Genomic DNA, 48,854 nt, shown 5'->3' with positions numbered 1-48,854 from the left:
GTCGATCTGGTCATAGGCGGTGAAGGTCGCACCGCCCGTCTTCGCCAGGACCTTGGTGATCGCCGCCGTCAGCGACGTCTTGCCATGATCCACATGCCCGATCGTGCCAATGTTGCAGTGCGGCTTCGTCCGCTCAAACTTCGCCTTCGCCATCGTTGTCGTTCCTCGATCGGGTCGGATTACCAGCGGTAGTGGCTGAAAGCCTTGTTGGCTTCCGCCATCCTGTGAGTGTCCTCGCGCTTCTTGACGGCGGCACCGCGGTTGTTGGCCGCATCCATCAGCTCAGCCGAGAGGCGCTCCTCCATCGTGTTCTCGCCGCGCTTCCGGGCCGCATCGATCAGCCAGCGGATCGCCAGCGCCTGCCGCCGTTCGGGCCGCACCTCGACCGGAACCTGATAGGTGGCACCGCCCACGCGTCGGGAACGCACCTCGACGGCCGGCTTCACGTTGTCCATCGCCTCATGGAAGAGGCGCAGCGGATCGCCATTCGGACCCATGCGGCGCTTCAGCGCATCCATCGCGGCATAGACGATGCGCTCCGCCACGCTCTTCTTGCCGTCATACATGAGCACATTCATGAAGCGGCTGAGCACGACATCGCCGAATTTCGGGTCGGGCAGCACTTCGCGCTTCTCCGCGCGGTGACGGCGCGACATCCTTCGCCTCCTTACTTGGGCCGCTTGGCGCCGTAGAGGGAGCGGCGCTGGCGGCGCTTGGCGATACCCTGCGTATCGAGGACACCGCGCAGGATGTGATAGCGGACACCAGGCAGGTCCTTCACGCGCCCGCCGCGGATCAGCACCACGGAGTGTTCCTGCAGGTTATGACCCTCGCCCGGAATGTAGCTCACCACCTCGTAGCCGTTGGTAAGCCGAACCTTGGCCACCTTCCGCAATGCCGAGTTCGGCTTCTTCGGCGTGGTCGTGTAGACACGCGTGCAGACGCCGCGCTTCTGCGGGCACCCCTGCAGCGCAGGAACCTTGTTCCGCTTTGCGTTCGGCTCCCGCCCCTTGGCGATGAGCTGGTTGATCGTCGGCATGACGCCCCTTCGTGAACCGTCCGTCGGCCCCATCGCCGCAAAAGCCCCGCGGCCCGCACAGACGCCAAGGCGCCGTGCAGGCTCGCTGACTTGCCCCGACCTTTGCCACCCCGGGACTGGGGAGGCAGCGCCGATGGCGGCGTTGTGGACCAAGCACCCGGCGGGCCCGGCGATAGGACGCCGCCCCTGCCAAGGGCGGGGTTACTACGCGCCAAGGAAAGGCAAGTCAAGCGAGCCCGCCGCCCCGGGCAGGAAAAAGGCCGGGTCCATGCGGACCCGGCCAGTCAAGGAGAAACTACTCCGCGGCCTGCCTGCGGCCGCCAGAGGGCTCGGCAAGGGCCGGCTGCGCCCCGGGTAGGCGGGAGCGGTCGCGCTGCGCCGCGAGCGCCCTCAGGCGGTTCATCACCGACCCCGTGCCCGCGGGGATGAGCCGCCCGACGATGACGTTCTCCTTCAGGCCCGCCAGAGTATCCACCTTGCCCGCGACCGCCGCTTCGGTCAGCACACGGGTCGTCTCCTGGAAGGAGGCAGCCGAGATGAAGGAAGTGGTCTGTAGCGAAGCCTTGGTGATGCCCTGCAGAACCGGCTCTGCCCGAGCAGGACGCTCTTTCGCGGCGATCCGCTTCTCGTTCTCCATATCGAACTCAATGCGGTCCACCTGTTCCCCTACCAGAAAGGTCGTGTCGCCCGGATCCACGATCTCCACCTTCTGCAGCATCTGGCGGACGATCACCTCGATATGCTTGTCGTTGATCTTCACGCCCTGCAGCCGGTACACGTCCTGAATTTCATTGACCAGGTAGTTCGCTAGTGCCTCGACCCCGAGCACGCGCAGGATATCGTGCGGCACGCGAGGGCCGTCCACCAGCGGATCGCCGGCCTTGACGTAGTCGCCTTCCTGTACCGAAACGTGCTTGCCCTTCGGAACGAGGTACTCGCGCGGGGCCGGCGGCTCGTCTCCCACCTGCTCCGGCACGACGATGATGCGGCGCTTTGCCTTGTAGTCCTTGCCGAACTCCACGCGACCATCGATCTCGCTAATGATCGCATGGTCCTTCGGCCGGCGTGCCTCGAACAGCTCGGCGACGCGGGGCAGGCCGCCCGTGATATCGCGGGTCTTGGAGCTTTCGCGCGGCAGGCGCGCAAGCACGTCGCCCGCATTAACCTTCGCGCCGTTCTCCACCGAAAGGATCGAGTCGGGGGCAAGGAAGTAGCGCGCTTCGGCGCCGTTCAGCAGGCGGACGATGTTGCCTACTTCATCCTTCAGGATCAGCCGGGGACGGAGGTCGGCGCCCTTCGCCCCCTGCTTGTAGTCCACAACCACCTTCGAAGAGAGGCCGGTCACCTCGTCCATGCGTTCGACGAGAGTGACGCCATCGATCAGGTCGGCGTACTCGACCGTGCCGGAACGCTCGGTGATGATGGGCAGCGTGAACGGATCCCACTCGGCGAGCTTCTGCCCACGCGTGGCCGAAGCCCCCTCATCCGTGAGAAGCCGCGCACCATAGGGGACGCGATAGCGCGCCCGCTCGCGCCCGGCCGCGTCATGCAGGGTGATCTCGCAATTGCGGCTCATCACGATGGGCACGCCCTGGCTGTTCGCCACGACGTTGCGGTTCGAGATCCGCACCGTACCGTCCGTCGTCGCCTCCACCGCCGACTGCTCGGCGCCGCGCTGCGCCGCACCGCCGATGTGGAAGGTGCGCATGGTGAGCTGCGTGCCCGGTTCACCGATGGACTGCGCGGCGATCACGCCGACCGCCTCGCCCACGTTCACCGGCGTCCCGCGCGCCAGATCGCGGCCATAGCATAGCGCGCAGACCCCGGACCTGGAATCGCAGGTGAGCACGGAGCGGATCTTCACCGTCTCGACGCCGGCACGCTCGATCCTCTCGGCATCCGCCTCCTCGATCAGCGAATTGCGCGGCACCAGCACCTCGCCGCTGGTTGGATCGGTCACATCCTCCTGCGTGGTGCGCCCCAGGATACGCTCGGAAAGCGAGGAGACCACCTCCCCACCGTCGAGTACGGCTCGCACCGTGATCCCACGCTCGGTGCCGCAATCGTTCTCGACGATGATGCAGTCCTGCGCCACATCCACCAGGCGGCGGGTCAGGTAGCCCGAATTCGCCGTCTTCAGAGCCGTGTCGGCCAGCCCCTTGCGCGCCCCGTGCGTGGAGTTGAAGTACTCCAGGACGGTTAGCCCCTCCTTGAAGTTCGAGATGATGGGCTGCTCGATGATCTCGCCGGATGGCTTGGCCATCAGCCCCCGCATGCCGGCGAGCTGGCGCATCTGGGCAGGGCTGCCACGCGCGCCCGAATGCGACATCATCCAGACGCTGTTCACAGGCTTGCCGATCTCCTGCTTGGAGATCTCCTTCATCATGGCCTGCGCCACCTCCTCGGTGCAGCGCGACCACGCGTCGACCACCTTGTTGTAGCGCTCGCCCGCGGTGATAAGGCCGTCGAGATACTGCTGCTCGAACTCCTTCACCTCGTTCTTGGTACGTTCGATCAGCGCCTGCTTCTCGGCCGGGATGACCATATCGTCCTTGCCGAAGGAGATTCCGGCCTTCGCCGCGTGGCGGAAGCCCAATCCCATCAGGCGATCGGCGAAGATCACGCTCTCCTTCTGGCCACAGTGGCGGTACACCGCGTCGATGACGTCGGAGATGCTCTTCTTGGTGAGCTGGCGGTTGACCAGGGAGAAGGGCGTGCGCGGATGCTGCGGCAGCAGCGCCGCGATCATCATGCGCCCCGCCGTGGTCAGCACCACCTCCTGCCGCCCCGGCTCATCCTCCCTCGGCGCGGGCACCCGAGCCAGGATTGCGGAGTGAAAGGTGATGATCCCCGCCGCAAGCGCCTGCTCCACCTCACCAAGCCCGCCGAACACGCGCGGCCGGAAGGCCAGGGCCTGACGTTCCTCCTCGGTCAGATCCTCCGGACGTTTACCGGCCGCCTCGGCGACCAGCGTCTTCGCCCTCTCCATCCGCCTCTGTTCCTCACGGAACTCGGGCGTCTCCAAAGAAAGGTAGTAGAGGCCGAGCACGATGTCCTGGCTCGGCACAATAATCGGCTTGCCATTGGCGGGGCTAAGGATGTTGTTCGTGGACATCATCAGCACCCGCGCCTCGAGCTGGGCCTCGAGGCTGAGCGGCACGTGCACGGCCATCTGGTCGCCATCGAAGTCGGCATTGAAGGCGGTGCAGACCAGGGGGTGAAGCTGTATCGCCTTGCCTTCGATCAGAACCGGCTCGAAGGCCTGGATCCCGAGGCGGTGCAGCGTCGGCGCCCGGTTCAGCAGCACCGGATGCTCGCGGATCACCTCCTCGAGGATGTCCCACACCTCCGGCCGCTCCTTCTCGACCATCCGCTTCGCGGCCTTGATGGTCGTGGCGTGCCCGTACTTCTCGAGCTTCGAGTAGATAAAGGGCTTGAACAGCTCAAGCGCCATCTTCTTCGGCAGGCCGCACTGGTGGAGCTTCAGCTCCGGCCCGACGACGATGACGGAGCGGCCCGAATAGTCCACGCGCTTGCCGAGCAGGTTCTGCCGGAACCGGCCCTGCTTGCCCTTCAGCATGTCGGAAAGCGACTTCAGCGGCCGCTTGTTGGCGCCGGTGATGGCACGGCCGCGCCGACCGTTGTCGAACAGCGCGTCCACCGCCTCCTGCAGCATGCGCTTCTCGTTGCGCACGATGATGTCGGGGGCCCGCAGCTCGATGAGGCGCTTCAGCCGGTTGTTGCGATTGATCACGCGCCGGTAGAGGTCGTTGAGGTCGGAGGTCGCGAAGCGGCCACCGTCAAGCGGAACCAGGGGCCGCAGCTCCGGCGGAATGACGGGAATGACCGACATGATCATCCACTCGGGGCGCGCGCCGCTCTCGCTGAAGGCCTCGATCAGCTTCAGGCGCTTGACGAGCTTCTTGCGCTTCGCCTCGGAGGTCGTCTCCTTGAGTTCCGCGCGCAGGCGCACGGCCTCCTTCTGCAGGTCGATGCCGGCCAGCATCTGCCTGACCGCCTCGGCGCCGATGCCGACCGTGAAGGCATCCTCGCCGAACTCGTCCATCTTCGCCTGGTACTGCTCCTCGCTCAGGAGCTGGTGCAGCTTGAGATCGGTCAGCCCCGGCTCGAGCACGACATAGGATTCGAAGTAGAGGACCTTCTCCAGCTCCTTCAGGCTCATGTCCACCATGAGCCCTACGCGGCTGGGGAGCGACTTCATGAACCAGATGTGCGCCACCGGCGAGGCAAGCTCGATGTGCCCCATGCGCTCGCGCCGCACCTTGGCGAGCGTCACCTCCACGCCGCACTTCTCGCAGATGATGCCACGGAACTTCATCCGCTTGTACTTGCCGCAGAGGCACTCGTAGTCCTTGATCGGGCCGAAGATGCGGGCGCAGAACAGCCCGTCCCGCTCCGGCTTGAAGGTCCGGTAGTTGATGGTCTCCGGCTTCTTGATCTCGCCATAGGACCAGGAGCGGATCTGCTCCGGCGAGGCGATGGAGATCCTGATCTGGTCAAAGGAGAGAGCCTGGCCCGTCTGGCCCAGGATCTTCATAAGCTCGTTCATGCGGCCTTCCTTGTGGTCCAGCCTGCCGACCGGCCAGGGTCGGCGGTCCATTGCGTCGTGCGCCCCCGGGGCGCCGTCCCGGGGGCAGGTCGCGATCAGCTTCCGCGCGTCTCGAGATCCACGTTGAGGCCGAGCGACTTCAGCTCCTTCACGAGCACGTTGAAGCTCTCGGGAATGCCGGCCTCGAAGGTGTCCTGGTCGCGCACGATGGCCTCGTAGACCTTGGTGCGGCCGGAGACGTCGTCGGATTTCACGGTGAGCATCTCCTGCAACGTGTAGGCCGCGCCATACGCCTCCAGCGCCCAGACCTCCATCTCGCCGAAGCGCTGGCCGCCGAACTGCGCCTTGCCGCCCAGCGGCTGCTGCGTCACCAGCGAATAGGGCCCGATGGAGCGGGCGTGGATCTTGTCGTCCACCAGGTGGTGCAGCTTCAGCATGTAGATGTAGCCGACCGTGACCTTCCGCTCGAACGGCTCTCCGGTCCGCCCGTCTATCAGCGTGACCTGACCGGAGGCGTCGAGGCCCGCGCGCTCCAGCATGCGCTCGATGTCGCTCATGCGCGCGCCGTCGAACACCGGAGTGGCCACGGGCACACCCTTGCGCAGGTTCTCGCAGAGCTCGATGAGCTGCTCTTCGCCCATCGGCGCGATCTCGCGCTCGAACACCTCATCGCCGTAGATCTCGCGCAGCCGGGCGAGCAGCTCCTCGCGCACCGCGCCGCTACGGCGGTATTCCTCCACCAGCTCGCCGATCTGCCGGCCGAGATTGGCGCAGGCCCATCCCAGATGCGTTTCCAGGATCTGGCCGACATTCATGCGCGAGGGCACGCCGAGCGGGTTCAGCACGATGTCCACCGGCGTACCGTCCTCGAGGAACGGCATGTCCTCGATGGGCACCACCCGCGAGACGACGCCCTTGTTGCCGTGCCGGCCGGCCATCTTGTCGCCGGGCTGCAGCTTGCGCTTCACCGCGACGAAGACCTTGACCATCTTCATCACGCCCGGCGGCAGCTCGTCGCCGCGCTGCAGCTTGTCCACCTTGCTTTCGAAGCGCTTCTGCAGGCGCTCCACGGCGGCGTCGAACTCGCGCTTCAGCGCCTCGATCTCGGCCATGGCGGCATCGTCCTGCACGCCGATCTGGCGCCAGGTCGCCTTGGCGAACTGGTCGAGCACCTCGTCGGTGAGCACCGTGCCGGCCTTGATGCCGCGGAAGCCGCCCGAGGCCTTGCGGTTCAGGAGCCGCTCGCGCAGCCGGGAGTAGAAGGACCGCTCCTGGATCGCCTTCTCGTCGTCGCGGTCCTTGGCCAGCCGCTCGATCTCGGCGCGCTCGATCGCCATGGCGCGCTCGTCCTTGTCCACGCCGCGGCGGGAGAAGACGCGCACGTCCACGATCGTGCCGGAGACGCCCGGCGGCAGGCGCAGCGAGGTGTCGCGCACGTCCGACGCCTTCTCGCCGAAGATGGCGCGCAGCAGCTTCTCCTCCGGCGTCATCGGGCTCTCGCCCTTGGGCGTCACCTTGCCGACCAGGATATCGCCCGGATTCACCTCGGCGCCGATGTAGACGATACCCGCCTCGTCGAGGTTGCGCAGCGCCTCCTCGCCCACGTTGGGAATGTCGCGGGTGATCTCCTCCTGGCCCAGCTTGGTGTCGCGGGCCATGACCTCGAACTCCTCGATGTGGATCGAGGTGAAGACGTCGTCCCGCGCGATCCGTTCGCTGATCAGGATCGAGTCCTCGAAGTTGTAGCCGTTCCAGGGCATGAAGGCGCAGAGCACGTTCCGCCCGAGCGCCAGCTCGCCCAGCTCCGTGCTCGGCCCGTCGGCGATGATGTCGCCGGCGCGCACCAGGTCGCCCACGCGCACCAGCGGGCGCTGGTTGATGCAGGTGCTCTGGTTGGAGCGCTGGAACTTGCGCAGGCGGTAGATGTCCACGCCCCGCGTCGTGCCGTCCTCTCCGGTCGCGCGCACCACGATGCGCGCCCCGTCGATGGAATCGACGATGCCGTCGCGCCGCGCCACGATGGTGGCACCCGAATCGCGCGCCACCGCCGCCTCCATGCCGGTGCCCACCAGCGGCGCATCCGCCTGCACCAGCGGCACCGCCTGGCGCTGCATGTTCGAGCCCATCAGCGCCCGGTTGGCGTCATCGTTCTCGAGGAACGGGATCAGCGCCGCGGCGACGGAGACGAGCTGCTTCGGCGAGACGTCGATCGCCGTCACCTCCTCCGGCTTCACCAGCCGGAAGTCGCCGCCCTGGCGCACCGAGACGAGGTCGCCCGCCAGCCGCTCCACGCCGTCCACCTTCACGGTCTCGGCGTCGGCCTGCGCCACCACCAGCCGCTCTTCCTCCATGGCGGAGAGGTAGCGCGGCTCGCCGACGATCTGCCCGTCCTTCACCAGGCGGTAGGGCGTCTCGATGAAGCCGTACTTGTTCACCTTGGCGAAGGTGGCGAGGCTGTTGATCAGGCCGATGTTCGGGCCTTCCGGCGTCTCGATCGGGCAGATGCGCCCGTAATGCGTCGGGTGGACGTCACGCACCTCGAAGCCCGCCCGCTCGCGCGTCAGGCCGCCGGGACCGAGCGCCGAGAGGCGGCGCTTGTGCGTCACCTCGGACAGCGGATTGGTCTGGTCCATGAACTGGCTGAGCTGCGACGAGCCGAAGAACTCCCTGACTGCCGCCGCCGCCGGCTTCGCGTTGATCAGGTCGTGCGGCATGACGGTGTCGATATCCACCGACCCCATGCGCTCCTTGATCGCGCGCTCCATGCGCAGCAGGCCGACGCGGTACTGGTTCTCCATCAGCTCGCCGACCGAGCGCACCCGGCGGTTGCCGAGGTTGTCGATGTCGTCCACCTGGCCGCGCCCGTCCTTCAGCTCCATCAGGACGCGCAGCGTGGCGATGATGTCCTGCTTGCGCAGCGTGCGGACGGTGTCCGGCACCTCCTCAGCGGAGAAGCCGAGGCGCATGTTCATCTTCACCCGTCCGACCGCGGAGAGGTCGTAGCGCTCGGGGTCGAAGAACAGGCTGCGGAACAGCGCTTCCGCGGTCTCGGGCGTCGGCGGCTCGCCGGGGCGCATCACCCGGTAGATGTCCATCAGCGCCTCGTCGCGGTTGGTGTTCTTGTCCACCGCGAGGGTGTTGCGCATCCAGGGGCCGACCGTCTGGTCGATGGCCAGCGTCGGCAGCCGCTCCAGCCCCACCTGTTCGATCAGGGAGAGCTTCGCCTCCGTCAGCTCCTCGCCGGCCTCAGCCCAGATCTCGCCGGTCTGCATGTCCACCAGATCCTCGGCGACATAGCGGCCGAGGATGTCGGCGCGGCCGACCAGCACCTCGGTGGTGCCGGCCTCGGCGATCCTGCGGGCGGCGCGCGGCGTCAGCTTGGTGTCCTTCTCGGCCACCACCTGCCCGGTGCGGGCGTCCACCAGGCTCTCCTGCAGCTTGACGCCGCGGAAGGACTCCGGATCGAAGGGCCGGCTCCAGCCCTTGGCGCCGCGGGTGAACACCACCTGGCCGTAGAAGCCGTTCAGGATCTCCTCGGCATCCATGCCGCGGATCTCGGCCGGATCCATCTCCTGGCCCGCCGCCGCGCGCTCCGCGCGGCGCTGTTCGGTCCAGGCGGAGTCGAGCGCCATCAGCAGGGTGGTGGCCGGCAGCTTCCGCTTGCGGTCGATGCGGACGTAGCAGATGTCCTTGGCGTCGAACTCGAAGTCGAGCCAGGAGCCGCGGTAGGGGATCACGCGTGCGGCGAAGAGATACTTGCCGCTCGAATGCGTCTTGCCCTTGTCGTGGTCGAAGAACACGCCCGGGCTGCGGTGCATCTGGCTGACGATGACCCGCTCGGTGCCGTTGATGATGAAGGTGCCGTTGTCCGTCATGAGCGGCATGTCGCCCATGTAGACATCCTGCTCCTTGATGTCGCGGACGGAACGGCTGCCCGTGTCCTCGTCCACGTCCCACACGATCAGGCGCAGGCGCACCTTGAGCGGCGCGGCGTAGGTCATGCCGCGCTGCATGCACTCCTCGACGTCGTACTTCGGCTCCTCGAACTCGTACTGCACGAATTCGAGGCGGCCACGCCCGGCAAAGTCGTCGATCGGGAAGACGCTCTTGAACACCTCCTGCAGGCCGGTATTGGTCCGGGCGTCGGGGTGCGTCTCCATCTGCAGGAACGCCTCGTAGGAGGCGCGCTGCACGTCGATCAGGTTCGGCATGGGCGCAACCTCGGGCAGGCGCCCGAAGCTCTTGCGGATCCGCTTGCGCCCGGTGAACGACTTCGCGATAGCGTTCATGCCTGTCCCGTGTCCCTCTCGCCGCGGCACCTGGCCGGGCGCAACGATGTTCGCAACCAAATCGTCTTCCCGTCCGCGGCCGGACCGGCGGCCGGCACGCGGGAATGGCAGCACGGGCGGCGACCCAGGGGGTCCCCGCCCGCACCCTCCTTCTAGCTGTCGTCCGCCCGGGGCAGCGCCACGGGCGGCGGAGCGGCCTTACTTGATCTCGACAGTGGCCCCGTTCTCCTCGAGGACCTTGCGGATCTTCTCCGCCTCGTCCTTGCTCACCCCCTCCTTCACGGTCTTGGGGGCGCCCTCCACCAGGTCCTTCGCCTCCTTCAGGCCAAGGCCGGTGATGGTGCGGATCTCCTTGATGACGTTGATCTTCTTGTCGCCCGCCTTGGCGAGGACGACGGTGAACTCCGTCTTCTCCTCGGCAGGGGCGGCTGCGGCGGCGGCACCGCCCGCGGCAGGCGCAGCCGCCATCGCGACCGGAGCCGCGGCGGAGACGCCCCACTTCTCCTCCAGCATCTTGGAGAGCTCGGCAGCCTCCAGAACCGTCAGGCTGGAGAGCTCTTCCACCAGCTTTGCGAGATCAGCCATATCTGCGTGTCCTTCGATCTAATGGCTTGGCCAGCCGTTTGCAACACCCCTAAGGGGCCGGGAAGAGGCCCCGGCCCGGACCCTCACGCCGCGTCCTTGCGCGCATAGGCCCCGAACACGCGCGCGAGCTGCGCGCCCGGCGCCTGGAGCACCCCGGCGATGCGGGTCGCCGGCGTCTGGATCAGCCCGATGAGCTGCGCCCGCAGCGTCTCCAGGCTCGGCAGCTCGGCCAGGGCCTTGACCCCGTCCGCACCCAGCGTCTGGGTCCCGAGCGCCCCTCCCAGGACGACGAATTTCTCGTTCGTCCTGGCGAACTCCACCGCCGTCTTCGCCACCGCCACCGGGTCCTTCGACCAGGCAAGCGCCGTTGGCCCCCTGAGCAGCGGCCCGATGCCCTGGAAGGGCGTGCCCTCCAGGGCGCGAAGCGCCAGGCGGTTCTTGGCGACCTTGTAGGTCGCCCCCGCCGCCCGCATGCGGCGCCGCAGCTCGCTCACATCGGCAACCGTCAGGCCGTTGTTGCGGCCGACAAGCACGAAGGAGGTATCGGCGAACACCGCGCTGAGGGAGGCGACGAACTCCCGCTTCTCCGTGCGGTCCAAGTCTCGTCTCCTTCTCTGGCCGGCACCCGGAGGGGCACCGGCCGGTTCGAGCGGGGGTGTGCGGCCCTACGCACGCGACCGCCGCGGCCGCCGGCGCCGGGTCAATCTCCCGCCGCCGGCCGCCGCCACCCCGGTTCGCCTGCCTGAGTCCGGAACGCCAAGCCATGCGCGCCGACCGGGGCCTTGCCCGGCCGGGCGGATCTCTCGGCACCCGTCTGTCGCGGGCGGGGCGGTCGCCGCCCCATCAAGGCCCCCGGGGCCACCTGCGGTCTCGGACAGGTTCGGGAAGGGCCGGAGCCCCTCCCTGCCCGCCTGCCCCGGTCGGGGCAGGCGTATCTCGCATCAGGCGGAGGCGCTCAGCGAGCCCACATCCACCCGCACGCCCGGCCCCATGGAGGAGCTGAGCGCGACCTTCTTCACATAGGTGCCCTTGGCGCCCGAGGGCTTGGCACGCTGGATCGCCTCGATGAAGGCGCGGGCATTCTCCAGCAGCTTCTCCTCCTCGAAGGAGGCCTTGCCGATGCCGGCATGGACGATGCCCGCCTTCTCGGCGCGGAACTCCACTTGGCCGGCCTTGGCCGCCTGCACGGCGCCCCGCACGTCCATGGTGACGGTGCCGAGGCGCGGGTTCGGCATCAGGCCGCGCGGGCCCAGGATCTTACCGAGGCGCCCGACCAGCGCCATCATGTCCGGGGTAGCGATGCAGCGGTCGAAATTGATCTCGCCGGCCTGCACCTTCTCGGCCAGGTCCTCCGCCCCCACCACGTCGGCCCCGGCGGCCAGCGCCTCCTCGGCCTTGGGGCCGCGGGCGAAGACGCCGACGCGTACCGTCTTGCCGGTGCCGTTCGGCAGCCCGACCACGCCGCGCACCATCTGGTCGGCATGGCGCGGGTCGATGCCGAGGTTCATCGAGATCTCGACCGTCTCGTCGAACTTCGCCCTGGCATTGGCCTTGACGAGGCGGATCGCCTCCTGCAGCGGGAAGGCCTTGTTGCGGTCGAAGCCCTGGTAGATGGCGCGCAGCCGCTTGCCCTGCCTGGCCATGGCTCAGCCCTCCACCACCGTAAGGCCCATCGAGCGGGCGGAGCCGGCGAGCATGCGCACCGCCCCCTCGATGTCGTTGCAGTTCATGTCCTTCATCTTGATCTCCGCGATCTCGCGGAGCTGGGACTTCGTCACGCGCCCGATCGGCCCGGCCTTGCCGGGGGTCTGGCTGCCCTTTTCCAGCTTCGCCGCCTTGAGCAGGAAGTAGGTGTTGGGGGGCGTCTTGGTGACGAAGGAGAAGGTGCGGTCCGAGTAGGCGGTGATGACCACCGGCGTCGGCGTCCCGGGCTCCATGCCCTGGGTCGCGGCGTTGAACTCCTTCACGAACTGCATGATGTTCAGCCCGCGCTGGCCGAGCGCCGGGCCGACCGGCGGCGAGGGGTTCGCCTTGCCGGCCGGGATCTGCAGCTTGATGTAGCCGACGATCTTCTTCGCCATGTCCTGTCCCTGCTGTCAGGGAGGCGCGGTGCACGCGGCGCGCGCCCGGTCATGGCCGGCCGGCGCCTCCCGCGTCCCGGAGTGAGGGCGGGGCGTATGGCGGCGGGCGGCGCCGGAGTCAAGCCGCATCCGCGACACTTTCTGCGTGCCATGACGTTGACGTGGAGACACCATGATCCCGCCGTCATCCGGGCGTTGCATCCTGGGCCAGAAGAGGAGGATCGGCCGTGACGCCGAGGATTCCGCCCATCCCTGTTTTCGCCGTCCTGGCGGCGCTGACCCTGGGCGGCTGCGCCGGCACGGCGGATGGGTGGGGTGGCGGCTACTATCACCCCGGCTACCATCATGGTGGGTACTACCCGTGGGGCGGTGGTGGCTACTACGTCGCGCCGCGCCCGCCACCCTCATCCTACTGGGCGCAGCGCCGCTGGGCCGAGGAGCGGGCTTGGCGGCATCACCAGCGCCGCGCCTGGGAGCGCCACGCCTGGGAGCGGGAGCGCCGGCACCATGCCTGGCACCCGCCCCCGCCCCCGGTGCCGAGGCGGGAGCACTGGTCGCAGGACCGGCTGCGCCGGCACTGGGAAGGCATGCTCCGCAACCAGTGACGCCCTCACGGAAGGCAGTTACGGCGCTTTCCCATTTGCACGCCTGACTTTTTGCGTGCGCGAAGGTACCGACGGCCTATCACGGGTTGTAGCTTGCTTTGACTTCATCCACAGCTTGCAATATCTCCTTCCGGACAGCGGAAGGAGCGAAGGCCGGTGACCCTGCGTGTCCTTGTCGCCGAGGACGAGGTGCTGGTCGCGCATTCCCTGGCCGACCTTCTCGAGGGCGAGGGTCACGCGGTGCACCTCGCCTTCGACGGCGAGGCGGCCCTCATGGCGGCGCGGTCGCTGGGGGGGGCGATGGACGTGCTGCTGACCGACCTCAACATGCCTGGCTTGCCCGGCGAGGAGCTGATCCGCCTCCTGCGCGCCGAGCGCCCCGGACTGCCGGTGGTGGTGATCACCGGCTCGCCGCCGCTTGGCGGTGTCGAGGAATTGCGCCGCCACGCCGGAGGGAATGGCCTCCTGGTCCTGTTGCACAAGCCGATCGACGATGCGGAACTGTTCGCCGCGCTGCACGAGGCCGCCGCCCGGACGTCGTGAGCGGCGCCGCCGGCCTTCCAGGCTCAGCCCGGCGCCGTGCCTTCCTGTCTCGCGGCCCGGTCCAGCAGCGCGATCACCTCGGCATCGGTGAGCTGCCCGAAATCCTCGTAGTGGCTGCCGACGGCGCCGAACTCCTCTGGGGTCGCTAGGAACACCGCCTCCTCGCAGGCGGAGCGCAACGCGCGGGCGACATCGGCCGGCGCCACAGGCACCGCCAGGATCCGCCTGCCGGCGCCGAGCCGCGCCAGCGCCTGCAGCGCCACCCGCACCGTTCCGCCGGTGGCGATGCCGTCATCCACGAGCACAACGCTGCGCCCCCGCAGCGGCACCGGGCTGCGCCCGCGGAGGTAGAGGGCGCGGCGGCGCGCGATCTCCCGCAGCGCCGCTTCCACCTCGCGCTCGATGTGCCCGCGCGACACGCCGAGCACGCGGACGATGTCCTCGTTCAGCACCGTCTCGGGCGGGGTTCCCTCGACGACGGCGCCGATCCCGAGCTCCGGCTGGCCCGGCGCCCCGATCTTGCGCACCAGCATCAGGTCAAGGGGGGCGCCGAGCGCCCGCGCCACCGGCAGGGCCACTGGCACGCCGCCGCGGGGCAGGGCCAGAACCACCACCCCCTCCCCCTTCAGATGCGCGAGGCGCCCCGCCAGCAGGCGACCCGCCTCCTCCCGGTTCCGGAACATCATCGCCGCCGGCCCTTCCACCTCCTCGCGGTGCGGTTCAGCGCCCGGTCCCGCAGGGCCGGGAGACGCCGCGCAGCGCCTCGCCGGCCGGCCCGGCCTCTCCGCCCGTCGCCAGATCACCAAGCGAGAGGATGCCGACGAGGCGATGGTCGCGGGTCATCACCGGCATCCGCCGCACCTGCTGCTCCGCCATCCGCCGGGCCACTTGGTCGAGCTCCTCGTCCTCGAAGCAGCAGGCCACGCCGACGCTCATCACCTCCCGCACCAGGGTGTCGGGCCCCTTGCCCAGGGCCACGGCGCGCAGGGCGATGTCGCGGTCCGTCACCATGCCGACAATGCGCCCGCCACTTCCCACGGGCAGGGCGCCCGTGTCGCAGGCGGCCATGGCATGGGCCGCCTGGGCGATGGTCTCGTCCGGCGCCGCGAGGTGGACGTTGCGCGTCATCCTGTCAGCGACCTTCATGGCCTCCTCCCGCTGGAAGGGCGCCCCTGGTCCCGGCGGCCGTCAGGCCTCTTCCCCGATGCGGGAACGCCACCTGCCCGCTGACGGTTCGGCCGCGGCGCCGGCTCAGACGGCGGGCCGGGCAACCGGCTGCGGAGGCTGCGGTCCCGGTGGCGAGAGGGGGGGCACCTCGGCGGGCCGGTCCGGGGAGGGCAGCTCGGGTCCCGGTGCCGGTGGGGCGGGCGTGGAGGGAGGCAGGCCGGGCAGTTCCGGCCCGGGCCCGGGCGGCGGGGCGGGAGGCGGCGTCTCGGCCGGTCCCGTCGGGGGGAGGCCGGGCAGTTCGGGGGGTGGCGTCTCGCCTGGATCGGACAGGAGGGCGCTGGAGCGCGGCGTGAGGGGCGGTCTGGACATAGCGCATGGAACGCATGGCATGGCGTTCTGTTCGCCACTCAGGTACCGGCGGCGGGCGCGCCGGGAAGTGCGCGCATTACGTGTAGTCAGGTGTATTCGGATCGGCTATGTTTCGTTCGTGCTGAGACAGCCCCCGAGGCCGCAACCATGGCGTGTGGACGGATGCGGCGGTCCGGCTTTGCGAAAGGCCAGACGAGATGGCGTCACCACCTCCCTCCACCGACCAGGCCGCGCCCGGGCCTGCCTTGGCCTCCGCGCAAGATTATAACGGAAACCCCCATCAATCCAATAACGATATAGAAACTTTTTGCGAATTCACCTTCGAGGCGGCTCACAAGACGCCTCCCTATTCAGATCTGCACGGCCATTCCTTTCTTGTACAGGTCTTTATGAGGGGTCCTTCTGATCCGACCTTTGGTTGGTCTCACAATCTATTCGAAATCGAGCCGATCATTCAGGAATTGCGCGCCATGCTGGACCATCGCTGCCTGAACGACGTGGAAGGACTGTCCGTGCCGACGCTGGAGAACGTGGCCCGCTGGCTGTGGCACCGGCTTGCCCCGCGAATCACCGGGCTCGACCGGATCACCGTCTGCCGCGGCCGGGAAGGCCAGCGCGAAGGCACGACCTACAGGGGAGGCGTGTCATGAACGCGCCTCCCGGAGGGCCGGAAGCGCCCCCCACACCCACGCGGCGGCGGCTCCTCCTGGCAACGCTCCTCCCGCCGCTCGTTGCGACGGCCCCCGCGGGGGCAGAAGGCCTGCCCCCCGTCAACGGTCCGGTGATCCTCACCGTCTCCGGCGCGATCCGGAACACCAACCGGGGCGATTCCGCCGTCTTCGACAGGGAGGGGCTCGAATCCCTCGGGTTAGCCGGCTTCACCACCAGCACGCCCTGGTTCGACGGGCCGCAGCGCTTCGACGGGGTGCCCATGACCCGCCTGATGGAGGCGGTGGGCGCGGCCGGCACCACGGTAACCGCCATCGCGCTCAACGACTACACCACCGAGATCCCCACCGCGGATTTCGCCCGCTACAACGTCCTGCTCGCCCTCAGACGCAACGGCGCCTACATGCCGGTCCGCGACAAGGGCCCCCTCTTCATCGTCTATCCCTACGATTCCGCGCCCGAATTGCGGGGCCAGCCCTATTACGGGCGCTCCGCCTGGCAGCTTGCCCGGCTGATCGTGGCATGAGCCCCTGATCATGCAGGCCTCGCCGGAGGTTCCCGCTCCCGGGCGGCAGCGGCACGCGGTGCCGGAACTCGGGCGCAGCCTCCGCACGGTGGAGCGGGCCCTGATCGCGATCGCCCTGATCCTGGCGATCGCCTCGCTCGGCACCACTGCGCTGCTGTTCGGCCACCGGGACGGTCTCCGGGCCGCCACGCGCTACAACGATATCTGGGCGGTGAGCCAGGCCGCGCAGGAGGTGGCACGGCTGCAGATAGCGCTCGGCGGCTACGCCATCGGCCGCGGCGCCGCGGAGCGCGACGCGGTGGAACTCTGGCTCGACATCGTAGAGAACCGCAGCCGGGTGCTCAATCGGGGCGAACTCGCCCTCTACGTCTCGGGCCTCCCGGAGCTGGCCGCGGCTGTCGAGAGGCTGCAGGCCGCCATCGCCGAGGCGCGGACGCTCACCGATCGGCTGGAGGAGCCCGGCGTCGCCGAGGCGCTGATGCGGCGCTTCGGCCAGCTCGCACCGGAGCTCGCGCGCCTCGCCGCCGCGGCCTATGTGCAGGGCACCGCTGCCGTGGCCGCGGACATCCGCCACCTCGCCGCCCTGCACTGGGTGCTCTCGGCGGCGCTGTTCGCCCTCATCCTGTGCTGCCTCGCCATGGTCGTGCTGCTGCGGCGCCGCCACGCGCTGCTGCGGGAGGCCTATGGCGGGATGCAGGCCCTGGTGCGCGACCTGGAGCGGGCGGGCACCCAGCTCGAGGAGGCGAATGCCCGCGTGCGCGCCGCCATGGAGGAGGTGCAGCAGCAGAACCTGGCGCTGCAGGCGCGCGATGCCGAGCTGCACATCCAGAACGCCCGCTTCGACGCCGCGCTCAACAACATGTCCCAGGGCCTCTGCATGGTGGATGCGGAGGAGCGGCTGATTGTCTGCAACCAGAGATTCCGCGAACTCTTCGGGCTCCAGGCCGAGCGCACCCTGCCCGGCACGCCCGCGCTCGAGGCCTTCAGCGCCGCCTCCCCGGGCGGTCAGGTGAGCCCGAAGCTCGCCCACGCCATCTGGGCCGACCAGGCGCTGCTGGCGGCGGGCGGCAGGCCGGCGACCTTCGTGCGGGAGGACGAGAACGGCCGTACGCTGATGGTCCTGCACCAGCCCATGGCCAGCGGTGGCTGGGTCGCGACCTACGAGGACATCACGGAGCGCCGGCAGGCCGAGCGGCGCATCACCTATATGGCGCACCACGACGCGCTGACGGGCCTGCCGAACCGCGTCATGTTCCAGCAGCGCGCCGAGGACACGCTCCGCCGCCTGCACCCGGACACGGGCGGCCTCGCCCTGCTCTGCCTCGACATAGACGGCTTCAAGGACGTGAACGACTCTCTCGGCCATCCGGCCGGGGATGCCCTGCTGCAGGCGGTGGCGGGGCGGCTGCGTGGCCTCGTGAACGAGGGCGACCTCGTGGCGCGGCTCGGCGGCGACGAATTCGCGGTGCTGCAGGTGGCGCGCAGCCAGCCGGCCGAGGCGGAGGCGCTGGCGCAGTTCCTGATCGCCCGCCTGTCCGAACCCTATGCGCTGGATGCCGGCCGCATCAGCATCGGCGTCAGCGTCGGCCTCTCCGTCGCCGGCGAGGCTGCCTCCTCGGTCCACCACCTGCTCAGGAACGCCGACCTCGCCCTGCACCGGGCGAAGGCGGAAGGGCGGCGGAGCTGGTGCCGCTTCATGCCCGGGATGGAGGAGGCGCTCCGCGCCCGCCTCGACACCGAGGCCGACCTGCGCAGCGCCCTGTCGGGCAACGAATTCGAGATCCTCTACCAGCCGGTGTTCGACCTGCGCGCCGGTCGCCCCGCCGGCTTCGAAGCCCTGCTGCGCTGGCACCATGGCAGGCGCGGCCTGGTGCCGCCTTCCGAATTCGTGCCGGTCGCCGAGCAGTCGGGCCTGATCATCCCGATCGGGCGCTGGGTGCTCCAGCAGGCCTGCCTGGAGGCGGCCGGCTGGCCGGCGCCGCTCAAGGTGGCGGTCAACCTCTCGCCCGTGCAATTCCGCAGCGGCGATCTGGTCCGCACCGTGCGGGAGGCGCTCGCCCTCTCCGGCCTCGCCCCCGGCCGGCTCGAACTCGAGATCACCGAGACGACGCTGCTGCAGGACAACGAGGCGGTGCTCGGCATGCTGCAGGAGCTGCGCGCGCTCGGCATCCGCGTTGCGCTCGACGATTTCGGCACGCGCTACTCCTCGCTCAGCTACCTGCGCGCCTTTCCCTTCGACAAGATCAAGATCGACCAGTCCTTCGTGCGCGACATGTCGAACCGCGCCGATTGCCTGACCATCGTCCGCTCGGTCGCGCGCCTTGCTGCCCAGCTCGGCATGACCGCCACGGCCGAGGGGGTGGAGACGGCGGAGCAGCGCGCACAGGTCGAGGCCGCCGGCTGCACCGAGGCGCAGGGCTACCTGTTTGGCCGGCCCGAGCCGGCCGGCACGCTCGAGCGCTGGTTCCGCGACCTCCGCCATCCAAGGCCAGCCCTGGTCGATCTCGGCGGCCGCCGCTGACGCCGCCTCCAGGGCCGCCCCCGCCCCCCCCAGAGCGGGGCCGCCGAGAAATTGATATTGATAATCACTCTCATATAGGGCAGGAAGAACCCGCACCCCAGGAGAACGCCATGGGCCGAATCCTTCCCTTCACCCCGCGCATCCTCCACACCTACCCGGTAGCGGCCGAAGCCCTGGACCATGCCGAGGGCGTGGTCCTGACCGGGATGCGGGAATGGGTGGCCGAGCTGAAGCGGGGGGCCGATCCCATGCTCCGCCTGCGGCAGGACATGGCCGGGCTGGGCGCCCCGGACGCGGCGCTCTCCCTCGACCAGTTCCTGCGCATCGTCGCAAGGACCGCGCGACGCCCAGTGGACATGCGCTGCCCGCGCTGCCCGCGGCTTTCCGAGGATGAGCAGCGCCTGCTCCACGCCGTCGCGCTTGCCCAGGCCGGAGAAAGCGGGCGGGCCGAAAGGACGCTGCGCTGCGGGCTACTCTCTCCCCCCGGCGCCGAATTCGCGCTCGGTCCCCTGGAAGGCCTGGGCGAGCTTCTGCTCGGCATCGGCCTGGCCCTGCCGCGCCGCGTCTTCGCCGAGGAGCAGGAGCTGCCTGGCGGCGGCACGGTCTGGGCCTCCCCCCTCCCTGCCGCGCTGCACTGATACGGTTCTGCGGAACGGTGCCCGCGCGACCGCCCTCCGGTGTTCTGGCCGCGCTGCCGGCTTCAGGTCGCGCCCGGCGGCAACCGGCGCGGGGCAGCTTCCGTCCAACTTCGGGCCGGGGGATGTGAAGGGCTTCCCTACAACAGAATATGTTATATTATATCATTATGGTCTCCGACGCTCCCCGCCAGGACCGATCGCCGCGCGCCATGCTGCCGCCCTGGCGCGGCGGGGCACCGTCGAATGACGGGACCATCCGCGAGGCGATCTGGCGCCGCTTCCCGGGCGACGAGTGGGCCGCCTATGAGGCGCTGCCCCCGGCGGTGCGCAGGCGCATGCAGGAGCACGCCTACGACCCCTGGGCGGTCAACGCGCTCCTTCTCTGGCGCGCCTTCCGCCGCCAGACCGGGTGTGGCAGCCGCGCCGAACGCCGCCTGCTGCACTACCTCGACCTGTGCGAGGCGCTGGAGCGCGCGGCTTTCGCGGCTGCCTTCGTGCAGGCGCACGGCACGGCCCTGCCGCATGTTGCCGCGAAGGTCGAGGTGCTGCGCCGCGCTCGGCGCGTGCCCGGCCCTGCCTTCAGGACACCGCGTTGCGCGGCACCTCGCGGAACGGGCGGTCGGCGTCCGGGTTGGGTTCCTTCGGCATCCGCAGCACGCGCTCGGCGATGATGTTGCGCTGGATCTCGTCGGTGCCGCCGGCGATCGAGGTTGCGGGCACGGAGAGCAGGATCTCGGCGATCAGCCCGCCCATCGGACCGTCCTCGCCGCTCAGCAGCGCGTCAGCGCCGGCGATCTGGGTGTGCACCCGTGCCGCGGCGCGCGCCACGTGGCTCGCCACCAGCTTGCCGAGCGATCCTTCGGGCCCCTGCGGCCGCCCCTGCTCCTGCGCCGTGCGCGCGCGCCGCGCCAGCCACTCCGCCGCCCTGGACAGGGTCAGCAGCTTTGCGATCTCCTGCCGCAGCACCGGATCCCCGAGGCGGCCGGCGGCCCGCGCGCGCTCCATCACCAGGTCCACGCGGCCCGCGCGCTGCGGATACCACCGGTAGGGCTCCATGACGGTGGCGATCTCGGCCCGCTCCTCCTCGTAGATCCGCCCCGGGCGGTCGGAGCCGAGGGCCCAGCTCCGCAGGGCGTCGGCGCCGCGCCGCTCGTGCATCAGCGTGGTGGTCGCCACCGCCCATCCCTCCCCGACCTCGCCCACCAGGAATTCCGGCGGCACCTCGGCATCGGTCAGGAACACCTGGTTGAAGGAGGCATAACCGTTCATCTGGCGGAGCGGCCGCGCCTCCACGCCCGGCTGGCGCATGTCGATGATGAAGAAGGAGAGGCCCTTGTGCTTGGGCCGGTCCCAGTCGGTGCGCGCCAGCAGCAGCCCCCAATCGGCGTGGTGCGCGCTGGTGGTCCAGACCTTCTGGCCGTTGATGACCCACCGGTTGCCGCGGAACTCCGCCCGCGTCACCGCCGCGGCGACGTCGGAACCGCTGCCGGGCTCGCTGAAGAGCTGGCACCAGGTGTCCTCGCCGGTGAGGATGCGGCGCAGGAACCTCTCCTTGTGCAGCCGCGTGCCGTGGGCGAGGATCGTCGCCGCGGCCAGCATGCGGATGCCGGCCTTGGCGACGCCGACGGCGCCGATGCGCCGGAACTCCTCCTCCACCACCGGCACCAGGCCGACCGGCAGGTCGCGGCCGTACCACTCGCGCGGCCAGTGCGGCACGCCCCAGCCGGATTCGGCCAGCATGTGCCGCCACGCCACCAGCCCGCGCTCCGGGTCCCAATGCGCCTCCAGCCAGGCGCGGACCTCGGCCCGCACCGCCGCCTCGTCCATCGTCCTGCCCTCCCCGCTCACGCCGCCCAGTGGCGCATCATCAGCTCCCGGTGATGGTGCGCGTCGCCGAACAGCACCTCCGAGCCCTTGGCGCGCCGGAACCAGAGATGCGTGTCGTTGTCCCAGGTGAAGCCGATCCCGCCGTGGATCTGGATGGCGTGGATCGCGGTCTGCATGTAGGCGTCGGCGGCGCAGGCCTTGGCCAGCGAGGCGATGGCCGGCAGCTCCGCATCGTCCTCGTCGAGCGCCGCGGCGGCGTAGTAGGCGGCGGCCTTGGCCAGCTCCACATCCACCAGCATGTCGGCCGCCTTGTGCTTCATGGACTGGAAGGAGGCCACCGGCCGCCCGAACTGCACGCGCATCTTCGCGTAGGCGAGCGCGTCCTCGCGCAGCCGCTCGGCGCCGCCGACCATCTCGTTCGCCAGGCACACGGCGGCCTCCAGCATGGTCCGCGCGAAGGGCGCCGCCGCCCCGCCCGGCGCGCCGAGCGGCGCCGCCTCCACCCCGCGGAAGGTCAGGCGCGCCAGCTTGCGCGTCATGTCGATGGTGCGGAGCGGCCGCCGCTCCAGCCCCGGCGCGTCGCCGGGCACGGTGAACAGGGACAGCCCCTCCTCGCCCGCCGAGCCGGGGCCGCGCGCCAGCACCACGATCAGGTCGGCGGTGTGGCCGTCGAGCACGAAGCTCTTGTGCCCGTCGAGGCGCCAGCGCCCGCCTCCCGCCGGCGTCGCGGCCAGGGTGGTGGCGGCCGCGTCCCACCGCCCCGCATCCTCGGCGAAGGCGAGGGTCGCCACCGTCTCGCCGGAGGCGATGCCGGGCAGCAGCGCGCGCTTCTGCTCCTCCGTGCCGGCGTTTAGGATGGCGCCGGTCGCCAGCACCGCGGTGGCGAAGTAGGGGGCGCAGAGCAGCACCCGCCCCATCTCCTCGAGCACGATGCAGAGTTCGCCGAAGCCGAAGCCCTGCCCGCCATGGGCTTCCGGGATGCGCAGCGCGGTCAGGCCGAGCGCCGCGTTGGCGCGCCGCCAGCCCTCGCGCTCCCAGCCCGCCTCGGTTTCCATCAGCCGCCGCACCTCGGAGGGCGGCGACCGCTCCGCCAGGAAGCGCCGCAGGTTCGACCTGAACTCCTCCTGCTCGCGCGAGAACCCGAATTTCATCGGCGTTTCCTCCCGCGCCGACCATAGGCCCCCCACCCCAGGGCGTGAAGCCGCCGGCTCAGCGCTCGGTCGGGTCCGGCGGCGCCTGCCCGGCCCCGCCCTCGCCGAGCGCGAACAGCCCGCGCAGGAAGCCCGGCGTCAGCGCCGCCAGGGGGTTCACTGTCACCACCGGCTCGGCGAAGGGGCCCTGCACGCGGTAGGTGGCGGCGAAGACGCCGCCGCCGGCCTCGGGGCTGAACAGCCGTCCGAGGATCGGGATGTTGCCGAGAAGCTGGTTGAAGAACCAGGCGGGCACCAGCGTGCCCTCGATGTCGATGTGGCTGCGCTCGCGCCAGATGCGCCCCTTCGCCGTCAGCCCGAGCGAGGCGGAGAAGGCGCGCGCGTCGCGCAGCGTCAGCGCCTCCGGGGTCAGGGTGAAGGGCGCGACGAGGCGGGCGAAGGCGAGGCCGCTGCCGCCCTGCAGCGCCTCCAGCACGCCGTAGAGCGTCATCGCCTGCAGGAGCTTGCCGAGGGCGGGGGCGTTGCGCACCACGAACTGGTCGAGCTCGGCCGTGCCGATCAGCGGCGCGCCCGGCCGCGCCTCGGGGTAGACCGCGGTCACGCTCAGCCGCCCGCCCTCGATCGGGTCGGCGAGGTCGAGGGCGCGCAGCAGCGCCCCGCCATTCTCCGCCGTGAGGCGCAGGTGCCGCTCCTGCCCGCGCGGCGTGAGGGTGAAGGCGAAGGCCCCGCCCTGCGCCGCGGTGCGCCCCTCCGCCCGCGCCTCCCGCAGCACGCCGAGGGCGTCGGTGCGCGCGACCAGCGCCACGTCGAGCATGTCGCGCCCCGCCCCCATCGTCACCCGCCCGAAGCGGAGATCGAGCAGGAGCGGCGGGTCGGCCTCGCCGCCGCGCCCGCCCGGCGCGCCGCCGCGCGGCGCGAGGATCGGCCGCAGGTCGAGCAGCGGGCCGCGCAGCAGGACCGTCCAGGCCCCGCCCTCCTGCGCCGGCCGGCGCACCTCGCCGCCGAAGCGCGAGGCGCCGAGCGCGCCCTCGGTGATGTGCACCCGCTCCAGCCGCCCGGCGGGGCCGAAGCGGGCGGCGCCGCGCAGCGCGAGGCCGGCCGCGTCGAGCTGCATTGCCTCGGCGGCGAGCAGCGCCTCGCCCTGCAGCCGCAGCAGCGCCTGCGCCTGCCCCGCGGCGCCCGGCGGCTTCACCCAGCCGAGCCCTTCGGCGGCAAGGCGCGCCTCGCGCAGGTCGCCGCGCAGGGAGACCTGGCCCTGGCCGTTGCGGCGGCGCTCGAAGCGCGCCTCCACCGCCACCGGGCCGGCCAGCACGCCATGCGTCTCGAAGCCGAGCGCGGCGAGCTGCCGCGCCTCCATCCGGCCGGTGGCGGTGGCCCGCTCCACCACGCCCGCGGCCGGGCCGGGGCGGAAATCGGTCTCGTAGGAAAGGCGCAGCGGCGCGCCGACCAGCATGCCCTGGCCGGAGAGGCGCAGCCCCTCCGTGTCCACCGCCACCTCGAGAGCCGCGCGTTCGAGGTCCTGGCCGAGCAGCGCGTCGGTCAGCCGCGCCTCCGTCACCCGCCCGGCGGCGCGGATGCGCATCTGCTCGAGCGGCACCTCGCGCCAGAGCGGGAAGGCGATCGTCACCTGCGCCTCCGCCTGCCCCGCCGCGGCGCCGACCTCCAGCCGGCGCCGGTCGAACAGGTGCAGCCGCGGATGGCGGATCAGCGCGAACACCTCGGGCAGCGGGCCGGCCGTCTGCAGCGCGATCTCGATCTGTCCCGGAATGCCGGTGAGGTCGTGCAGGCGGATCCGCCCCTCGCGCAGCTCCAGCCCACCCCGGCCGCCCTCGCCGGCGAGCTGCCGTCCGCCGCGCAGGCGGAGCGCGATCTCGTCGAGGGAGAACTCGGCGGTCGCGTCCACGCCCTGCACAGGCGGCACCGGGCGCAGCCAGTGCACCGTCGCCCCGCGCGCCTCCGCCCTGCCCGACAGCGCGGTGAGGCGGAGCGAATCCGCGCCCTCCGGCATCGCCGCCTCGAAGCGCCACCGCCCGCCGACGACCTCGCCCGCGGTGATGTTGCCGGTGATCCATTCCCGCACGTCGCGCCGCAGGCCCTCGGGCCAGTAGGCGGCCAGATCGGCGAAGCGCACCCGGTCGAGCGAGAGGTCGAGCGCCCCCCGCCACCCCCCCGCGCCGCGCGCCGCCTCCCCCGCCGCCTCCAGCACCGGACCCGGCAGCGTGCCCCCCGGCGGCGCCGGCAGGCGGAGCGTGGCCCGTTCGAGCCGCACCGCCTCCGGCGTCAGCGTCGCGGCGAGCGCCGCCTCCCGCGCCGGAACCCGGCCGAGGGGTCCGAGATCGAGCAGCGGCGTCTCCAGCGCCAGGGCGAGGCGCGCCTCGCGCAGTGCCGCCTCCTCCAGCGCCTCGGAGGCACGGAAGGACAGGCGCAGCGAGGCGGCGCGGAGCCAGCCCGCCGGCAGCGCGCCGAGCACGGCCGCGCGCGCTTCCGGCGCCAGCCCCTCCGGCCAGTGCCGGCCGAGATGCGCCACCGAGAGCGGGGCGAGGGCGAGGTCGAGCGCCGCCTCCCAGGCCCCGCCCCGCAGCCGCGCCACCCCCTCCGCGGTCAGCACCGCCTCGGGGGGGCCGGGCAGGCGCAGCCGTGCCGCCCGCAGCCGCGCCGTCGCGCCCTCCGCCTCCAGCGCCGCCTCGAGCGCGGCGAAGCGGAGCGGCGCGCCGCCGAGCGCGAGCGCGCCCGCCCCCGCCTCCAGCCGGGCCTGCACCCGCTCCGGCTGCCCGTCCGGGCCGAGCTCCGCCGTGGCGACCAGGGCCACCGGCGCGTCGAGCACCCGGAGCGGGGCGAGGTCCGGCCAGATCGCGGCGAGTTCCGCCGGGCGCAGCGCCGGCAGGGCGAGCCCGGCCGAGGCGCGCATCGGCGCCCCGGCGGCGGCGCCGAACAGGCGCACCGGCACGGCGAGGCCGCCGCTGCGGATGGTGGCGGCGCCCTCGGCGGCGAGCCCGCCCTCGGCGCCGCGGCGGATGTCGAGCTCGGTGCCGGAGAGCGTCCAGCGGCGCCCGAGCCGCCGGTCCACCACCAGCACCTCGGCCTCGGTGACGCGCACGCGCCGCAGCGCCGCGTGCGCGGCGTGGTCGGCGGCCGGCCGCATCAGGTCGGAGAGCAGCACCTCGAAGGGCAGCGCGTCCGGGGCGGGCGGCGCCTCCTCCGGCGCCGGGGCGGGCGAGGAATCGAGGCTGACGCGCCCCTCCGCGTCGCGGTGCACGAGCAGCGCCGGGGCGCGCAGCAGGATGGTGGCCGGCGCGAGCCGCCCGCGCAGCAGCGCCGGCACGGAGAGCGTCACCGCCGCGTCGGGCAGGTCGGCCCCGAGCGCGCCCTCGCGCCCGATCAGGCGCACATCGGTCAGGCGGATCTCGAGCGGGGCCGCCGCCCCGCCGTGCCAGCCGCCCCACGCGATGGCGGCGCCGCCCACCTCGATCCGCATCCCCTCGCGCCCGGCATTCGCCGCCCGCTCGATCTGCCGCGCCAGGGGATCGAGGGCGAGCGGCCCCTCGGCCAGCCGCCAGGCCAGCGCGCCGAGGCCGACCGCGAGCAGCATGGCCAGCGCCAGCACCACCCGGATGAGCCGCTGCAGCCAACGCAGCGCTTGACCGAGGCCCGCCCTCAAGCGCCTCCTCCCCCGCCATGCCCGATGCCGTCATCGCCCCCGAGCGCCTGCCCCGCCCCTTCGACGCCGCGGCGGCCGACCGCCTGATCGAGCGCTTCGCCGAGCGCGACGCCGCCTGCCGCGCCTTCGCCGCGAGCGCCGAGGGCGCGGCGCTGCTCGCCGCCCTCGGCGGGCACAGCCCCTACCTCGCCGATCTCGCGCTGCGCGAGGCGCCGACCCTGCTGCGCCTGGCCGAGCGCGGCCCGGAGGAGGCGCAGGCGCTCGCCCTCGATCCGCTGACCCGCGCCGACCCGGCGGCGGGACGGGAGCAGGTGGCGGCGCTGCTGCGCCAGGCGAAGCGGCAATCGGCGCTGGTGGTGGCGGCGGCCGATCTCGCCGGGCTGTGGCCGCTCGACCGCGTCACCGGCGCGCTGTCGGACCTCGCGGAGCGGACGCTCGACTTCGCCTGCGCGCACCTGCTGCTCGCCGCCGCCGGGCGGGGCGAGCTGCGCCTTCCGCGCGGCGGCAACGGGCGGGCCGATCCGCGCGCCATCGGCCGCGGCAGCGGCCTTGTGGTGCTCGGCATGGGCAAGCTCGGCGCGCGGGAGCTCAACTACTCCTCGGATGTGGACCTCATGCTGCTCTACGACCCCGCGGCAGCCTACCATGCCGACCGGGCGGGGGCGCTGTTCGTGCGGCTCGCGCGCGATCTCGTGCGGCTGATGGAGGAGCGCACGGCGGAAGGCTACGTGTTCCGCACCGACCTCCGCCTGCGCCCCGACCCGGCGGCGACGCCGCTCGCCGTCTCCCTGCCCGCCGCCATCACCTACTACGAGTCCATGGGGCAGAACTGGGAGCGGGCGGCGATGATCAAGGCACGGCCGGTGGCCGCCGACCGCGCGCTCGGCGAGCAGTTCCTGCGCGAGATCCGCCCCTTCCTGTGGCGCCGCTCGCTCGACTTCGCCGCCGTCTCCGACATCCATTCGATCAAGCGGCAGATCCACGCCCACAAGGGCGCCAGGGGGGCGGGCGCGACCGTGGCGCTCGTCGGGCACGACGTCAAGCTCGGCCGGGGCGGGATCCGCGAGATCGAGTTCACCGTGCAGGTGCTGCAGCTCATCTGGGGCGGGCGCGACCCCGCGCTGCGCGACCCGACCACGCTCGGTGCGCTGGCCGCGCTGGTGGCGGCGGGGCGGCTCGAACGCCGCGCCGCAGTCGATCTCGCCGACGCCTACGTGTTCCTGCGCACGCTCGAGCACCGGCTGCAGATGGTGGCGGATCGCCAGACCCACCGCCTGCCGGAAGACGCGGAGGGCCTCGCGCGCATCGCCTCCTTCATGGGCTTCGCCTCCGCCGAGGCCTTCGCCGCGGAATTCCTGGCCCATCTCGGCCGCGTCGAGCGCCACTACGCCGGGCTGTTCGAGGCCGCCCCCGCCCTCTCCCGCGCCGGGGAGGCGGGGGGCAGCCTGGTCTTCACCGGGGTCGAGGACGACCCGGACACCATGGCGACGCTGCGCGCCATGGGCTTCGACGATCCCTCCTCGGTCGCCGCCATGGTGCGCGGCTGGCATCACGGCCGTCCGCGCGCGACGCGCAGCGAGCGGGCGCGCGAGCTGCTGACCGAGCTGATGCCCGCCCTCCTCGCCGCCTTCGGCCGCCAGCACCATCCGGGCCAGGCGCTGGCGCGCTTCGACTCGCTGCTGATGCGCCTGCCCGCAGGGGTGCAGGTGCTGAGCCTGCTCCACCGCAACCCGGCGCTGCTCGACCGCATCGCCGGGGTGCTCGGCGCGGCGCCGCAGCTCGCCGACCACCTGGCGCGCAACGTCTCGGCGCTGGACGGGCTGCTCGCCGGCGGCGTCGGGGCGAACGGACGCGACGGGCCGGAGCTCGGCCCCGACCCCGCCGCCGCCCTGCCCGCCCTGGTGAAGGATGCGCGCCACCTCGAGGAGGCGCTGGAGGTGGCGCGGCGCATCGCCACCGAGCGCAAATTCGACATCGATGTGGCGGCGCTGGAGGGGCGGCTCGACGCCGACACCGCCGGCGCGCTGCGCAGCGACCTGGCCGAGACCGCGATCGCCGCGCTGCTGCCGCGCATCGCCGCCGACTTCGCCGAGCGCTACGGCCGCGTGCCGGGCGGCGCCCTGGCGGTGGTGGCGCTCGGCAAGCTCGGCGGGCGGGAGATGCTGCCCGGCTCCGACCTCGACCTGGTGCTGATCTACGACCATGACCCGGAGGCGACCGGCAGCGAGGGCGGGCGCCGGTCCCTCGCGCCTTCGGAGTACTTCATCCGCCTCGCGCCGCAGGTGGTGGCCGCCATCACCGCGCCGGGCGCGGAGGGGCGGCTGTGGGAGGTGGACATGCGGCTCCGCCCCTCCGGCAGCAAGGGGCCGGTCGCCACCAGCCTCGCCTCCTTCGCGCGCTACCACCGCGCCGAGGCCTGGACCTGGGAGCGCATGGCGCTGACCCGGGCGCGGGTGATCGCCGGGCCGCCGGCGCTGAAGCGGCGGGTGACGGAGGCGGTGCGCGCGGCGCTGCTGCGCGCCGACGCGGCGGAGGCGGCGCCGGCCGATGCCGGGGCGATGCGCGCGCGCATGCTGCGCGACCTGCCGCCCGAGGGGCCGTGGGACTGGAAGCTGATGCCGGGCGGTCTGGTCGAGGTCGAGTTCGTCGCCCAGGCGCTGCAGCTCCGCCACGCCCCCTCGCGGCCCGAGGTGCTGGCGACGACGACACGAGTGGCCCTCGACCGCCTGGCGCGGGCGGGGGTGCTGCCGGAGGCGGAGGCGGCGGCGCTGATCCGCGCCGACCGGCTCTACCGCACCGTGCTCGGGCTGATCCGCCTGACCCAGGGCCGGACGCGGGAGGAGGCGCTGCCCGCCCCCGCCGAGGCGGCGCTGCTGCGCGCCGCCGCGCCGCTGCTCGAGGCGCCGGCGGTTGACCTCCCCGGGCTGCGCGCCGAGATGGAACGGCACGCGCGGCGCGTGCGCGCGGCGTTCAACCGCCACCTCGCCGATCTCGGCGGGATCTGACTGAGGGGGAGTTTCCGCCATGGCCAGCAGCAGCACCTCCACCGCCCAGGCGGGACCGGCCGAGGGCGACCCGGCGCCGGACTTCTCCATGCCGGCCTCCGGCGGGCGGAGGGTGAGCCTGGAGGCGCTGAAGGGGCAGCCCTTCCTGCTCTACTTCTACCCGAAGGCGGACACGCCGGGCTGCACGCGGCAGGCCTGCGGCCTCCAGGAGGCGCTGCCGCAACTCGGCCGCCTCGGACTGACCGTGATCGGCGTCAGCCCCGATCGGCTGCCGGCGATCGAGAAATTCGCCGCGAAATACGGGCTGGAATTCCCCCTCGCCTCGGACGAGGACCACAGGGTGGCCGAGGCCTACGGCGTGTGGGTGCGGAAATCCATGTACGGCAAGACCTACATGGGCATGGAGCGGTCGAGCTTCCTCATCGGCGCCGATGGCCGGGTGGCCAGGGTCTGGCGCAAGGTGAAGCCCGAGGCCCATGCCGCCCAGGTGATGGAGGCGGCGAAGGCGCTGGGGTGAGGCGGCGCGGGCTGTGGCCCCCCGCACGCCGCCGCCCCGGCGGCGACGGCGTGCGGGGCGCGCGGCTCAGGCCGCCTGGCGCCGCCGCAGCACGGCAAGGCCGGCGAGGCCGAGGCCGAACAGCGCCAGCGTGCCGGGCTCCGGCACCGGGGTGATCGGCACGCCGCCGACCGTCACGCCGGCGATGGCCATGCCGGAGTCGAAGGCGGTGTCGCCCCAGTTGGTGACGCCGAATTGCAGGTAGTAGGTGCCGCCGGCTCCGATCGTGTAGGAGGACTGGATCCAGCCGGTATAGCCGCACCCCGCAGCCCAGCACCCCCCTGAATCGGGCCCCAGCGCGGACCAGGCGGGCCCGCCGGGAATGATCGGCGTGCTGGGCGGGGTCAGCGTCGCCTCCGGCGCGGGCATGGCGAAGCCCGGCACGGTGTCGCCGCCCGGCGTGGTGCGGGCGGTGAACAGCAGCGCCACCTGGGTCAGGCTGTCATCCAGCAGCCGCGCCCAGGCATAGTCGGCGAAGCCGGCGCCGTCCGAGGTGACGTAGTTGAAGTAGAATGCCAGGGTGTCGCCGGCATCCGCGGAGAAGGCGGTGGTGGTCAGCCGGGACCCGTTGGTCGGGGTGCCGGTGCCGCCGACGCCGGTGAGCGCGCCGGCGTTCGTGACGCCCTGATTAGGTCGAGACGTACTGGTAGCTGCCATCGCCGACCGGAGCGGCCGCGACCACCCCGTCAGGCCCGAGGGTGCCGCAATTGCCAACGCAGCTCCAGCCGGCGGGGATCGGCGCCGCCTCTGCCTGGCCCGCGCTGAGCGCCAGGGCGGCGCCGGCGGCGACCGAGACGGAGAGGCTCCATCCCAGCAGCGTCCTGGATAATTTCGGGGTCATGATCCGGTGTCCTTGCCCGGGTTGCGCAGGTGTCGGCGCTCAGCCCCCTGGAGGCCAAGGCCGACACCAGCGGGGTAGCAAACCCCGTGCCGCGCAAGATTTCGTGTTCCGCCAAGGGCTTGGCATAGGGATGCACCGGCATGGACACGGAATGTAAGAATTTCCGACACATCCGGCCGGCGGACGGGGCGGCGCTCAGCCCACGGGCAGGGCGCAGCCTGGGCCGCTGCGGCGGAAGCCGGTGATCCGCCCCTCGCGGGATTCCAGCACCAGCACGCAGGGGGCCCCCGCGGCCTGCCCACCGAGACCGATGCCGATCCCGGTGCCCACCCCCCAGCCGCTGCCCCAGCCCCCGGTGCCGAAGCCGAGCCCGATGCCGGGGCGAAGCACGGGGCCCGGCGCGGGGCCGGCGAATTCGTAGTGCAGCAGCCGCCGGCCATCGCCCTCATAGCTCCGCTGCGGCACGCCAAGGGCGGCCACTGCCTCCGCCTCAGGCTGGCCGATCAGGGCGGCGATGCGGCGGTCGAAGGCCTCGGGGCTGGCGGTGGTGCAGCCGCCAAGGACCAGCAGGGACAGCAGGGCGGGAAGGCCATGGCGGCGGTTGCGCATCCGTGCGGGCTCCGGCGGGAGGTGACGCCCGGGACAACACCCGGCGCGCCTTGCGGATGCCGCGCCTCCTGCCGGCGGCCACGTCAGAACCGGCAGTACCGGTCGAAGAAGGCAAGCTCCGGCTCGGCGGGCACCGCGCCGGCGCGGAGCCGGGCGAGGATCTCGCGGCATTCGGGCGGAGGGTGGGGGCGCCGCGGCGCCGCAGCCGCTCCGGGCCAGTGCGGCGGCGGCGCGGCGATCGGCGGCAGGCCGTAAGGCGGCGACGGTGCCGGCTCCGGATGGGGCGGGGGCGAGGCTGGTCCCCCGGTGCGGGGTGGCGCGGCGATCGGCGGCAGGACCGCCGCCGGCGGTGGGGGCCGAGGCACTGGTTCCGCACGCGGCGGCGGCCCGGCGCGGGGCGGTGCGGCGATGGGTGGCAGGCTGGCCGGAGGCGGTGGCGGGGTTGCGGCCGAGGGTGGCGGCGACGCGGCAACCGGAGGCGAGGTCGCAGCCGAGGGTGGGGGTGGCGCGGCAGCAGGCGGTGGGCTGGCCGGAAGCGGCTGCGCGCCGGGTGGCGCGGTCGGCGCTGCCGCCGCGGAGTCCGAGGCGCCGGGCGTCACGGCGCCACCCGTCCGGGCAGCCTCCGGTGCCGCCCCGCCGCCCCCGGCCGGCGGCGGGGGGCGCTCCCGCCAGGGGGGCACCGCCGCCAGGGCGAGGCCGAGCCCCGCCGCCAGCGCCAGCAGGGCGGGCCAGCGCCAAGCCGCGCCGCGTCGCGCCGGCAGGGCGGCGGGCGGCGGGGCGGCGGTCAGCGCCCGCTCCACCGCCGCCATCCAGGCATCGCCGCCCGGCAGCGCGGGCGGCCGGTGCCGCGCGAAGGCGGCCTCAAGCGCCCCCGGCGTTCCGCCCGGCGCCTCGCGCAGCAGGACGACCGGCAGATGGCCCGGAAAGACGGCACCGAAGCGCGCGGCCGCGAGCCGGGCCCGCAGCCGCGTCGCGGCATCCTCGCCGGGCGGGCGCGGCGGCTCGACGAGCGCGACGCCGAAGGCCGGGTGCAGCAGCGCCAGCGGCACGGGCGGGCCGCCGCCGAGCGGGCAGTCGCGCAGCACCCGCCAGCCGCCCGCGGGCAGGCGCGGCGGGGCGGGCCGTGGCGGCGCGGCGCCGCGCGGGCGCGGCCGCGGCAGGGTGGCTCCGGTGGTCATGGCGGATGATCCGCCGCCTCAAATGGGACTTTCCCGCGGCGGACGGCTTCAAAGCCCGGCGAGGCTCCCGGGGCATGGTCCCGCCGGCGGGCGGCAGCAGTGCCGCGGCGCGATCCGCCCTGGTGGATCGCGCCGCCATGGCTCCGTGCTGAGCGACCGCCTCACCGCTCCGGCGGTTCCGCCTCCGCGGATCGGGCGATGGGCTGGAGCCGTTTCGGATTCACGCCCGAGTGGAGCGGCTCTAGCGCCGCCGGTCGAGGAAGGCGCGCATCATCCCCCGCGGCTCCTCGCTCTCCCAGGCGCGGGCGAAGGCCGGCACGCCCGCCGCCACCGCCTGGGAGAGCGGCACGTCCTCCCACTGGCGGATCAGCGCCTTCTGGTTGCGGATGGCCCGGGGGCCGGCGGCGCAGAGATGCGCCAGCCACTCCTCCACCGCCGCGTCCAGCGCCTCGGGCGCCACCACCCGCTCCACCAGCCCCCAGCCCTCCGCCTCCCCGGCCGTGATGGTCTCGCCGAGCAGCAGCAGCCGCCGCGTCCGCCCCCAGCCGATCAGCCCGGGCAGCAGCGCCGCCTCGACCACCGAGGGGATGCCGACGCGCACCTCGGGCATCCCGAAGCGGGCGGTGTCGGCGGCGAGGCGGAGGTCACAGGCCGCCGCCAGCTCCAGCCCCGCGCCGAGGGTCCAGCCGTTGATGCGGGCGATCACCGGCACCGGGCAGTCGCGCATCGCGGCGCAGCAGGCATGGACCTGCTCGATGAAGCCGGTGGCGGCGGCGCCGTCCGGGATCGCCGCCATCTCGCGGATGTCGGCACCGCCGACGAAGGCCTTCGGCCCGGCGCCGGTCAGCACCACCGCGCGCAGCGAGTCGAGCGCCGACAGCTCGGCCATGGCGGCGACGAGGCGCCGCATCAGCGGCGTGTTCAGCGTGTTCAGCTTCGCCTCGTGGGCGATGGTGACCCGCGCCACCTCCCCGCCCTCGGGCCGCGCCAGCCGCTCCACACGCACCTCGCCATGCTCCTGCGCCATCCGTCCGTTCCTCCGCTGGGCGGGCACTCTGCCCGGCGGCGCCGGAGGGCGGAAGGCAGGGCCAGGCATGGCACGCGTCGCGAAGCTGTGACGCCGGTTTCGCGCGCAAGCGGGCGGCGAGCATGGTCTGATCATGCAACCGACACCGCTTTTCAGTCCGCATTTCCAACATCCCACTGCCATGACCCTCCAGGCTCCGTCCCTCCTTCCGCCGCATGGCGGCGCCCGCGGGGAGGCGGGCGCGCCCGGTGGCTTGGCGGGCGTGGGCGACGGCTGGACGGTCCTGCCGGGAGGACGCATCGCGGATGGGGAGGAGCCGCCGCTCCACATCGATCTCCTGCTGCTTCACCCCACGCGCGGCGTCGTGCTGCTGGAGCGGGCGCCGCGCTGGACGCCGCTCGCGCCAAGCCGCTTCTTCCACGCCCTCGACCGGCTGGGCTTCCGCCGCGCCTGCCCCGGCTACCTGCCGCTGGTCCACCTGCCGCTCCGCCCCGAGGCGGCGGAGGCGCTGCCGCGCCTGATGGCGGAGCGCCTGCGCGGCCAGCCGCCCCTGTCGCTGCGCTGCCCGCCGGAGCGGTGGATGGCCCTGGTGCGCCAAGCCGTGGTGGCGCCGCGGACGGGAGCGCGCCGGCGCCGCCTGGCACTCGGGGGCGTGGCGGCGGCGGCGCTGGCGGCGCTCGCCGCCCTCTGGCACGGCCCCGGGCAGCGCCCCCCGCCCGCCGAGCCGCCGCTCCGCCTGGCGGCGCGGGCGGGGGCGGAGCCGCCGATCCTGATGACCGCCGCCGCCCGCCTCGCCGCCATGCCGGAGGCGGAGGCGCCCCCCCTTCCGGCGCCCGGCGCCCTGCCCGGCATCGCCGCGGCGGGGGCGGCGCTCTCCGAGGGCCCGCAGCGGGCCGGGGAGACCCCGCCGCCCCCGGGGGTGGATCCGGCGGTGACCGAGGCGCTGCTGCGCCGCGGCGAGGCGCTGCTCGCCCTCGGCGACATCTCCGCCGCCCGCCGTTTCTTCGAGCGCGCCGCCGCCGTGGGCAGCGCCGAGGCGGCGCTGGCCGCCGGGGGCACCTACGACCCCGCCATCCTGAGGGGGCTGGACGCGCGGGGCATTCTGCCCGATCCCGCCCTCGCCGCCGCCTGGTACCGCCGCGCCGCCGCCCTCGGCGCGGCGGAGGCCGAGGCGCGGCTCGCCGCCCTCGCCGCCGGGAACCCGCCATGATCCCCCGCCTTGCCCGCCGCGCCCTGCTTCAGGGCCTCGCCCTCGCCGCCGCCCCGGCGGCGCTCGCCCAGACGCCGCCGCGCCAGGGCGCCGCCGCCTCGCTCAGCGCCCTCGCGGCGCGGGCCAATGCCGGCACGGTCGGCATCATCTCTGGCGGTGTGGACGGCACCTACATCCGCATCGCCGCCGACCTCGCCGCGGTGCTCGACGACGGCGACACCCTCCGCGTGCTGCCGATCCTCGGCAAGGGCTCGCTGCAGAACCTCTCGGACATCCTGGTGCTGCGCGGCGTGGACATCGGCATCGTGCAGTCCGACGTGCTGGCCTTCGCGCGGCGCGAGCGGCTGCTGCCTGGCCTGGACGGCCTGGTGCAGTACATCACCAAGCTCTACGACGAGGAGGTGCACGTCCTCGCCCGCCCCGGCATCGCGCGGATCGCGGACCTCGACGGGGAGGTGGTGAACGTGGACCTGCGCGGCAGCGGCACGGCGATGACCGCCTCGCTGCTGTTCGAGGGGCTCGGCGTGCGCATCCGCCCCGCGCACGAGACGCAGGACCTCGCGCTGGCGCGCCTCGGGCGGGGCGAGATCGCGGCGCTGGTCTTCGTCGCCGGCAAGCCGGCGCGGCTGTTCGCCGCCATCCCCCCCGGCTCCGGCCTGCATTTCCTGCCGGTGCCGATGACCCCGGCGCTGATGGAAACCTACCTGCCCTCCACCCTCACCCATGCCGACTACCCGGCGCTGGTGGCGGAGGGCGAGACGGTGGAGACCATCGGCGTCGGCGCGGTGATGGCGGTCTATGCCTGGCAGCCGGGTACGGAGCGGCACCGCAAGGTGGCGCGCTTCGTCGAGGCGCTGCACGCGCGCTTTCCCGAATTCCTCCGCCCCCCGCGGCACCCGAAGTGGCGCGAGGTGAACCTCGCCGCGCAGGTGCCGGGCTGGGTGCGCTTCGACCACCGCGCCCAGGCGCCGCGCGGACGAGGCGGCCCGGCCGCCCCTTGAACGCCGCCGCGGCGGGCCGACCTCCGGGGCGGAGCGCCGAGGGCCCGACGCGGCCGGAAGCGTGCCCCGCCCCACGGACAGGCGGCCGGAACCCCTGCCCCAGGCCCGGGCGGACGGAAGCGGCTCCGGCCGAGCCACGCCATGGAGGTCTGCGTCATGTCCCGACGCCTCGCTCTCGCCCTGCCCCTCCTCGTCCTCGCCACCGGGGCTGCGGCGCATCACGGCTGGGGCGCCTACGACGCCGACGCCCCCCTCACCCTCGCCGGCCGTATCGAGCGGGTGGAGCAGGGGCCGCACGCCACGCTCTGGCTGCGCGCGGGGGACAGGACCTGGGAGGTGGTGCTGGCGCCGCCGACCCGCATGGCCAATCGTGGCCTGCCCGTGAGCAGCCTGCAGCCGGGGCAGGAGGTGGAGGTGCTGGGCTACGTGCATCGCCAGCGCGAGGACGAGCTGCGTGCGGAGTGGATCCGCCCCGCCGGCGCTCCCCGGCCGGTGCAGCTCCGCTAGGGCGGATCGCGGACGGCTGGAAACGGCCGGGAGCGTGACCCTGCTCCCCGAGCAGCGGGCCGGAGCCGTTGCCGCGGGCACGGCCCCACCCGAAGCGCAGTTCCGGCGGAGCCCGCATGCACGGTGAGGACGCGCCCGCCTGGGCCCACTGGCTGGAAGCCTCGGCGCTCGGCGTGCTGGCCCGCTCCGAGGGCTGGACCTACGCCGCGGCCAACACGCTGCACGTGCTCGGCCTCGCCGCCCTGTTCGGCGCCATCCTCGCCTTCGACCTGCGCGTGCTCGGCGCGGCGCGGGCGGTGCCGCTGCCGGCGGCGGCCGGGCTTCTGCTGCCGCTCGCGCGCCTCGGCTTCGCCCTCGCCCTGCTCTCGGGCCTGGTGCTGCTGGCGGCGGACGCCACCCATGTCGCGGTCAACCCGGCTTTCCGGGCGAAGCTGGCCTTCCTCGCCCTCGCGCTGCTGAACGTGCTCGCCTTCCATGCCATGGAGCGGCGCGGCGCGCCGGAGCCGGCGCGGCGCCTCTCCGCCGCCGCCTCGCTGCTGCTCTGGGTGGCGGTGATCGCCTCCGGCCGCCTCATCGCCTATCTCTGATCCCATGCGCGAGGACGACGAGGACGACGAGGAGGGCGGCCCCCCCGGCCTGCCGCCCGGCACGCCCTTCTACATGACCCCGGCCGGGCACGCCGCCCTGGTGGCGGAGCTGCGCCGCCTCTGGATCGAGGAGCGGCCGAAGGTGGTGGAGGTGGTCGCCTGGGCCGCCTCCCTCGGCGACCGCTCGGAGAATGCCGACTACCAGTACGGCAAGCGGCGCCTGCGGGAGATAGACCGCCGGGTCCGCTTCCTGCGCCGGCGGCTCGACCGCGCGCAGGTGGTGGACCCGGCGGCGCAAACCCGCCGCGACCAGGTGTTCTTCGGCGCCACCGTCACCTATGCCCGTGCCGACGACAGCGAGGTCACCGTCACCATCGTCGGCATGGACGAGGCGGATGCCGCGGCGGGGCGCGTCTCCTGGACCGCGCCGGTGGCGCGGGCGCTGATGCGCGCGCGCGTCGGCGACCTCGTGCGGCTGCGCACGCCTCAGGGGGTGGAGGAGATCGAGGTGCTGGCGATCCGCTACCCGGAGCCGTGAGCGCGGGGGCGGAAACGGACCGGAAGGCGGAGCGTTCCCGCCCGCGCCCCCATCGGACCCCCCACCCATGCCGACCCGCGCCGAACGCCCCGCCGCCCAGATGCCCATCCCCGCGCATGGCGCCGCGGCGCTGCCCGCCGTCATCGTGGACGAGTACAGCACCGAACTGCGCAGCCAGGACGGGTTCCTCGGCGACCAGGCCAGCAACACCGCCTTCAAGGCCATGCTGGAATGGTGGCGCAAGCGGCTGCGCAAGCTCGACAGCGACCCGCTGGGCGACACGCCGCTCGAGGCGATCAGCCGCCGCCAGCTCGACGATGTGCTGCGCGAGGGCGATCCGGAAGCGGCCGGGCTGGTGCACGGCGTGGTCGAGGAATTCGCCCAGAACCTCGCCAGGGTGCTGCGCCGGCTGCTGCACACCAAGGCCTGGAAGGGCGTGGAGCGCATCGCCGTCGGCGGCGGCATGCGCGGCAGCCGCGTCGGCGAGATCGCCATCGGCCGCGCCGCGCTGCTGCTGAAGGACGAGGGCGAGACGGCGGAACTCGCGCCGATCCGCCACGATCCGGACGAGGCCGGGCTGATCGGCGGGCTGCACCTCGCCCCGCCCTGGATCTTCGCCGGCCATGACGGCGCGCTGGCGGTGGACATCGGCGGCTCCAACATCCGCACCGGCATCGTCTGCGCCCGGCTGAAGAAGGCGCCTGACCTCTCCGCGGCGGAGGTGCGCGATTCCGAGCTGTGGCGCCACGCCGACGACAGCCCGAAGCGCGACGAGGCGATCGAGCGCCTGGTCGACATGCTGCGCGACCTCGCGCGCAAGGCGGAGAAGCGGGACTTCAACCTCGCCCCCTTCGTCGCCGTCGGGTGCCCCGGGCGCATCCGCGAGGATGGCGGCATCGAGCGCGGCGCGCAGAACCTTCCCGGCAATTGGGAAACCAGCCGCTTCAACCTGCCCGGGCGCATCCGCGAGGGGCTGCCCGAGATCGGCGGGCACGAGACAGTGGTGGTGCTGCACAACGACGCCGTGGTGCAGGGGCTGAGCCAAGCGCCCTTCATGCAGGACGTGCGGCGCTGGGGCGTGGTCACCATCGGCACCGGCCTCGGCAACGCCGTCTTCACCAACCGCCGCCCCGAGGACTGACGCCGCGTCTGGACAGGCCCGGCGCCCTGGCGCATGGGAGTCCCCGCCGGGAACGGGAGCGGGACGATCGGCATGGAGGACGGGACGGGCACGGCCGGGGAGGCGCCGGAGGCGCGGCTCGCGCGCATCGAGGCCGCGGCCCGGCGCGCCGAGACCCCCTGTGGCGAGGGCGCCCTGCTCTGGCGCCTGTGGGGCGAGGACCGTCCGGAGCGGCCGCCCCTCGTGCTGTTCCACGGCGGCAGCGGTTCCTGGCGGCACTGGGTGCGCAACGTGCTCCCCCTCTCGCGCGAGCGCCTCGTGGTCTGCCCCGACCTGCCCGGCCTCGGCGGCAGCGCCATGCCCCCCTCGGCGGAGGATCCGGCGCCGATCGCGGCGGTGATGCGCGCCGGCCTCGCGCGCGTGCTGGGCGAGGGGCGGCGCTACGACCTCGCCGGCTTCTCCTTCGGCGCCCTGATCGCCGGCCACCTCGCCGCCCAGGCTGGGCCGGAGCTGCGCACGGTGACGCTGGTCGGCGCCGCCGCGCTCGGCCTGCCGCGCCCGCGCACCGAGCTGCTCAAGGTGCGCGACAAGAGCGGGGAGGCGCGCATCGCCGCGCACCGCCACAACCTGGCGGTGCTGATGTTCGCCGACCCGGCGCGGATCGACCCGCTGGCCCTCGCCATCCAGGAGGCGAACACGCGGGAGGCCCGGTTCCGCAGCCGCGGCTTCGCCCACACCACCTCGCTGCGCGACGCCATCGCCCGGGCGCGCGCGCCGGTGGCGCTGCTCTACGGCGAGCGCGACGCCATCGCCTGGCCGGAGGTGGAGCGGCGCTTCGCGGCGCTGCGGGCGGTGCGGCCCGACGCCTGGACCGGGGTGATCCCCGGCGCCGGCCACTGGGTCGCCTACGAGGCGGCGGGGGCGTTCAACGCCATGCTGCTCGACATGCTGGAGCGCCGGGCGGGCGCCTGAGGCCGGCTCCGGCGCCCGGACCCCGCGGATCGCGGCCGCTCCGCGGGGCCCGGCACGGGCCGCGGCGTTGCGGCCGGCGCGCGGTTGCGCTTCCCTCTCCCGAGGCGCCGCCGGGCGCGGCGCTGGGAGGAAGCGCATGAGCCAGACCCTGGCCCTTACCGTCAACGGGCAGGCCGTCCGCCTGACCGTGGACGATCCCGACATGCCGCTGCTCTACGCGCTGCGGAACGATCTCGGCCTCATCGGCCCGCATTACGGCTGCGGCCTCGCCCAGTGCGGGGCCTGCACCGTGCATCTCGACGGCGCTGCGGCGAGGAGCTGCGTGCTGCCGGTGCGCGAGGCGGCGGGCCGGCACGTCACCACCCTCGAGGGGCTCGGCACGCCGGAGCGGCCGCACCCGGTGCAGGCCGCCTTCATCGCCGAGCAGGCGGTGCAGTGCGGCTACTGCACCAACGGCATGATCATGCAGGCCGCCGCCCTGCTCGCCCGCACCCCGCAGCCGACCGAGGCGCAGGTGAAGGAGGAGCTTGCGGGCAACATCTGCCGCTGCGGCACCCAGCCGCGCGTCGTCGCCGCGGTGCTGCGCGCCGCGCGCGGCGGCTGAGGAGGGAGGCGTGCGATGAACGCGATCACGCTCCACCGGCGTGCGCTGCTCAGGGCCGGCGGCGCCGTGGTGGTGGCCTTCGGCCTCGGGCTGCGCCCGCGCGGCGCCGCGGCCTGGACGGAGAAGCCGGTGGCGACCGACCAGGTCGCCGCCTTCCTCGCGATCGGCGCCGATGGCGAGGTCACCGTCTATGTCGGCAAGGTGGACCTCGGCACCGGGGTGCGCACCGGCTTCATGCAGATCGTGGCGGAGGAGCTGGACGTGCCCCTCGCCCGCATCCGCGTGATCGAGGGCGACACCGCGCTGACACCGGATCAGGGTCCGACCTACGGCTCGCTCTCCATCCAGAACGGCGGCGTGCAGCTCCGCGCGGCGGCGGCCACGGCGCGGCGCGCGCTGCTCCGCCTCGCCGCCGAGCGCCTCGGCGCCGACGCCGCCGCGCTGCGGGTGGAGGAGGGCGTCGTCATCGCCCCGGACGGGCGGCGCGCGAGCTACGCCGACCTCGTCGGCGGACGCGCCCTCGACCTCGCGGTGGACGCGAACGCGCCGATCAAGCCGCCGGAGGCGCGGCGCGTGGTCGGCCGCGCCGTGCCGCGCGTGGACATCCCGGACAAGGTGTTCGGCCGCTTCGCCTACGTGCACGACCTCCGCCTGCCCGGGATGCTGCACGGGCGGCCGGTGCGCCCGCCGGCCCTCGGCGCGACGGCGGAGGCGGTGGAGCCGGACTCGGTGCGCCACATCCCGGGCGTGCGCCAGGTGGTGCACCGCGGCGGCTTCGTCGGCGTCGTCGCCGAGACCGAATGGGCCGCGATCCGCGCCGCGCGCGAGCTCCGCGTGCGCTGGTCGGACTGGGCCGGGCTGCCGGACCAAGCCAAGCTGTGGGAGCATGTGCGCGCGACGCCGGTGGCGCAGGTGCAGGTCACGAGCGAGCGCGGCGACGCCGCCGCCGCCATCGGCGGCGCGCCGAGGCGGCTCGCGGCCAGCTACGACTTCCCGATCCACACCCACGGCTCGATGGGCCCCTCCTGCGCGGTCGCGGCCTTCGAGGGGGGGCGCCTCACCGTCTGGTCGGCCAGCCAAGCGACGCACAACCTGCGCAAGCAGCTCGCCCTGATGCTGGGGATGCCGGCGGAGGCGATCCGCTGCATCTACATGGAGGGCGCGGGCTGCTACGGCCGCAACGGCCACGAGGACGCCGCGGCCGACGCGGCGCTGCTGGCGCGCGAGGCGGGGCGGCCGGTGCGCGTGCAGTGGATGCGCGCCGACGAGCACGGCTGGGACCCGAAGGGCCCGCCGCATCTCGTGGACCTGCGCGCGGGCCTCGACGCCCGGGGCGACATCCTCGGCTGGGAGAGCGAGGCCTTCATCCCAAAGGGCGCAGGGGGCAACGTCGACCTGGTGGCGGCCGAGCTCGCCGGGCTGCCGCGCGAGGGCCAGATCCACCCCGGCAACATCATCCACAACCTGGCGCTGCCCTACGCGGTGCCGGCGGTGAAGACCACCTGCCACCGGCTGGAGAGCACGCCCTTCCGGCCGAGCTGGATCCGCACCCCGGGGCGGATGCAGAACACCTACGCCAACGAGGCCTTCCTCGACGAATGTGCGGCGGAGGCGGGCGCCGACCCGGTGGAATACCGCCTGCGCCTTCTGCCGCGCGACGACCCGCGCAGGCGGGAGGTGCTGGAGCGCGCGGCGCGGCTCGCCGGGTGGGAGACGCGCCCCTCGCCGCGCCCCGACCGCGAGGGCGAGGTGCTGCGCGGCCGCGGCGTCAGCTACTGCAAGTACGAGCTGGTGCGCACCTACGTGGCCGGCGTCGCCGAGGTGGAGGTGAACCGCCGCACCGGCGCGTTCCGTGTGACGCGCTTCTTCTGCGCGCATGACTGCGGGCAGATCGTCAACCCGGACGGGGTGAAGGCGCAGGTGGAAGGCAACATCATCCACACGCTGAGCCGCACCCTGCACGAGGAGCTGAGCTTCGACCGCCGCGCCGTCACCAGCCTCGACTGGGCGAGCTACCGCAGCATCAGCTTCGCGGAGGTGCCGGAGATCGTAATCGAGCTCATCGACCGCCCCACCGAGCGGCCCTGGGGCGCTGGGGAGCCGGCGGCGGCGATCGTGCCTTCGGCCGTGTCGAACGCGATCTTCGACGCCACGGGGGTGCGGCTGCGCAGCGTGCCCTTCACCGCGGCGAGGCTGCGGGCGGCGCTGCAGGGGGCGTGAGCGCGGCGGGCGCGGCCTCGCCCTCTTCCGTCGCGACGGGCCGCGGCGGAAGAGGGCACGGCATCAGGCCACCACGGCTCGCGTGCCGCGCCGCGCGCCGATGACGGCGGCGCCCGCCCCGAGCAGCAGGACGAAGAAGCCCGTGAAGGCCGCGATCGAGGCCGCGCGCGCCGAGGCGTCGGCCGCCTGCCGTGCGCGCTCCTCGGTCTCGCGCAGCGTCTGCTGGATCTGCCGCTCGGCCTGCTGGATGCGAGCCTCGGCCTCCTGAGGGGGCAGTTCGAACTCGATGGCGGCAAGCTGCACAAGGCGGTCACGCTCGGCCGGAGAGAGCGGATTGCCCGTTGTCCACCGCCCCACCAGCCGGCCGATCTCGGCCCGACGCTGATCCGGCGTCATTCGCGCCGGATCGCCGCCCGTGGCCAGCGCGTCCTGGGCGCGCTGCGCCAGGGTCTGCGCCGCCGATTGCAGCGTGTTGGGATCAGTGCGGCTGGCGGTCTCGCGAGTGGCAACCGAGGCGATGGAACCGACGCCGCTCGCCAGCCCGCCGAGCGCGTTCGAGGCGCCCTGCACGGCGGAGGAGGCGAGGCCGACCACCGCATTGCCCAGCAGCGCGACGGAGAGCAGGGCACAGGCGCCCCAGACCACCAGGCCATGCAGCGTGCCATCAGTGGCATCGGCCGTGCCCGAGAGCCGCGCGGCGACGTAGCCGCCGATCGCGAGGCCGATCAGGTTTGCGACCAGGATCCAGAGCGCGGCGCCAATGCCGAGACTCGAAGCTGCAGGCGTGTCGCGCGCCGTAGCGTCGATCGTGGTGGCGCCGACACCGAGGCCCAGCAGATTGAGCGTAATGCCGATGGCCAGCGCGACCACAACACCAGCGAACACAGCACCCCAGGAGATGCGGCGAAGCAGAGTCGGCGCGCCTTCGATGCGGGCCGGATAGGCACCCGGGCCGGAGGTGGTTGTCGACATTTGTGGTGATCCTAACAGGTGTAGCCGCCGTCCTGTCGGGGCGGTTCCCGCAAAAGAAGGGAGGAATGCAGATGCATTTTGCGCCTGCATTCCTGCCGAGATCGCCGTCAGCGCTCGGTTACGTCGCGGACGGCGTCCTTCGCCTTGCCCAGGCTGCTCTGCGCCTTGCCCGCGGCCTTCTCGGCGGCGCCCTCGACCTGGGTTTTGGTGTCGCCCGTCGCCTTGCCGACCGCTTCCTTGACCGCGCCCTTCACCTGCTTCGCCGCGCCAGCGATGCGATCTTTGTCCATGTCTCTTCTCCTGATGTGCCTTAAGGCAACCTGTCCATTCCGTAATGGAAAGGTCCGCCCGGGCCGCGCCTAAACCTGCCTGGGCTGGCACAGTTCCATCCGGATCCGAAAAGGGCACGCCACTGCCTGCCGGTTTTTCTTGCGCGCGGCTAATGTTCGGTGTATGTTCGCGTCGCACCACCGCGCAGGGAGCCCCGCCGATGCGCCGCTTCACCCCCGCCGGCCCTAGGCCCCCCTCTCCGCGCCGAGTGGCAGGCGCTCCGCCCCTTCCGCCGCCACGAGCACCGCCCGGGCCGCCCCCCTCGGCACCGATCCGCGCCCCCGCCTCGACGCCAGGCTGCGCGCCGCCACCACCGGCCCGCCCTGGCGCGCCCGGCCCGAACACTACGGCCGCAGCACCACCATCGCCCGCCACTTCCGCCGCCTCGGCCGCCGCAGGCAGCAGGCGCGTCCGGTCAAGGAAGTTCGCCCCGCCGTGAGACAGAGCGGGCTTGACAGCGGCGACGGCGTCCCTGACCAGCGCCACAGGCATAACACCGGCGGCGACGCCGCCCACAAGGAGGACTCCATGCCCATCCGGCCTTCCCGGCGCGCGCTCCTCGCTCTCGCCGCCGCCTTCGGCCTCGCCGCCGCGCCTGCCATGGCGCAGCAATACCCCACCCGCCCAGTTTCGATGGTGGTCCCCTTCGCCGCCGGCGGCCCGACCGACACGGTGGCGCGGCTGCTGGCCGAGGCGATGGGACGTGAGCTCGGCCAGACCGTGGTGGTGGAGAATGTCGGCGGCGCAGGCGGCACCATCGGCGCCCAGCGCGTCGCCCAGGCGCGGCCGGACGGCTACACCATTCTGCTGCACCACATCGGCATGGCCACCATCCCCACCCTCTACCGCCGCCTCGGCTACGACCCGGTGAACGGGTTCGAGACCATCGGTCTGGTCACCGAGGTGCCGATGACCCTGGTGGCGCGGAAGGACTTCCCCGCCGACACGCTGCAGGATGCGGTGGCGCTGATCCGGCGCGAGGGCGAGAAGCTGAACTACGCCAATGCCGGCATCGGCGCGGCGAGCCATCTCTGCGGCATCCTGCTGATGAAGGCGGTGGACAAGGCGATGACCACCGTGCCCTTCCGCGGCACCGGCCCGGCGATGCAGGAGCTGATGGCCGGCCGCGTGGACCTGATGTGCGACCAGACCACCAACACCACGCAGCAGATCGCCGCAGGCTCCATCAAGGTGCTCGCCGTCACCACGCCGGAGCGGGTGCCGGCGCTGCCCAACGTGCCGACCACGGCCGAGGCCGGGCTGCCCGACCTGCAGGTGACGATCTGGCACGGCCTCTACGCCCCGCGCGGCACGCCCGCGCCGGTGATCGAGCGCCTCTCGCGCGCGCTGCAGGTGGCGCTGCGCGACGAGAAGGTGGTCAGCCGCTTCGCCGATCTCGGCACCGCCCCAGTGGCGCAGGAGCAGGCGACGCCCGAGGCGCATCGCCGCTTCTGGCAGGCCGACATCGCCAAGTGGCGGCCGGTGATCCAGGCCGCCGGGCAGTACGCCGACTGATGGCGGCGGCCCGGATGCGCCCCCGTGTCCGGGCCCGCCCCCCCGCCGGGGTGGCGCCCTCCGGAGCACCGCAGGAGGCTGCCGCTCCTCTTGCCGGCCCCGGCGCCGTTCCCGCCCGCTCAGCTCCGCATCAGCGCCCGCACATGCGCGGCGGTGCTGGCGGCCAGCGCCTGCAGGTCGTAGCCGCCCTCGAGCAGGCTCACCACCCGGCCGCGGCAATGCGTCTCCGCCAGCGCGCAGAGCGCCTCGGTCAGCCAGGCGAAATCCGCCTCGCGCACGCGAAGCTGCGCCAGCGGGTCGCGCGCATGGGCGTCGAAGCCGGCGGAGACCACCACCAGCCCGGGCGCGAAGCGGTCCACTGCGGGCAGCAGCACCGCCTCCCAGGCCTCGCGGAAGGCCGCACCGTCGGCCCCTGGCGGCAGCGGCAGGTTGAACACGTTGCCGACGCCGCGCTCCATTGCATCCCCGGTGCCGGGGTAGAGCGGGTGCTGATGGCTCGAGGCGTAGAGGATGGAGGCGTCGCGCTCCACGCAGGCCTGGCTGCCGTTGCCGTGGTGCACGTCGAAATCCACGATCGCCACCCGCTCCACGCCATGCGCCGCCTGGGCGTGGCGGGCGGCGACCACGGCATTGGAGAAGAAGCAGAAGCCCATGGGGCGCGCCGGCTCGGCATGGTGGCCGGGCGGTCGGGTGGCGCAGAAGGCGCGGCGCACCTCGCCGCCGCATACCGCGTCCACCGCCGCCACCGCCGCGCCGGCGGCGCGCAGCGCGGCCTCGGCGCTGCCGTGGCTCATCGCCGTGTCGGCGTCGATCTGCACCGTCTCGCCGGGCTCCGGCCGCACCGAGAGGATGGCCTCGACATAGGGGCGCGGATGCACGCGGCAGAGCTGCTCGGTCGTCGCCTCCGGCGCCTCGCCGCGGATCAGCGGCGTGAATTCCTGCCGGTCCAGCGCCTTCAGCACGGCGCGCAGCCGGTCCGGGCATTCCGGGTGGAAGTCGCCGGGGTCGTGCGCCAGGCAGGCGCGGTGGGTCAGCAGCAGGGTGGCCATGACCGCCTCCTCGGCTCAGCCTTCGGCGCGGCGGCGCAGCACGAAGCGGTAGACGCCGCCGCTCTCGCCGAAGGACACCAGCTCGTGCCCGGTTTCCTGGCAGAAGGCGGAGAAGTCCTTCACGCTCGCCGGATCGGTGGCGAGCACGGTCAGCCGGGCGCCGGGCGGCAGGCCGCGCAGCGCCTTGTTGGCCTTGAGCACCGGCAGCGGGCAGCTGAGCCCCTGCACGTCGAGCACTGTCTCGGACATGCGCCGAGTGCAGCACCCGCCGCGGGGCGCCGCAAGGCTTGCGAGGCGGCCGGCCCGGCCGCACCCCGCCGGCGATGACGATCCGCATCGGCATCGACCTCGGCGGCACCAAGACCGAGATCGTGGCGCTCGGTGCCGACGGCCGGCCGCTGCTGCGCCGCCGCGCCCCGACACCGCCCGACTATGCGGGCGTGATCGCCCTGATCGGCGCGCTGGTCGAGGCGGCGGAGCGGGAGCTCGGGGCGCGGGGCACGGTCGGCGTCGGCATCCCGGGCAGCCTCTCCCCCGCCGCCGGCCTAGTGCGCGGGGCCAACTCCACCTGGCTGAACGGCAGGCCGCTGGACCGCGACCTCGCCGCGCGGCTCGGGCGGCCGGTGCGGCTCTCCAACGACGCCAACTGCCTCGCCATGAGCGAGGCGGCGGACGGCGCGGCGGCGGGGTTCGGGACGGTGTTCGCGGTGATCCTCGGCACCGGCGTCGGCGCCGGCATCGTGACGGCGGGGCGGATCCTGGAGGGGCGGAACCGCATCGCCGGGGAGTGGGGCCACAACCCCCTGCCGTGGATGGAGGCGGGGGAGCATCCCGGCCCCGCCTGCTGGTGCGGCCGCCGCGGCTGCATCGAGACCTTCCTGAGCGGCCCGGCGCTGGCCGCCGAGGCGGACGGGCCGGGCGCGACCGACGCTGCCTCCCTCCCTGCCCGCGCCGCGGCGGGGGAGGCGCGGGCGGCGGCGGCGCTCGCGCGCCATGCGGGGCGGCTGGCGCGGGCGCTCGCGCATGTGATCAACATCCTCGACCCCGACTGCATCGTGCTCGGCGGCGGGCTGTCGAACATGGCGCATCTCTACGAGCGGGTGCCGGCAATATGGGAACGCTGGGTGTTCAGCGACACGGTGACGACGCCGCTGCTGCGGGCACGGCACGGCGACAGCTCCGGCGTGCTGGGGGCGGCGCGGCTGTGGGACTGAGGCCGCATCCCGCGGATCTCGGCCTGCGGCCGGCCATGGCCGCGGATCGGTCGCGCTCCGCGGGACCTGGCATGAGGCGCGCCGCCCGGACCTCCGGCGCCTTCCCGTGGCGCCGCTGATGCCCTGGCTCTGCCGCGACTGCCTGCGCATGGGCGAGGAGTCGCCCGGCCCCGCCGCCTGCGCCTGCCTCTCCCGCCGCGTCCTGCGCCATGCGGAGCTGTTCGCGCTCACCGTCGCGCATGTGGACTGCGACGCCTTCTTCGCCAGCGTCGAGAAGCGCGACCGCCCGGAGCTGCTGACCCGCCCCGTGGTGGTCGGCGGCGGCCGGCGCGGCGTGGTCGCCGCCGCCTGCTACGTCGCGCGCACCCGCGGCGTGCGCAGCGCCATGCCGATGTTCAAGGCGTTGCGGCTCTGCCCCGACGCGGTGGTGATCCGGCCGGACATGGCGAAATACGCCGCGGCGGCGCGCCAGGTGCGGGGGCTGATGGAGCGCCTCACGCCGCTGGTGCAGCCGCTCTCGATCGACGAGGCGTTACTGGACCTCGGCGGGACCGCGGCGCTGCACCGCGCCCCGCCTGCGGCCGTGCTGGCCCGCTTCGCACAGGAGGTGGAGCGGGAGGTAGGCGTCACCGTCTCCATCGGCCTTGCCCCGAACCGCCTGCTGGCGAAGATCGCGGCGGAGCGCGACAAGCCGCGCGGCTTCGCGGTGATCGGGCGGGCGGAGGCGGCCTCGCTGCTGGCCGGGGAGCCGGTGACCCTGCTGCCCGGCGTCGGGCCGGCGCTGGCGCGGAAGCTGGAGGCGGCGGGGTTCACGCGCCTCGGCCAGCTCGCCGCCCTCGACGCGCGCGAGGCGGCGCGGCGCTTCGGCGAGGACGGGCCCGTGCTCGCCGCCCGCGCGCGGGGCGAGGACGACCGCCCCGTGACGCCGGCGCGCGAGACCAGGAGCATCAGCGCCGAGACCACCTTCGAGGCCGATCTCTCCGACATGGCTGCGTTGGAGGCACCGCTGTGGCGGATGTGCGAGAAGCTGTCGCGGCGCCTGGCCGAGAAGGGCTTCGCCGCCGCCGGCGTGGTGCTGAAGCTGAAGACGGCGGGCTTCGCGCTGCGCACGCGCCACGTCCGCCTCCCCTCGCCCACCCTGCTGCCGGAGACGCTGTTCGAGGCGGCGCGGCCGCTGCTGGCGAAGGAGGCGGACGGCACGCGGTTCCGGCTGATCGGCATCGGCGCCCAGCCGCTGGCCCCGGCGGCGGAGGCCGACCGCGGCGACCTTGCCGACTCCGAGGCGCCGCGTCGCGCCGCACGCTGGCGGGCAATGGAGGCGCTGCGCGCCCGCTTCGGCGAGGGCGTGGTGATGCGCGGGCGGGGGCTCAGGGAATGATAGCGCATCCAGAGAGCGGGAGGTGGCATCCGACAAGGCCATTAGCCTGCGGCGGGATCACGCCCGCAGGACAACGCGCTTCCAGGGATGGCGAGCCGCGCGGGCACGACATCCGCGCCGGAGGCGCCACAGCCGAGGGGCAGGCCAGTCCTGCCGCTTCCGGGCCATCGAGCGAGGTGGCGT

General features: G+C 73.2%; 44 protein-coding genes. 21 read left to right on the top strand and 23 right to left on the bottom strand.

Annotated features, from left to right (window positions below; translation table 11 throughout):
• From ET526_RS13620 to rplK, 9 genes are all read right to left on the bottom strand, one after another.
• Nucleotides 1-153, bottom strand: a 153-nt coding sequence (locus tag ET526_RS13620; protein ID WP_240048397.1) for a GTP-binding protein, incomplete at its 3' end; no start/stop codon positions are given.
• 26 nt (nucleotides 154-179) lie between these two features.
• Entirely contained in the window at nucleotides 180-656 is a 477-nt protein-coding gene (gene rpsG / locus ET526_RS13615) for a 30S ribosomal protein S7 (RefSeq protein WP_135468249.1), read from the bottom strand.
• An 11-nt stretch (nucleotides 657-667) separates the two neighbouring features.
• On the bottom strand, nucleotides 668-1,039 hold the full coding sequence (gene rpsL / locus ET526_RS13610) for a 30S ribosomal protein S12 (protein WP_135468248.1): 372 nt from the start codon (nucleotides 1,037-1,039) through the stop codon (nucleotides 668-670).
• 295 nt (nucleotides 1,040-1,334) lie between these two features.
• The gene (gene rpoC, locus ET526_RS13605) at nucleotides 1,335-5,609 is read right to left on the bottom strand and encodes a DNA-directed RNA polymerase subunit beta' (protein ID WP_135468247.1); all 4,275 of its coding nucleotides are present in this window, start codon (nucleotides 5,607-5,609) and stop codon (nucleotides 1,335-1,337) included.
• Between the two features lie 95 nt (nucleotides 5,610-5,704).
• Nucleotides 5,705-9,898: a DNA-directed RNA polymerase subunit beta gene (rpoB, locus tag ET526_RS13600; protein WP_135468246.1), complete on the bottom strand. Its 4,194-nt coding sequence runs from the start codon at nucleotides 9,896-9,898 to the stop codon at nucleotides 5,705-5,707.
• Between the two features lie 198 nt (nucleotides 9,899-10,096).
• The gene (gene rplL, locus ET526_RS13595) at nucleotides 10,097-10,483 is read right to left on the bottom strand and encodes a 50S ribosomal protein L7/L12 (protein WP_135468245.1); all 387 of its coding nucleotides are present in this window, start codon (nucleotides 10,481-10,483) and stop codon (nucleotides 10,097-10,099) included.
• A gap of 83 nt (nucleotides 10,484-10,566) precedes the next feature.
• Complete coding sequence (gene rplJ / locus ET526_RS13590) at nucleotides 10,567-11,082, bottom strand: 50S ribosomal protein L10 (RefSeq protein WP_135468244.1); 516 nt, start codon at nucleotides 11,080-11,082, stop codon at nucleotides 10,567-10,569.
• Nucleotides 11,083-11,424: 342 nt separating this feature from the next.
• Nucleotides 11,425-12,126 carry a 50S ribosomal protein L1 gene (gene rplA, locus ET526_RS13585; RefSeq protein WP_135468243.1) on the bottom strand — a complete coding sequence of 234 codons (702 nt, stop codon included), beginning with the start codon at nucleotides 12,124-12,126 and terminating at the stop codon, nucleotides 11,425-11,427.
• Nucleotides 12,127-12,129: 3 nt separating this feature from the next.
• Nucleotides 12,130-12,564, bottom strand: coding sequence for a 50S ribosomal protein L11 (gene rplK / locus ET526_RS13580; protein ID WP_135468242.1), 435 nt, complete (start codon nucleotides 12,562-12,564; stop codon nucleotides 12,130-12,132).
• 227 nt (nucleotides 12,565-12,791) lie between these two features.
• Between rplK and ET526_RS13575 the strand changes: the two genes are divergently transcribed.
• On the top strand, nucleotides 12,792-13,169 hold the full coding sequence (locus ET526_RS13575; protein ID WP_135468241.1) for a hypothetical protein: 378 nt from the start codon (nucleotides 12,792-12,794) through the stop codon (nucleotides 13,167-13,169).
• Between the two features lie 156 nt (nucleotides 13,170-13,325).
• Entirely contained in the window at nucleotides 13,326-13,712 is a 387-nt protein-coding gene (locus ET526_RS13570) for a response regulator (RefSeq protein ID WP_135468240.1), read from the top strand.
• Between the two features lie 23 nt (nucleotides 13,713-13,735).
• Here ET526_RS13570 and ET526_RS13565 read toward each other — a convergent pair whose 3' ends face one another.
• Both ET526_RS13565 and ET526_RS13560 read right to left on the bottom strand, forming a co-directional pair.
• On the bottom strand, nucleotides 13,736-14,398 hold the full coding sequence (locus tag ET526_RS13565) for a phosphoribosyltransferase (protein WP_240048393.1): 663 nt from the start codon (nucleotides 14,396-14,398) through the stop codon (nucleotides 13,736-13,738).
• 34 nt (nucleotides 14,399-14,432) lie between these two features.
• A complete protein-coding gene (locus tag ET526_RS13560) occupies nucleotides 14,433-14,858 on the bottom strand; it encodes a CBS domain-containing protein (protein ID WP_135468239.1) in 426 nt (141 codons plus the stop codon).
• A 587-nt stretch (nucleotides 14,859-15,445) separates the two neighbouring features.
• Between ET526_RS13560 and ET526_RS13555 the strand changes: the two genes are divergently transcribed.
• The 5 genes from ET526_RS13555 to ET526_RS22080 all read left to right on the top strand — a co-directional run bounded on the left by ET526_RS13555 (nucleotide 15,446) and on the right by ET526_RS22080 (nucleotide 20,273).
• Nucleotides 15,446-15,898 (top strand): 6-pyruvoyl trahydropterin synthase family protein, encoded by a 453-nt coding sequence (locus ET526_RS13555; RefSeq protein WP_135468238.1) that lies wholly within the window; start codon nucleotides 15,446-15,448, stop codon nucleotides 15,896-15,898.
• A 131-nt stretch (nucleotides 15,899-16,029) separates the two neighbouring features.
• Entirely contained in the window at nucleotides 16,030-16,443 is a 414-nt protein-coding gene (locus ET526_RS13550) for a molybdopterin-dependent oxidoreductase (RefSeq protein WP_204623630.1), read from the top strand.
• Between the two features lie 10 nt (nucleotides 16,444-16,453).
• Nucleotides 16,454-18,964, top strand: a complete 2,511-nt coding sequence (locus ET526_RS13545) for a putative bifunctional diguanylate cyclase/phosphodiesterase (RefSeq protein ID WP_135468236.1) — start codon at nucleotides 16,454-16,456, stop codon at nucleotides 18,962-18,964.
• A 110-nt stretch (nucleotides 18,965-19,074) separates the two neighbouring features.
• Complete coding sequence (locus ET526_RS13540) at nucleotides 19,075-19,602, top strand: hypothetical protein (protein ID WP_135468235.1); 528 nt, start codon at nucleotides 19,075-19,077, stop codon at nucleotides 19,600-19,602.
• Nucleotides 19,603-19,751: 149 nt separating this feature from the next.
• Nucleotides 19,752-20,273 carry a DUF6525 family protein gene (locus tag ET526_RS22080; RefSeq protein ID WP_338025360.1) on the top strand — a complete coding sequence of 174 codons (522 nt, stop codon included), beginning with the start codon at nucleotides 19,752-19,754 and terminating at the stop codon, nucleotides 20,271-20,273.
• Here the strand turns inward: ET526_RS22080 and ET526_RS13530 are convergent.
• Genes ET526_RS13530 through ET526_RS22410 form a run of 3 tightly spaced genes read right to left on the bottom strand, consistent with a single transcriptional unit; the run spans nucleotide 20,182 to nucleotide 26,238 of the window.
• Entirely contained in the window at nucleotides 20,182-21,429 is a 1,248-nt protein-coding gene (locus ET526_RS13530; RefSeq protein WP_135468234.1) for an acyl-CoA dehydrogenase family protein, read from the bottom strand. The two genes, ET526_RS22080 and ET526_RS13530, sit on opposite strands and share 92 nt — an antisense overlap.
• Nucleotides 21,430-21,446: 17 nt before the next feature.
• On the bottom strand, nucleotides 21,447-22,580 hold the full coding sequence (locus ET526_RS13525) for an acyl-CoA dehydrogenase family protein (RefSeq protein WP_135468233.1): 1,134 nt from the start codon (nucleotides 22,578-22,580) through the stop codon (nucleotides 21,447-21,449).
• Nucleotides 22,581-22,638: 58 nt separating this feature from the next.
• Nucleotides 22,639-26,238, bottom strand: coding sequence for a YhdP family protein (locus ET526_RS22410; RefSeq protein WP_135468232.1), 3,600 nt, complete (start codon nucleotides 26,236-26,238; stop codon nucleotides 22,639-22,641).
• A 17-nt stretch (nucleotides 26,239-26,255) separates the two neighbouring features.
• Here ET526_RS22410 and ET526_RS13515 point away from each other — a divergent pair, with 17 nt between their 5' ends.
• Entirely contained in the window at nucleotides 26,256-29,243 is a 2,988-nt protein-coding gene (locus ET526_RS13515) for a bifunctional [glutamine synthetase] adenylyltransferase/[glutamine synthetase]-adenylyl-L-tyrosine phosphorylase (protein WP_135468231.1), read from the top strand.
• A gap of 19 nt (nucleotides 29,244-29,262) precedes the next feature.
• The gene (bcp, locus tag ET526_RS13510) at nucleotides 29,263-29,760 is read left to right on the top strand and encodes a thioredoxin-dependent thiol peroxidase (protein ID WP_135468230.1); all 498 of its coding nucleotides are present in this window, start codon (nucleotides 29,263-29,265) and stop codon (nucleotides 29,758-29,760) included.
• 66 nt (nucleotides 29,761-29,826) lie between these two features.
• Here bcp and ET526_RS13505 read toward each other — a convergent pair whose 3' ends face one another.
• The 5 genes from ET526_RS13505 to ET526_RS13485 form a co-directional block, all read right to left on the bottom strand.
• A complete protein-coding gene (locus tag ET526_RS13505) occupies nucleotides 29,827-30,456 on the bottom strand; it encodes an NF038132 family protein (RefSeq protein WP_135468229.1) in 630 nt (209 codons plus the stop codon).
• Nucleotides 30,428-30,640: a hypothetical protein gene (locus ET526_RS21735; protein ID WP_135468228.1), complete on the bottom strand. Its 213-nt coding sequence runs from the start codon at nucleotides 30,638-30,640 to the stop codon at nucleotides 30,428-30,430. The genes ET526_RS13505 and ET526_RS21735 overlap by 29 nt, the downstream gene beginning before the upstream one ends.
• A 195-nt stretch (nucleotides 30,641-30,835) precedes the next feature.
• Entirely contained in the window at nucleotides 30,836-31,249 is a 414-nt protein-coding gene (locus ET526_RS13495; protein ID WP_135468227.1) for a hypothetical protein, read from the bottom strand.
• A gap of 83 nt (nucleotides 31,250-31,332) precedes the next feature.
• Nucleotides 31,333-32,427 carry a hypothetical protein gene (locus ET526_RS13490; RefSeq protein ID WP_135468226.1) on the bottom strand — a complete coding sequence of 365 codons (1,095 nt, stop codon included), beginning with the start codon at nucleotides 32,425-32,427 and terminating at the stop codon, nucleotides 31,333-31,335.
• 241 nt (nucleotides 32,428-32,668) lie between these two features.
• Complete coding sequence (locus ET526_RS13485) at nucleotides 32,669-33,454, bottom strand: enoyl-CoA hydratase (protein ID WP_135468225.1); 786 nt, start codon at nucleotides 33,452-33,454, stop codon at nucleotides 32,669-32,671.
• Between the two features lie 262 nt (nucleotides 33,455-33,716).
• On the opposite strand from ET526_RS13485, the gene ET526_RS13480 reads away from it, so the two are divergent.
• From ET526_RS13480 to ET526_RS13440, 9 genes are all read left to right on the top strand, one after another.
• Nucleotides 33,717-34,664, top strand: a complete 948-nt coding sequence (locus ET526_RS13480; RefSeq protein ID WP_135468224.1) for a hypothetical protein — start codon at nucleotides 33,717-33,719, stop codon at nucleotides 34,662-34,664.
• The gene (locus ET526_RS13475; RefSeq protein WP_240048392.1) at nucleotides 34,661-35,665 is read left to right on the top strand and encodes a TAXI family TRAP transporter solute-binding subunit; all 1,005 of its coding nucleotides are present in this window, start codon (nucleotides 34,661-34,663) and stop codon (nucleotides 35,663-35,665) included. The genes ET526_RS13480 and ET526_RS13475 overlap by 4 nt, the downstream gene beginning before the upstream one ends.
• Before the next feature lie 156 nt (nucleotides 35,666-35,821).
• The gene (locus ET526_RS13470) at nucleotides 35,822-36,172 is read left to right on the top strand and encodes a DUF6152 family protein (RefSeq protein WP_135468223.1); all 351 of its coding nucleotides are present in this window, start codon (nucleotides 35,822-35,824) and stop codon (nucleotides 36,170-36,172) included.
• Nucleotides 36,173-36,288: 116 nt separating this feature from the next.
• Nucleotides 36,289-36,759: a DUF6644 family protein gene (locus ET526_RS13465; RefSeq protein ID WP_135468222.1), complete on the top strand. Its 471-nt coding sequence runs from the start codon at nucleotides 36,289-36,291 to the stop codon at nucleotides 36,757-36,759.
• A gap of 4 nt (nucleotides 36,760-36,763) precedes the next feature.
• On the top strand, nucleotides 36,764-37,297 hold the full coding sequence (gene greB, locus ET526_RS13460) for a transcription elongation factor GreB (RefSeq protein WP_135468221.1): 534 nt from the start codon (nucleotides 36,764-36,766) through the stop codon (nucleotides 37,295-37,297).
• A gap of 67 nt (nucleotides 37,298-37,364) precedes the next feature.
• Nucleotides 37,365-38,438 (top strand): ROK family protein, encoded by a 1,074-nt coding sequence (locus tag ET526_RS13455; protein WP_135468220.1) that lies wholly within the window; start codon nucleotides 37,365-37,367, stop codon nucleotides 38,436-38,438.
• Nucleotides 38,439-38,510: 72 nt separating this feature from the next.
• Nucleotides 38,511-39,389: an alpha/beta fold hydrolase gene (locus tag ET526_RS13450; RefSeq protein WP_158295580.1), complete on the top strand. Its 879-nt coding sequence runs from the start codon at nucleotides 38,511-38,513 to the stop codon at nucleotides 39,387-39,389.
• A gap of 136 nt (nucleotides 39,390-39,525) precedes the next feature.
• Nucleotides 39,526-39,993: a (2Fe-2S)-binding protein gene (locus tag ET526_RS13445; RefSeq protein WP_135468218.1), complete on the top strand. Its 468-nt coding sequence runs from the start codon at nucleotides 39,526-39,528 to the stop codon at nucleotides 39,991-39,993.
• A 15-nt stretch (nucleotides 39,994-40,008) separates the two neighbouring features.
• The gene (locus ET526_RS13440; protein ID WP_135468217.1) at nucleotides 40,009-42,213 is read left to right on the top strand and encodes a xanthine dehydrogenase family protein molybdopterin-binding subunit; all 2,205 of its coding nucleotides are present in this window, start codon (nucleotides 40,009-40,011) and stop codon (nucleotides 42,211-42,213) included.
• A 63-nt stretch (nucleotides 42,214-42,276) separates the two neighbouring features.
• Here the strand turns inward: ET526_RS13440 and ET526_RS13435 are convergent, their stop codons facing one another.
• Both ET526_RS13435 and ET526_RS13430 read right to left on the bottom strand, forming a co-directional pair.
• Entirely contained in the window at nucleotides 42,277-43,185 is a 909-nt protein-coding gene (locus ET526_RS13435; protein WP_240048391.1) for a hypothetical protein, read from the bottom strand.
• Nucleotides 43,186-43,292: 107 nt separating this feature from the next.
• Nucleotides 43,293-43,475: a CsbD family protein gene (locus ET526_RS13430; RefSeq protein ID WP_135468216.1), complete on the bottom strand. Its 183-nt coding sequence runs from the start codon at nucleotides 43,473-43,475 to the stop codon at nucleotides 43,293-43,295.
• Between the two features lie 568 nt (nucleotides 43,476-44,043).
• Here ET526_RS13430 and ET526_RS13425 point away from each other — a divergent pair.
• Entirely contained in the window at nucleotides 44,044-45,030 is a 987-nt protein-coding gene (locus ET526_RS13425) for a tripartite tricarboxylate transporter substrate binding protein BugD (protein WP_135468215.1), read from the top strand.
• A gap of 119 nt (nucleotides 45,031-45,149) precedes the next feature.
• Here ET526_RS13425 and ET526_RS13420 read toward each other — a convergent pair whose 3' ends face one another.
• Both ET526_RS13420 and ET526_RS13415 read right to left on the bottom strand, forming a co-directional pair.
• Nucleotides 45,150-46,079: a histone deacetylase family protein gene (locus ET526_RS13420; RefSeq protein WP_135468214.1), complete on the bottom strand. Its 930-nt coding sequence runs from the start codon at nucleotides 46,077-46,079 to the stop codon at nucleotides 45,150-45,152.
• A gap of 15 nt (nucleotides 46,080-46,094) precedes the next feature.
• Nucleotides 46,095-46,328 (bottom strand): sulfurtransferase TusA family protein, encoded by a 234-nt coding sequence (locus tag ET526_RS13415; RefSeq protein ID WP_135468213.1) that lies wholly within the window; start codon nucleotides 46,326-46,328, stop codon nucleotides 46,095-46,097.
• Nucleotides 46,329-46,402: 74 nt separating this feature from the next.
• Here ET526_RS13415 and ET526_RS13410 point away from each other — a divergent pair, with 74 nt between their 5' ends.
• Entirely contained in the window at nucleotides 46,403-47,293 is an 891-nt protein-coding gene (locus ET526_RS13410; RefSeq protein WP_135468212.1) for an ROK family protein, read from the top strand.
• Between the two features lie 118 nt (nucleotides 47,294-47,411).
• Nucleotides 47,412-48,671: a DNA polymerase IV gene (locus tag ET526_RS13405; RefSeq protein ID WP_135468211.1), complete on the top strand. Its 1,260-nt coding sequence runs from the start codon at nucleotides 47,412-47,414 to the stop codon at nucleotides 48,669-48,671.
• Nucleotides 48,672-48,854 lie beyond the last annotated feature (183 nt).

It is taken from the genome of Crenalkalicoccus roseus (genome assembly GCF_004761865.1).
Taxonomy (GTDB): domain Bacteria; phylum Pseudomonadota; class Alphaproteobacteria; order Acetobacterales; family Acetobacteraceae; genus Crenalkalicoccus; species Crenalkalicoccus roseus.
This window is presented reverse-complemented; position numbering and strand designations above follow the sequence as displayed.

What these genes read in the sequence shown, in the direction of transcription:
- ET526_RS13555 (WP_135468238.1), top strand. Translation starts at nt 15,446, where the DNA reads ATGGCGTCACCACCTCCCTCCACCGACCAGGCCGCGCCCGGGCCTGCC.
- ET526_RS13405 (WP_135468211.1), top strand. Translation starts at nt 47,412, where the DNA reads ATGCCCTGGCTCTGCCGCGACTGCCTGCGCATGGGCGAGGAGTCGCCC.
- ET526_RS13410 (WP_135468212.1), top strand. Translation starts at nt 46,403, where the DNA reads ATGACGATCCGCATCGGCATCGACCTCGGCGGCACCAAGACCGAGATC.
- ET526_RS13455 (WP_135468220.1), top strand. Translation starts at nt 37,365, where the DNA reads ATGCCGACCCGCGCCGAACGCCCCGCCGCCCAGATGCCCATCCCCGCG.
- ET526_RS13495 (WP_135468227.1), bottom strand. Translation starts at nt 31,249, where the DNA reads ATGCGCAACCGCCGCCATGGCCTTCCCGCCCTGCTGTCCCTGCTGGTC.
- ET526_RS13450 (WP_158295580.1), top strand. Translation starts at nt 38,511, where the DNA reads ATGGAGGACGGGACGGGCACGGCCGGGGAGGCGCCGGAGGCGCGGCTC.
- ET526_RS13565 (WP_240048393.1), bottom strand. Translation starts at nt 14,398, where the DNA reads ATGATGTTCCGGAACCGGGAGGAGGCGGGTCGCCTGCTGGCGGGGCGC.
- bcp (WP_135468230.1), top strand. Translation starts at nt 29,263, where the DNA reads ATGGCCAGCAGCAGCACCTCCACCGCCCAGGCGGGACCGGCCGAGGGC.
- ET526_RS13415 (WP_135468213.1), bottom strand. Translation starts at nt 46,328, where the DNA reads ATGTCCGAGACAGTGCTCGACGTGCAGGGGCTCAGCTGCCCGCTGCCG.
- ET526_RS13430 (WP_135468216.1), bottom strand. Translation starts at nt 43,475, where the DNA reads ATGGACAAAGATCGCATCGCTGGCGCGGCGAAGCAGGTGAAGGGCGCG.
- ET526_RS13435 (WP_240048391.1), bottom strand. Translation starts at nt 43,185, where the DNA reads ATGTCGACAACCACCTCCGGCCCGGGTGCCTATCCGGCCCGCATCGAA.
- ET526_RS13440 (WP_135468217.1), top strand. Translation starts at nt 40,009, where the DNA reads ATGAACGCGATCACGCTCCACCGGCGTGCGCTGCTCAGGGCCGGCGGC.
- ET526_RS13525 (WP_135468233.1), bottom strand. Translation starts at nt 22,580, where the DNA reads ATGAAATTCGGGTTCTCGCGCGAGCAGGAGGAGTTCAGGTCGAACCTG.
- ET526_RS13505 (WP_135468229.1), bottom strand. Translation starts at nt 30,456, where the DNA reads ATGGCAGCTACCAGTACGTCTCGACCTAATCAGGGCGTCACGAACGCC.
- rplA (WP_135468243.1), bottom strand. Translation starts at nt 12,126, where the DNA reads ATGGCCAGGCAGGGCAAGCGGCTGCGCGCCATCTACCAGGGCTTCGAC.
- ET526_RS13420 (WP_135468214.1), bottom strand. Translation starts at nt 46,079, where the DNA reads ATGGCCACCCTGCTGCTGACCCACCGCGCCTGCCTGGCGCACGACCCC.
- ET526_RS13560 (WP_135468239.1), bottom strand. Translation starts at nt 14,858, where the DNA reads ATGAAGGTCGCTGACAGGATGACGCGCAACGTCCACCTCGCGGCGCCG.
- rpsG (WP_135468249.1), bottom strand. Translation starts at nt 656, where the DNA reads ATGTCGCGCCGTCACCGCGCGGAGAAGCGCGAAGTGCTGCCCGACCCG.
- ET526_RS13465 (WP_135468222.1), top strand. Translation starts at nt 36,289, where the DNA reads ATGCACGGTGAGGACGCGCCCGCCTGGGCCCACTGGCTGGAAGCCTCG.
- ET526_RS13485 (WP_135468225.1), bottom strand. Translation starts at nt 33,454, where the DNA reads ATGGCGCAGGAGCATGGCGAGGTGCGTGTGGAGCGGCTGGCGCGGCCC.
- ET526_RS13470 (WP_135468223.1), top strand. Translation starts at nt 35,822, where the DNA reads ATGTCCCGACGCCTCGCTCTCGCCCTGCCCCTCCTCGTCCTCGCCACC.
- rpoC (WP_135468247.1), bottom strand. Translation starts at nt 5,609, where the DNA reads ATGAACGAGCTTATGAAGATCCTGGGCCAGACGGGCCAGGCTCTCTCC.
- ET526_RS13475 (WP_240048392.1), top strand. Translation starts at nt 34,661, where the DNA reads ATGATCCCCCGCCTTGCCCGCCGCGCCCTGCTTCAGGGCCTCGCCCTC.
- greB (WP_135468221.1), top strand. Translation starts at nt 36,764, where the DNA reads ATGCGCGAGGACGACGAGGACGACGAGGAGGGCGGCCCCCCCGGCCTG.
- ET526_RS13540 (WP_135468235.1), top strand. Translation starts at nt 19,075, where the DNA reads ATGGGCCGAATCCTTCCCTTCACCCCGCGCATCCTCCACACCTACCCG.
- ET526_RS13545 (WP_135468236.1), top strand. Translation starts at nt 16,454, where the DNA reads ATGCAGGCCTCGCCGGAGGTTCCCGCTCCCGGGCGGCAGCGGCACGCG.
- ET526_RS22080 (WP_338025360.1), top strand. Translation starts at nt 19,752, where the DNA reads ATGTTATATTATATCATTATGGTCTCCGACGCTCCCCGCCAGGACCGA.
- ET526_RS13515 (WP_135468231.1), top strand. Translation starts at nt 26,256, where the DNA reads ATGCCCGATGCCGTCATCGCCCCCGAGCGCCTGCCCCGCCCCTTCGAC.
- ET526_RS13490 (WP_135468226.1), bottom strand. Translation starts at nt 32,427, where the DNA reads ATGACCACCGGAGCCACCCTGCCGCGGCCGCGCCCGCGCGGCGCCGCG.
- ET526_RS13530 (WP_135468234.1), bottom strand. Translation starts at nt 21,429, where the DNA reads ATGGACGAGGCGGCGGTGCGGGCCGAGGTCCGCGCCTGGCTGGAGGCG.
- rplL (WP_135468245.1), bottom strand. Translation starts at nt 10,483, where the DNA reads ATGGCTGATCTCGCAAAGCTGGTGGAAGAGCTCTCCAGCCTGACGGTT.
- rpsL (WP_135468248.1), bottom strand. Translation starts at nt 1,039, where the DNA reads ATGCCGACGATCAACCAGCTCATCGCCAAGGGGCGGGAGCCGAACGCA.
- ET526_RS13425 (WP_135468215.1), top strand. Translation starts at nt 44,044, where the DNA reads ATGCCCATCCGGCCTTCCCGGCGCGCGCTCCTCGCTCTCGCCGCCGCC.
- rplK (WP_135468242.1), bottom strand. Translation starts at nt 12,564, where the DNA reads ATGGCGAAGAAGATCGTCGGCTACATCAAGCTGCAGATCCCGGCCGGC.
- rpoB (WP_135468246.1), bottom strand. Translation starts at nt 9,898, where the DNA reads ATGAACGCTATCGCGAAGTCGTTCACCGGGCGCAAGCGGATCCGCAAG.
- ET526_RS13445 (WP_135468218.1), top strand. Translation starts at nt 39,526, where the DNA reads ATGAGCCAGACCCTGGCCCTTACCGTCAACGGGCAGGCCGTCCGCCTG.
- ET526_RS21735 (WP_135468228.1), bottom strand. Translation starts at nt 30,640, where the DNA reads ATGACCCCGAAATTATCCAGGACGCTGCTGGGATGGAGCCTCTCCGTC.